Below are 40,408 nucleotides of genomic sequence, written 5' to 3' on the forward strand. Positions count from 1 at the left end.
GGGCGGTTTTCCGCCCACCCCCGGCACCCCTGTCGTGCCACCCGGGCGGTTTTCCGCCCACCCCCGGCACCCCTGTCGTGCCACCCGGGCGGTTTCTCGCCCACCCCCCCGCACTCCCGTCGTGCCACCCGGGTGGCTCTGCCCGGGGTGCGGGCGGGTGGACGGGCGCCGAGAGTCGGCGGGAAGGAGAGGAGCGGGATGGCGGGGAGCAGGCCGTGGGGTGTGGGGACGGTGGTCTGCTGGGGTGCGGCGGTGACGGCCTGTGGGGTGGTGACGTGGAGCGTCGGGCGGCGGCCCGTGCTGGTGGTGGTCGCGCTGGGCGCCGTGGTGCTGATCGGCGCGGTGCTGGCCCGGTGGCCGCCGCCCGGGGTGCCGGCGCCGGCGGTGGCCGGGCCGGTCGGTGCGGCGGCGCTGCTGATCGGCACCGAACTGCGGGGGAGCCCGGTGGACGCCGTCCTCGGGGTGGCCGTCGTCGCGCTGGTGCTGCTGGAGGTGCTGCCCCGGCGCGCGGGCGGACTGGCGCTCGGCGCGGCCGCCGCGCTGGACCCCGTCGCGCTGCTGTTCGCCCCGCTGCTGCGGGCCCGGTCCGCGCTGACCGCCGCCGCCACCGCCGTGGCCCTGTACCTCCTCGTCCGTCTCCGGTACGGGTTCACCGGCCCCGGTCCGCTCGGTCCGCTCGGCCCGCACGGACTGCTGCTCGCCCTCCGGCTCGCCGTGGCCGCCGTCGTCGCGGTGCTCGCGCTGCGCCGCGCCCGCGCCCTCGACGCCGACGGTCAGCCGCTGCTCGCGGTCGGCGTGGTCGGCTGCGCCACCGTGGCCGTCGCCCCCGTCACCGGCCCCGCCGACCTCGGCTGGCTGCTGCTCGCCGCCACCGGCCGGCTCGGCCGCCGCCCCGAGGACCGCGCCCTGTGGCCGATGTTCGCCGTCACCGCCGCCCTGCTGCCCGCCACCCTCCTCGACCCCGGCGTCGAGCCGGTCAGCAGCCGGCTGCTCCGCGAGACCCCCGTATTGCTGGCGCTCGCCGCCGCGACCGCGCTGCCGTTCCGCCGCCGCAGCGACCCGCTCTGGCGGTTGCACCGCGCCCCCGGCCCGCCCCCGCCCCGGCGCACCGGCCCGCTCCGGCACCTGGGCCCGCCGCGCTTCCCGCTGCTGCCCGCCCGGCTGCGCCCGCTCTCCCGGCCCAACCCCCTCCTGGAACTCCTGCTCATCCAGGTCGGCTACGCCGTCTACACCTCCATCCGCAACGCCGCCCCGAACCGGGTCGCCGACGCCACCGACCACGCCCGGCGCCTCTACCGGCTGGAGCGGAGCCTCCACCTGGACGTCGAACCCGCCCTCAACGGCTGGACGCTGCGAGCCGGCGACTGGGTGCGCGACCTCGCCCAGGAGTACTACCGGGTGCTGCACGTCACCGTCCCGCTGGCCGTGCTGGTCTGGCTCTACGTCCGCCACCCGGCCCGCTACCGCACCGCCCGCACCGTGCTGTTCGCCGCCACCGGCCTGGCGCTGCTCGGCTTCTGGGGCTACCCGCTCGCGCCGCCCCGGCTGGTGCCCGGGACCGGCCTGCACGAGGAGCCGGGCGGTACCCCCGGCGAGTCCCCGCTCGGCGCGCTGACGGCGCTCACCAACCAGTACGCGGCGATGCCCTCGCTGCACATCGGCTGGGCGGCCTGGTGCGCGCTGGTGGTCCTCACCACCGTCCGGTCGCCGTGGCTGCGGGTGGCGGCGGTGCTGTACCCGGTGGCCACCTTCCTGGTGGTGGTCGCCACCGCCAACCACTGGGTGCTGGACGCGGTCGGCGGTGCGGCGGTGCTGCTGGCCGGCTGCCTGGTGGCGTTCCTGCTCACCGGCCGCCTGCTCACCGACCGCGAACCGGCGCCGCCCGGACCGCCCGCCCCGGCCGCGCGGGTGGCGGGCCCCGCCGCCTCGACCCTCCGCCGGAACAGCCCACCGGAGTAGCCCTCCGCAATGCCGCGGAGCAGGAAGTCGGCCGGTCCGACTTCCTGCTCCGGCCCCCTCGCCTTCACCGGTTCGTCACCCCCGCCCCGGCAGGCCCACGGGCGCTGGCAGAATTGGCCTGTGATCGACGCGAGACGGCTGCGGACCCTGCGAGCGGTGGCGGACCACCGGACGGTGACCGCCGCGGCGGCCGCGCTCTACCTCACCCCCTCCGCCGTCTCGCAGCAGCTCGCCGCGCTGGAGCAGGAGACCGGTCACCACCTGCTGGCCCGCGAGGGCCGGGGCGTGCGGCTCACCGCCGCCGGGGAGATCCTGCTCGGCCACGCCGACGCCGTGCTCGCCCAGCTCGAACGCGCCGAGGCCGACCTCGCCGCCTACAGCGAGGGCGTCTCCGGCGAGGTCACCGTCGCCTCCTTCGCCACCGGCATCTCGCTGGTCCTCGCCCCGGCCATCGGCACCCTGGCCGCGCGCGCCCCCGGCGTCCGGCTGAAGGTGCTCGACGCCGAGGGCGACGCCAGCCTGCCGATGGTCCTCGACGGTCGCGCCGACCTCGCGGTGGCGGTCGAGTACCGGGGCGCCCCGCGCGCCGACGACGCCCGCCTCACCCGGGTCGCGCTCTACGCGGAACCGTTCGAGGCGGTACTGCCGCTCACCCACCCGCTGGCCGCCGGCGAGGGCCCGATCGCGGTGGCCGACCTGGCCGGTGAACCGTGGATCGGCCCCTACCCGGGCAACCCGTGCCACGACGTGGTGCTGCTGGCCTGCGAGCACGCCGGGTTCCAGCCGCGCCTGGTGCACTCCTCGGACGATTTCCGCGCCGTCGTCGCCCTCGCCTCCGCCGGTGCGGGCGTGGCGCTGGTGCCGCGCTCGGCGCTGCTCGGCGTCGACCTGGCCCGGGTCGCCGTCCGCCCCGTCGACAGCGCGCTCGCCACCCGCCGGGTCTTCGCCGCCGTCCGGGCCGGCGCCGACGGCCACCCGCTGATCCGCCCGGTGCTGGACGCCCTGGCCGACGCCGCCCCGGACGCCGGCCCCGAGGGCGACCGGCACTGACGGGAACGCCGCCGGCCGTCAGCCGGCGAAGAGCGGCTCGTACGGCGAGCCCTCCGGCGTGAGGATCAGCACGAACTCCTCGCCGGCGCCCGTGACGACCTCCCGCAGCCGCGCCAGGACCTCGGCCTCGGTCGGCAGTACCAGGCCGAGCGCGGCGGCCGCCCGGTCGCGCCGGAGCGGCAGGTCGGGCAGGTCCTCCCGGTAGTCGGCGCCCGCCCGCGCGCTCTCCGCCGCGGAGAACCCGGGGCAGTCCCGCCACCAGGGCGCGACCAGCAGCAGCCGCAGCAGTTCCGGCAGCCCGGTCGCGACCAGGGCCGCCTGGCCCTCGGAGTCGGCGTACAGGACCGGCCGCTCCTCGCCCCCGTCGCCGCAGAAGAAGAAGGTGCCGCCGGCCCCGTCCCCGGCGAAGCCCTCCAGTGCCGCCCCGGAGGCGAGGTGCACCTCCTCGCCGTGGTCGGCGCGGTCGAGGTCGAAGTCGCCCGGCCAGGCCAGGAAGCGGGCGGCCTCGGCGTGCTCGGTGATGGCGGCGATCAGTGCGGACATGCGGGCACGCTACCCGCCGGGACCGACAGCGCAACCGGTCCGGGGATGGCATGTTCAGGGCGTGTCCACCCTCTTGCCGGTGTCCGGTGCCGGCGTCAGCATGAGGGCACCGCAGTGAGGTGTCGCCCGAGGGGGGATTCTGTCGATGGGTGGTGGGGATCCGGTGTGTCCGGCCTGCGGTACGCCCCGCGTGCCGGGGCTGTCGCCGCGGCCGACGGCGGCCGCGCTGCCGCTGACCGGGGCGCTGACCCCGCGCGAGCGGGCCGTGCTGCACCTGCTGGGCCTCGGATACGACAACCGCTCGATAGCCTACGAACTCCATATCAGCGAACGCACCGTCAAACGGTTCGTCACCGCCATTCTGGCGAAACTGGGACTCCGGTCAAGACTGCAGGCGGGACTGCTCGCGCTGATTCTCACGGCGTCCGCCCCCGCGCCGGCGGCCGGCGGCGATTCCTGGCCCAAAGGTCTCATGGACGGGCCCCCGGGCGGCGGTGATGATGATCTGGCACCCGAGAAGGAGGGGACCATGACCTTCGACGCCCTCGCCGCCCTCCGGCAGGCGGGCAACCCGGTCGACCTGCTGACCCTGGAGCAGCGGGACGTGCTGTCCCGGCTCACCGAGGACGAGGTGGCCGTCCTCAATTCCGTGAAACAGCGGCTGGACGCCGTTTCGGACGCCGAGGTGGAAGGGCATTCCTTCGTCATCAAGTTGGCGTGAGATGGCGGTGGGATTCGGGATTCTCGGCCCGCTCCGCGTGCTGGAGAACGGCCGGGAACGCGACGCCGGATCACGGAAACAACAGATCCTCCTGGCGGCACTGCTGTCCCACGCGAATACCCGGCTGTCGGCCGACGTCCTCGTCGAGGCGCTCTGGGACGACGCGCCGCCGCGCACCGCCCGCAAGAACCTCCAGGTGTACGTCTGCGGCCTGCGCCGGCTGGTGGGGGCCGAGCCGGCGGGCACCGCGGAGCCCGCCGCGCCGGCCGTGCGGATCAGCCACCAGGCCGGCGGCTACGTCCTGCACACCGCCGAGGACGGCCTCGACGCGCTCCGCTTCGAGCGGCGGGCCCGCGCCGGGGAGCTCGCCGGGGCGCTGGGGCTGTGGCGCGGCCCGGCGCTGGACGGCTTCCGGGACGTCCCGCTGATCGACGCGGCCGCGCAGCGCCTGGACCGCCGCTTCCTCGGCGTGTTCGAGGACTGGCTGGACGCCGAACTCGCCGCCGGGCGCGGGGCGGAGGCGATCGAGCGGGCCACCGAGACCGCCCAGCGCCACCCCCTGCGCGAGCGGCTGCGGATGCTGCAGATGACCGCGCTGTGCCAGGCCGGGCGGCGCTCCGAGGCGCTCGCCGTCTACGACGAGCTGCGCCAGCTGCTCGCCCAGGAACTCGGCCTGCCGCCCAGCCCGGCGCTGGCCCGCTTCTACCGCGCGCTGCTCTGCGACGCGGGCCCCGTCCTGCCCCGGCCCGCCGCCCCGGCCGGACCCGCGGCGCCTGCCGGACCCGCCGAGGGCGGGGCGCCCCCGCACCGGCTGCCCCCCGACCCGCCCGCGTTCACCGGCCGCGCGGCCGTCGTGCGCCGCCTGGCCGACGTGCTCACCGGCGACGCCGGCCGGCTCGCCGTGCTGACCGGCCCGCTCGGCGCCGGGAAGACCGCGCTCGCCGTGCACACCGCGCACCGGCTCGGCGAGCGGTTCCCGGACGGCCGGCTGTTCGTACGGCTGCGCGGCGACGACGGCCGGCTGCGCCCGCTGGAGGACGTGCTGCGCCACCTGCTGGCCGCCGCCGGGCACGGCGGCGCACCGCCCGGCCCGGCGGGCCGCTCCGACCCGCGCTGGGCCTGGCAGCTGTGGCTGACCGGCCGCCGCGCCCTGGTGGTCGTCGACGACGCCCGCCGTGAGTCGGAGGTCCGGCCGCTGCTGCCGGAGGCCGGGGAGAGCGCCGTGGTGGTCACCGCCCGGCCCCGGCTGATCGGCCTGGAGGGCGCCCACCGGTTCTCGCTGCCGCCCTTCGCGGTGGACGAGGCGGTGGAGTTCCTCGGGCGGACGATCGGCGCGGACCGGGTCGAGGCGGACCGCGACTCCGCCGCCCGGATCGTCCGGGCCGCCGGGCTGCTGCCGCTCGGGGTGCGGCTGGTCGCCGACCGCCTGGCCTTCCTGCGGCACGTACCGCTGAGCGAGTACGGCGCGCGGCTGACCGGCGGACGCGCCCTGCTGGACGAACTGTGCGGCGGCGACCCGCTGGTGCGGGTGCGGCTGGCCGGGTCGGTGGGGGAGCTGCCGGAGGCCGGGCACCGGGCAGTGCTGCGGCTCGGGCTGCTCGCCCACCCGGTGTTCACCCCGGAGCAGGCCGCGACGGTGCTGGACTGCGACCCGGGGGCGGCGGCCCGGACCCTGGAGGACCTCCTGGAGGCCAGCCTGCTCACCGTCGCCGGCGCGGAAGGCCCCGCCGGCGCGGACGGCGCCGCCGGCACCGTGCGCTTCGCGATGCCGGCGCTGCTCTACGCGTACGCCCGGGAGCGGGCCGCCCGGGCCGCCGAGCGGGTGCCGGTACGCCACCGCTGAACGGTGGTCGACCGACCGTCATACCGAAATCGAACCGCCGGTGAAGCACCGCCATACCGGGGCTCCCTACGGTGGCCCCGGGCCGGCGTAGCGGACGCCGCACTGCAGAGGGAGGACACCATGCCCGAGTCCATCAACCCGGAGCCGACCGAGGCCGAGGACGAGGATGTCGACGTGGTCGCGCACGGCATCGAGGAGGACGGCCTCGTCGAGGACATCTGCATCATCAACAACAGCGCGGCGCTCTGACGCGGTCCGTAGGGACGTGGCGTCCTGACGCCTGAGCGGGCCACCCGGCCCCCGGCCCCACCGCCGGCGGCCGGGTGGCCCGCTCGCCTCCCGTCCGGCACCCCGACCGAGCAGCCCCGTCCGCCGGAACCCCGCCCCGCCCGGAGGCCCCGTGAACATCCTGCTCTGCCCGCTCAGCGACGGCGGCTACCTGTACCCGGCGCTCGCCGCCGGGCGCGAACTGCGGCGCCGCGGCCACCGGGTCTCGGTGCTCGGCCGCGCCGCCGCCGCACCGTTCGCGGCCGAGGCCGGCCTGCCGTTCGCGGCGGCGGAGGAGTTCGGCGGCGAGCGGGCCTTCGACGCGGCCCGCTGGGGCGTCACCGGGCTCGCGCAGTACCGGGCCACCGTGCGCGCCGCCCGGCAGGCCGGCGCCGACCTGCTGCTGACCTCGGTGCTCTGCAACGGCGCGCTGCTCGCCGCCGAGGTGCTGGACGTCCCGGTGGTGGTGCTCGGGCTCTCGATCCACCTGTGGACCTACCGCTCCGGCGGCGCCGACGAGCCGCAGTACGGGCGCACCCGGGAGAACCGGACCCGCGAGACCCTGGCGCTGTACGCCGCCACCCGCGAGCAGGCCGGCCTCGGCCGCCGCGGCGCCCACGGTGCGGCGTCCGACGACTCCGTGCTGCTCGGCGACGCGCTGCTGCTCCGAGGCACCCCCGAACTCGAGTACCCGGGAGCCGAGTTGCCGGCCCGGGTGCACCATGTCGGCCCGCTCGCCTGGGAACCCGCCGCCGACCCGGCCGAACTCGCCGCCGTGGACACCGCGTTGGCCCGCACCGGCAAGCCCGTCGTCTACGTCCACCTCGGCCGCTTCTTCGGCGGCGGAACCCCCTGGCCCCGCCTCAACGCGACCTTCACCGGCGGCCGTTACCAGGCCGTGGTGGAACAGGGCCGCACCGGGGAGGCACGGCCCGATCCGGACGCCGACATCCTGCTCGTCCGCAAGCCCTGGCTGGGACCACTGGTCGAACGCGCCGGCCTGGTCATGACCGCCGGCACCTCCGCCCCCGTCCTCGGCGCCCTTCTGCGCGGCCGCCCCCTGGGCGTCACCCCCAACGGCTCCGAGCAGCCGGTGCTCTCCGGCGCGCTGCTGCGTGCCGGGGCCGCCGTCCACCTGCCGCGCACGCCGTCACCGGACCCGGCCGCGCCGCTCGACGCGGCCTGGCGGGACGAGCGGCTGCGCGCCCGCGCCCGCCGCCTCGGCCACCGCCTCGCCGAGGCCGAGGCCGGGAGCGCCCGGCGCGCCGCCGACCTCGTCGAGCAGACCGCCCAGCAGCCCGCAACCTCAAGGGAGAACCATGGGTACGCGACCAGCCGAACCGGACCTCGCGGCCGTCACGAGCCTCTCGGCGGGAGCGCGGCGGTGGATCGGCCTGCACTGCGGCTATCTTGACGAGCCGTCAGGTCGTGCCGAACTGCCGGTGACCCCCCGGGTGAAGGCGCTGCTGCAACTCGCCCTGCTGCACCGCGCCTGGGCCGGGGCCGACCCGGCGGACCCCGACCTGGCCGGGGTCGCCGCCACCGTCGACCAGGTCTGGCGCAGCCCCGACCACCCGCGTCTGCTCACCGTCGAGCCGCGCTACGCCCGGCAGTTCCAGCTGATGCACGGCGCGCTCGCCCCCGCCGGTCTCCCCGCCGGCGGCCCGCACCGCGCGGTCCTCGCCGAGGCGGTGGCGGGCGACTTCCTGACCCCGCGCCGCAAGTCGCCCTACCTCCACCTGGAGACCCGCTACTACGCCGAACTGGCCCGCGTGCCCCACCGGTTGGCCGACTATCCGGAGCTCTACCGGATCAGCCGCCTGGCCGGCCACACCGACGGGCGGCCGATCGACGAGCTGGACGTCTGCAACGTGACCCACACCGTCTTCCACCTCGCCGACTTCGGCTTCCGTGACCCCGGCCTGGACGCCGCCGACCTCGCGCACGCCCGCGACCGGGTCTGCCGCCTCACCGAGCGGTGCGTGCGGCGCGGCGAGTGGGACCTCACCGGCAAGCTCCTGCTCGCCCAGCACTGCCTGGGACTCGACCCGCTCAGCACCCCGTCCGGCGCGGCCGGCCTGCGGCTGCTCGCCGAGGTCCAGACGCCCGAGGGCGCCGTGCCCGGCCGCTCCGCCGCCGACCGGACCGGCCCGGACGCGAGCCCCGTCGCGTTCTTCCGCGCCTCCTACCAGTCCACCCTGGTGGTGGCCCTGGCGACGGTGGTCCTGCTGCACCGCGGGGCGGCCGTCCCGGCGCCGGGCGGTGCCCGGTGAGCCCGGCGCCGACCGCCGCGGAGGGCGGCGTCCGCCTCCTCCAGGGCGAGCGCAACTGGTGGTTCCTCGGCCCCGGCGGCGGCCTCGCCCGGCTGCGCCCGGGCCAGTTGACCGCCGACGGCGCGCTGCGGCCCGGCACCGAGCGCCGGCTGCGCGAACACGGCCTGCTGACCGCCCCGGCTCCGCGCAGCTACGCGCTGACCGTCCTCACCAGCACCCACTGCAACCTCGGCTGCGGCTACTGCTTCCAGAACACCGGCCAGGACGAGGACGGCGGCAGCCGCCCGCCCCGGATCGCCCGCAAGCGCCTCACCTCGCGCACCATCACCGACATCCTCGACTTCACCCGGCGGCGGATGGCCGACGCCGGCCTGGAGCAGCTGCGCATCCTGCTGTTCGGCGGCGAGCCGCTGCTCAACCCGCGCGGCTGCCTGGAACTGCTCGAACGGGCCGCCGACCACGGCCTCGCCTCCGCCTGGATGATCTCCAACGCCACCCTGCTCACCCCCGCGCTGGCCGAACGGCTCGCCGAGCGCGGACTGCGCTCCGTCCAGGTCACCTTCGACGGCGACCGCCCCGACCACGACCGGATCCGGATCCGGCGCACCGAGGGCGGCGGGACCTTCGACGCCATCGTCGGCAACCTCGCCCGCGCCTCCGAGGCCTCCCCGCTGCGCTGGCAGCTGCGGGTCAACGTCTCCCAGGAGACCCACCTGGGCGTGGAGGCGCTGATCGACCGGCTCGCCGGCGCCCTCGACCCGGCCCGCTGCACCCTGTACTTCGCCCAGGTCGGCGATGTCGGCGTCGGCTACGGCAACGACCTGCGGCACACCCGCGAGCTGTCCGACCGGTTCACCCGCTGGCAGCGCCGGGCGCTCGACGCCGGCTTCACCGTCGCCCGCCCGCAGGCCCACCGGCCGTGCGCCACCTGCGGCCACGGCGACGGCCGCTACGGCGCGGTAGTGAGCGCCGACGGCACACTGGCCAGCTGCTGGGAGACGGCGGGCAAGCCGGACTGGGAGGTCGGCACCGTCACCGCCGGCTACCTGCCCGCCGCCCACACCCGGGACCGCTGGGTCGGCTGCGAGGACCTCTACCGGCGCGAGGACGACCGGCGCACCCTGGCCGCCTTCCACGACACGGTGGACGCCGCGCTGCTCGACTACCTGGACGAGACGGGGCGCCTGTGACCACGGCATCCGACCCGCACAGCAGCCACGGGCTGCGCCGGCTCTCCGCCGGCACCCTCGGCTGGCTCGGCCGCCGGCTCGACCGCTTCGACCCGTTCGCGGCCCCCGGCCCGGCGTCCGGGCGGCCGCCCGCCGAGCCCGGCGGCGCGCACCGCCCGGCCAAGGCCGCGCTGGAACTCGCCCTGCTCTCCCACTGCTGGACCCGTCTCGACGAGGGCGCCGACCCGCGCCGCACCGAGGCCACCGCCCGGCTCCGCGCGATCTGGCGCCACCCCGGCTTCCCGCGCCTGCTCGCGGCCGACCCGCGCGCCGCGGCCCAGTACCGGCTCGCCTGCGCCGCGCTGGCCCCCGCCGGGACGGAGGACGCGCCCTGCCGGGCCGACCTCGCCCGGCTCACCCCGGCCGACCTCTCCCCGGCCGGGCGCTCGCCCTACCAGCGCCTGGAACTGCGCTACTACGCCGACAAGGCGGGCGTGGCGCACACCGTCGAGCCCTACGCGGACCTCGCCGAGCGCAACGTCCTCGTCGAACTGCCCGCCACCGCCCTCGCCCGGGCGGCCCGCCGCGACCGCCGGGTCGGGGTCGCCGTCCGCGCCGACGAACCGCCCGTCACCGTCCCCGAGGCGTACGCGCTCACCCACTCCAGCTTCTACCTCAGCGACTTCGCCCGCACCGGCCCCGGCCTGCCCGAGGGCGCCGTGGCCGCCGCCGCCGACCTGGTCGCCCGGTTGCTGGAGCACTGCGTCCGGCACGACTGGTGGGACCTCGCCGCCGAACTGGTCATGACCCAGGTCTGCCTCGGCCTGGACGCCCTGGGCACGCCCGAGGGCGCCGCCGCCGTCGACTGCCTGGCCCGCGCCCAGCGCCCGGACGGTTCCCTGCCCGGTCGCTCCGCCGCCACCCGCGCGAGCGCCGCCGACCCGCCCGCCGCGTACTTCGCCACGGCCTACCACACCACCCTGGTGACGGCCCTGATGACACTGCTGCTGGGAGCGGCGGGCACACCCGGTCCGGCGGGCACACCCGGTCCGGCGGGCACACCCGGTCCGGCGGACACCCGCGGAACGGCGGACACCCGCGGAACGGCGGAGACCCGCGGAGCGGCGGCCGCCGGATGAGCGCCCTCGCCAGGCTCCGGCCGACCCTCATCAGCCCCACCTACACCCGGCTCTGGTTCGGCCAGGCGGTCTCCTCCGTCGGCGACGCGGTGTTCAGCACCACGCTCGTCCTGTGGGTGGCCACCGTGCTGGCCGAGGGCAAGTCCTGGGGGCCGCAGGCCGTCAGCGGCGTCGTCCTCGCGACCAGCGCCGCCGTGATGTTCGTCGGCCCGCTCGCGGGCGTCTTCGTCGACCGCTGGGACAAGCGCGCCACCATGCTCGGCACCGAGGTGCTGCGCGGCCTGCTGGTGGCGGCCCTGACCGCGGTCTCCTTCGTCCCGGCCGAGGACCTGCCGGCGGGCGTCTGGCTCGGCCTCGTCTACGCCACGGTGCTGGTGCTCAACGCGGCCAGCCAGTTCTTCACCCCCGCCCGGTTCTCGGTCATCGCGGAGCTGGTCACCGACGAGGCCGACCGCGCCCGGGCGGCCGGCCTCGCCCAGGCGACCGGGCAGACCGCCTGGATCATCGGCCCGCCGCTCGCCGCGCCGCTGCTGTTCACCGTCGGCCTGCAGTGGGCGCTGCTGTTCAACGCGCTCTCCTACCTGGTCTCCTACCTCGCCATCCGGGGCGCGGACCTGACGCCGGTCGTTCCGGCCGCCCCGAAGCCGCCCGCCAAGGCCGCCGAACGGCCCGGCCTGTTCCAGGACTTCACCGCCGGACTGCGCTTCTTCGGCCGCAACCGCTTCCTGGTCGCCCTGCTGCTGCTCACCGTGATCGGCCAGCTCGGCACCGGCGCGCTCAGCACCCTCAACGTCTTCTTCGTCACCCGGAACCTGCACGCCTCCGCCGAGGTGTACGGCTACCTGGGCATGGCGATGGGCATCGGCGGCATCGCCGGCGCGCTCGCCGCCGGCCGGGTGGTGCAGTGGATCGGCGCCCGGCGGACCACCTGGATCGGGCTGATGGCCAGCGGCGCCCTGCTGGTGCTGTACTCGCGGCAGACCGGCTTCCCGGCCGCGCTGACCCTGCTGTTCGTCTTCATCGTGCCGATCACCATGCTGAACACGGCCATGGCGCCGCTGCTGCTGGCCGCCACCCCGCAGGAGTTCCGGGGCCGGGTGGTCGCGGTGTTCTACCCGGTCACCCGGCTCGCGGCGATGCTCACGGCGGTGCTCTCCGGCTGGCTGGCGGGCAGCGGGCTGCGGGACTTCTCGGGCTCGGCGGCCGGGCTGCGGTTCGGGCCGATCGACACCATCTTCGCGGTGTCCGGCCTGCTGATCGTGCTCGCCGGCGTCTACGCCCGGATCGCGCTGCCCGCCGCCGACACCGCCCCGGCCCCGAAGACCGCCGGGCCGGCCGGGGACACCGCCGAACCCGCCGAACCCGCCGAACCGACCCTGGAGGGCCGGCCGTGAGCTGCGCCGCGTGCGGACGCCGCACCGCCGAGGCGGACCGGTTCTGCGCCAGCTGCGGCGCGCCGCTCGCGGCCGCCGCCCTGCCGCCCGAGCCCCACGAGTCGCGCCGCAAGGTGTCCATGCTCTTCCTCGACATCGTCGGCTCGACCACCCTCGCCGAACGCCTCGACCCCGAACCGCTGCGCCGCGTGATGGACCGCTACTTCGCGAGCTGCGGCGCCCGCATCGCCGAACACGGCGGCGTGGTCGAGAAGTTCATCGGGGACGCGATCCTCGCCGCGTTCGGTGCCACCGTCGCGCACGAGGACGACGCGCTGCGCGCCGTCCGCGCCGCCACCGGAGCGCTCGACGCGCTGGCCGGCCTCACCGCCGAACTCGCCGCCGCGTACCAGGTGCGGCTGGAGGCCCGGGCCGGCATCTGCACCGGCAACGTCGTGGTGATCACCCGGCCCGGGGACGACTTCCGGGTCGTCGGGGACTCCGTCAACACCGCCGCCCGGCTGCAGACGGCCGCCCGGCCGGGCGAGGTGCTGGTCTGCGCGGACACCGCCGCCATGGTGCGCGCCCACGTCGGCATCGAGTCCGTCGAACCGCTGGCGCTCAAGGGCAAGTCCCGCCCCGTGCCCGCCTGGCGGATCACCGCCCCCGGGGCGGCGGCCGACCGGCCCGCCCCGCTCACCCCGTTCATCGGCCGTGCCGAGGAGCTGGCGCAACTCGCCCACGGCTACCGGCAGGCCCGCGAACGGCGGCAGGTCCGGCTCGCCACCGTCGTCGGCGCGCCCGGCATCGGCAAGTCACGGCTGGTCCGCGAATTCCTCGCCGGGCTGCCGGACGGCGAGGCCGTCGTGCTGTCCGGCCGCTGCTCCGCGTACGGCCGGGGCATCACCTACCGACCGCTCGCCGAGATGCTCGACTCGCTGCCCGGCGGCCGGCCCGCCCTCGCCCGGCTGCTCGCGGGGGAGGGCGGCGCGGCGGAGGACGACGGCGAGCCGGCCCGCACCCGGCGCCTCGCCGCCCGCACCCTCGCCGCCGTCGCCGAGTCCGTTCCCGTCCCCACCACCGTCCCGGCCCCGGCCGGACCGGGCGGGCACGCCCCGGCGCCGGTCGGCGTCGCGGACATCGCCTGGGCCGTGCGCCACCTGCTGGCGGTGCTCGGCCGCTCCCGCCCGGTGATCCTGGTCTGGGAGGACCTGCACTGGGCCGAGTCGACGCTGCTCGACCTCGTCGAGGAGATCGCCACCTGGCTGCGCGACGTCCCCGTGCTGCTGCTCTGCGTCGCCCGCCCCGAGCTGTTCGAGACGCGCGCGGGCTGGGGCGCCGGCACGCCGGACGCCGTCACCGTCGACCTCGGGCCGATGACCGGGGAACAGACCGCCGCCCTGGTCGGCAGCCTGGCCCTGCGCGGCGACGTCCACCCGCAGGAGGACCGGGGCCACGAGGACCGGGAGCTGACCGGCCGGGTCATCACCCTGTGCGACGGCAACCCGCTCTTCGCCGAACAGCTGATGGACGTCTTCGCCGAGACCGCCCCCGGTACCCAGGTGCCGCCCACCGTGCAGGCCCTGCTCGGCGCCCGGCTCGACCGGCTCCCCGGCACCGAACGGGGCCTGCTGGAACTCGCCGCCGTCGTCGGGCGCGAGTTCACCCGCGCCCAGCTGCGGGCGATGGCCGAGGCCGACGGCACCGCCCCGCCCGCCGCCGACGAGGCGACCGCCCGGCTCGCCCGCCGCCGGGTCTTCGAACCCGGCCCGGCCGGCACCTACCGCTTCGCCCAGGCCCTGCTGCGCGACACCGCCTACGAGTTCACCCCGAAGACCCGCCGCGAACGCTGGCACGACTTCCTCGCCGAGCGGCTCTCCCACGAGCGGCCGCCGGACCCGATGGCCGTCGCCTACCACGTCGAGGCCACCACCCTGCTCCGTCGCCAACTGCGGCCCGGCGACCCGAGGTTGCCCGCCCTGGCCGGACCGGCGGCGGGCACCCTGATCGCCGAGGGGATGCGCGCGCTGGCCCGCAAGGACCTCCCCGCCGCCGTCCAACTCCTGGAACGGGGAAGGGCGTTGCTTCCGGCCGGCGACCCGGCGCACACCGCGCTCGCGCTGCACGTCTGCGACGCCGGGATCTGGCTGCAGGACGAGGCCCGCTGCCGTGCCGCGCTCGCCGCCGCCGAGGCCGCGCTGCCCGACGACCCCCGCGCCGCGGCCGTCCGCGCGATCCAGCACGGCATCGTCACCCTGCGGCTCGGCCTCGCCGCGCCCGCCGAGGTCGCCGCCGACGCGCGGCGCCTCACCGAGCGGCTGGAGAACGACCCGGGCGACGACCTCAGCTGGTGCCGGCTGCACCAGCTGCGCGCCCACCTCGAACTCGCCGCCGAGCGCACCGCCTCCGCCGAGCGCTCCTTCCGCCTCGCCCTGGCCCGTGCCCGGGCCCTGGGCGACGGCTACGAGGAGGACCGGCTGCTCTGCGCGGTCTGCGAGTTGGCCCAGTGGACGCCCACCCCGGTGGCCGCCTCACTGGAGCTGTGCGCCCTGCTCGGCCGCCGCTTCGCCGCCAACCGCTCGCTGCTGATCCCGGTGCTCGTCGCCCGCGCCCACCTGGAGGCGCTGGCGGGCGACGTGGCCGGTGCCCGGCGCACCCTCGCCGAGGCGCTCGCCTGCTCGCACGACGTGCACGCCGACCTCGCGGACGCGGTGGTGCTGGACGCCGCGGGCTTCGTCGAGTCGCTGGCCGGCGCCCACGAGACCGCCGAGGCGCGCTACCGGCAGAGCCTCGGCGTGCTGCGCGCCGCCGAGCACGCGCCGGAGACCCGGACCACCGAGGTCGCGATCGCCCGCGAGCTGTTCGCCCAGGGCCGCACCGGCGCCGCCGCCACGGCCCTGGACCTGCTGGACGCCGGCGACGACGCGGCCGGCGGTGGCAACCCGCGCGCCCGGCTGGGCGCCGCCGCCCTGCGCGGCCGGATCGCCTCCGCCCGGGGCCGCCACACCGAGGCGCTGGCCGCGGCCGAGGAGGCGCGGGCGCTGAGCGCGGGCTGCGACGACCCCTGCCTGGTCGGGGAGACGCTCCTCGACCGGGCGATCGTGCTCCGGGCGGCCGGCCGGGCCGGGCGGGCGACGGCTGAAGGGACCGAGGCGTTGCGGATGTTCGAGGCCAAGGGCGCCATCCTGCCCGCCGGACGGGTCCGCGCCTGGCTCGCCGCGGAGACGGCGGCCGCCCCGGCCGCCCCGGGTCCAGCGGGCAGGGCCGAGCCGACGGACGGGGGCGACGGCCGATGACCGACCTCCACCTCCCGCCCTGGCGCCGCCCCGCCCGCGACCACTTCCCGGGCGTGCCCGCCTGGAGCCTGCCGGTCTCGACCGTCCCGCAGGAGCCCTTCGACATCAGCCCGCTCGGCGGCCACCTCACCCAGGAGTGGGCCTGGGGCGGCTCGGACGGCTCCGGCGTACGGGTCTGCGTCCTCGACAGCGGCATCGATGCCGACCACCCGCTGGTCGGCGGCCTCGACCGGGCGATGGACGTGGTCCGCGCCGAGGACGGCACCCTCGCCGTGGTCCCCACCGAGCCCGGCGACACCGCCGGCCACGGCACCGCCTGCGCCAGCGTCATCCGCTCCATCGCCCCCGCCGCCGCGCTCACCTCGGTCCGGGTGCTGTCCGGCGGCCGGCACGGCAGCGGCGCCGCCCTGCTCGCCGGGCTCACCTGGGCGATCGAGGAGGGCTACGACGTCATCAACCTCAGCCTGTCGACCACCAAGGCCGAGTTCTGCGACGCCCTGCGCGACCTCGCCGACTCCGCCTACTTCCGGCGCTGCGTGATCGTCGCCTCCGCGCACAACATGCCGGTGCGCAGCTACCCGTGGCCGTTCGCCTCGGTCATCTCGGTGGCCAGCCACGACAGCCCCGACCCGATGACCTACTACTACAACCCGTCACCGCCGGTGGAGTTCTACGCCCGCGGTGTGCGGGTCCCGGTGGCGGGCCCCGGCGGCCGGCAGCTGCTCTCCACCGGGAACAGCTTCGCCACCCCGCACATCGCGGGCATCTGCGCGCTCATCCTCGGCAAGCACCGCTCGCTCACCCCCTTCCAGCTCAAGTCCGTCCTCTACCTGGCCGCCGAGAACGTGGCCGTACCCGATGGAGGCGCGCGTGCCGACTGACCCGTTGGAGAGTGCCGAGATCCGCCGGCGCCGACTGCTCCAGTCGATCGTGGAGGTCGCGCGCAGCGTGTTCGGCGCCGCCGCGGCCTCCGTGCTGCTGGTGGACGAGGCCGACGGCGACCTCGTGTTCGAGGCGGTCGCGGGGGAGGGCGAGCACCACCTGCTGGGCACCCGCTTCCCGGCCGGCACCGGCATCGCCGGCTGGGCGCTGATGACGGGCCAGCCGGTGGTGGTGGACGACGTGGCGCAGAGCCCGCAGTTCGCCCGCTCGGCCGCCGAGTCCACCGGCTACGTGCCGCGCGGCATCATGGCCGCGCCGCTGATCTGCGACGGCGACTGCATCGGCGTGCTGTCGGTGCTGGACCGCGACAGCCGGCCGCGCTGCGACCTCGGCGACCTGGCCTCGCTCGGGCTGCTGGCCACCGAGATGGCGACGGTGCTGGAACTCCTGCTGGTGCTCCGCTCGGTCGTGCCGGCGCCGGTCCCCGCCGAGCCGCCGGCCTTCGACCTGGCGGTGCTGCAGCGCGTCGCCGACCGGCTGCCCGCCGCCCCCGCGCAGGTGGCGGCCACCGTCGGCAAGCTGCTGGCGATGGCCGACGACCTGCTCGCCACCGTCGACACCGATGTCTGAGAGCTCGCCCTTCCTCGCCCAACTCGATGACCCGGAGCGGGTGTTCGACGCCAGGCCGGGTACGGACCCGTGCGTGCTGCTGCTCAGCCGGGCCTGTGACACCGACCTCGAACCGGTCGTGCGGCTGCTCGCCGGCGCGGGCGTCCGCACCGCCCGTCTGAACGCCGAGGAGCTCGCCGCCACCTCGCTCACCGTGACCGCCGATGGCCGCGCCGTCCGTCTGAACGGGCGTCCGCTGGCACCCACCGTGACCTGGATCCGCCACTTCGCGCCCTCCGCCGTCACCGACGGTTGCCCCGGCACCGCCCGCACCGCCTTCCTGCGCGACTCCTGGCAGGCGGCGGCCGGGCAGCTGGCGGAACTCTCCGGCACGGCGATCCGCCCCGACCGCCCCGGCGTGCTCGCCCAGCTCCGGCTCGCCCGGCGGCACGGCGTCGCCGTCCCGCGCACCGTGCTGACCACCGACCCGCACCTGGTCCGCGACGCGTTCGACGGGCCGCGGGTGGTCGTCAAGGCGGCGCACCACCACTTCGTCGAGCCGGCGCCGGGCCGGCTGTACGGGATCTTCCCCACCGTCCTGGACCGCGCCGCGCTGGCCGGAGGCCCGCGTCCCGGCCCGCCGGTGCTCGTCCAGGAGTACGTCGAGCACCGGGCCGAGCTGCGGGTCTACTTCGTCGCCGGGCGGCTGCACGCCTACGAGGTCGGCAAGGCGGACCCCGCCGTCCCCTGGACCGCCCCCGAGCGGCTCGACGTGCGCGCGCTGCCCGCGCCGCCGCCCGAGGCCGCCGCCGCGACCCGCACCCTGGCGGCGGCGCTGGACCTGCGCTACGGCGCGTTCGACTTCCTGCTCGGTGCCGGGGCCCCGGTCTTCCTGGAGGTCAACCCGGACGGCGACTGGCGCTGGGCCGAGCGCCGCACCGGCGGCACCCCGGTGACGGCCGCCGTCGCCGCGATGCTCGCCGCGCTCCACCACCAGGCCGTCCGGGAGCTCCGCGAGCACGCGCCGTAGCGTCCGCCGCCGCTGGGTGTCGGCGGTGGCAGGCGGGGTAGCCGCGTCCGCGACGGACACGCGAGAGGAGCGACCCGCCGTGGGAACACCGCCGAACGACCCCGTACCGCCCAGTCCCACCCCGGCGCCCGGGCCGGGACCGGGGCCGGGACCCGGTCCGCTGCCCGGGCCGGTGCCCGGACCGGGCGGGCCCGACCCGGTGCCGCCCGCCCCGCCGCAGCCGGAGCCCGATCCGCTGCCCCCGCCCGCTCCCCGTCCGGACCCGCGCCCGCACCCGGGACCGCTGCCCGGCCCGGGGCCGGCCCCGGAACCGGTCACCTGAGCCCGACACCCGGTGCGTGCCCCGCTCAGTCCGCCGTCTCGCCGAGGTAGGCGGCGCGCACCCGCGGATCGTCCAGCAGCTCGGCCGCCGGGGCGCTCATCACGATCGACCCGGTCTCCAGGACGTAGCCGCGGTCGGCGAGCCTGAGCGCCTGGGCGGCGTTCTGCTCGACCAGCAGCACGGTCGTCCCCTGGCCGTTGATCTCCCGGACGATGTCGAAGATCTGGGTGACGATGAGCGGCGCCAGGCCCATCGACGGCTCGTCCAGCAGCAGCAGCCCGGGCCGCCCCATCAGCGCGCGCCCGATGGCGAGCATCTGCTGCTCGCCGCCGGACAGCGTGCCGGCCTCCTGGCCGCGCCGCTCGGCCAGCACCGGGAACAGGTCGAAGACCCGGTCGAGGTCCTCTTTCGGAGTGCGGCGGAAGCGGTAGGCGCCCATGTCGAGGTTCTCCCGGACGGTCATCGCCGGGAACACCCGCCGTCCCTCGGGCGCGTGCCCGATCCCCAGGCCCACCACCTCGTGCGGCGGGACGCCGTCCACCCGCGCGCCGCGGAAGCGGATCTCGCCCTGCCGGGGCCGCAGCAGGCCCGAGACCGCCTGCAAGGTGGTGGTCTTGCCGGCCCCGTTGGCGCCCAGCAGGGTGACCACCTCGCCCTCCTCGACCACCAGGTCGATGCCCTTCAGCGCCTCGATCGCGCCGTACGCGACATGCAGGCCGCGCAGCTCCAGCACCGGGACCGGCTCCTGCTCCGCGGTGGTCACGGCTCCTCCTCCGGCCCCTCGTCCGGCCCCGGGGTGCCCAGGTACGCCTCGACGACCGCCGGGTCCCGCTGCACCTCGGCCGGCCGTCCCTCGGCGATCACCCGGCCGAAGTTGAGCACCGTCACCCGGTCCGCGACCGACATCACCAGCCGCATGTCGTGCTCGATCAGCAGCACCGTCACCCCGAGGTCGCCGTTGATCCGCCGGATCAGCTGCTCCAGCTCGCGCTTCTCGGTCGGGTTGGTGCCCGCCGCCGGCTCGTCCAGCAGGAGCAGTGCCGGCTCGGTGGCGAGCGCCCGGGCGATCTCCAGCCGCCGCTGCACGCCGTACGGGAGCGATGAGGCCGTCTCGTCGGCGACCGCGAGCAGTCCGGTGAAGTCCAGCAGGGCGCTGGTGGCGGCGTCGCTGGACCGCTCGTTGGCACGGGCGTGCGGCAGGCGCAGCATGGCGCCGACGGGCCCGGTGCGCTGCCTGGTCTCGGCGGCGACCTTGACGTTCTCGTACGCGGACAGCGCGGCGAACAGCCGGATGTTCTGGAAGGTGCGGGCGATGCCGGCCCGGTTCACCACGTGCGGCTTGCGTCCGCGCCGCCGCCGCGCGGGGCCGCCGACCAGGTGGACGGGGCGCTCGGCGGTGGGCGGGGCGAAGGCGATGGTGCCCTCCTGCGGGGTGTAGACGCCCGTCAGACAGTTGAACAGCGAGGTCTTCCCGGCGCCGTTGGGGCCGATGACGGCGAGGATCTCGCCCCGGTCCGCGGTGAGGTCGACCCGGTTGAGGCTGGTGAGGCCGCCGAACCGCAGGGTGACCCCGCGCACGGCCAGCAGCGGGCCGGCGGGCGGTTCGCCGCGGTGCGGGGCGTCCGCCGCGGTGGCCATCAGGTCCTCCCCTCGGGGCTCTCGGACATCGCGTCGGCGTCGGCGATGCCCTGGGCGGCCAGGCCGAGTTCGCGCCGGCGGCGGCGCGAGGGGATCAGGCCCTGCGACCGGAAGATCATCATCACCACCAGGATCCCGCCGATCCAGATCGGGATGTCCTCCTGGCGGACGAGCTCCTGCTCCTGGAAGACGGCGGGCAGGAAGGTCAGCAGCGCCGCGCCGACCACCACCCCGATCAGGGAGCCCATCCCGCCGAAGATCACGTAGGAGAGCACGCTGATCGACAGCACCACCGGGAAGCTGGCCGGGTTGATGTAGCCGATCCGGGAGGCGTAGAGGACGCCGGACAGGCCGGAGACCGAGGCGCCGATCGCGAAGGCCATCAGCTTGTACCGCACGGTGGGCACGCCGGTGGCGGCCGCGGCGACCTCGTCCTCGCGCACGGCGGTCCAGGCGCGCCCGACCTTGGAGTGCTCCAGACGGCTGAACAGGAACAGCACCACGGCCAGCATGCCGATGAACAGGTACCAGTACGGCAGCGAGTCCAGCCCCCACGCGTAGTGCACGCCGTCGAGGTGGATCGAGAAGTGCGGGATGCCGCCGGCGCCCTGGTTGCCGCCGGTCCAGGTGTCCTTGTTGACCAGGAACAGCTGGACGATCTCGTGGAAGCCGAGGGTGACGATGGCCAGGTAGTCGCCGCGCAGCCGCAGCGTCGGCGCCCCGAGCAGCAGCCCGGCGACCAGGCAGACGGCGACCGCGATCGGCAGGATGACGAAGGGGTTGAGGGCGAACGGCGGCTTCACCGGCAGCGCCCGGGTGAAGAAGGCGCAGGTGTAGGCGCCGATCGCGAAGAAGGCCACATAGCCCAGGTCGAGCAGGCCGGCCCAGCCGACCACGACGTTGAGGCCGACGGCGAGCAGCACGAACACCGCGACCTGGTCCACCAGGACGCGCTGGTAGAACTCGCCGGCGAACCGTGGCAGGACGATCGCCGCGACCGCCGCGGCGAGCAGGAACAGCCGCCGGTTGAGCGGCCGTTCGGCGATCCGCTGCCAGCCGGCGCGCACCCCGGCGGTCTGCCGGGCGAGGGCCGGTCCGGCGTCGCGGGCGCGCCAGACCTCCAGCACCGCCCACAGGACGCCGGCGGCGGCGAGCCACCAGAGCAGGGCGGTGGAGCCGAACGCCTCGCGCAGCACCAGCAGGTGGTCGGTGGGCGTGCCCTCGGCGGTCGAGGTGAGCACGGTCAGCAGCGCCCCGGCGGCGAGCCAGCCGGCCAGCCGGACCAGCGGCGGGGGGACCCGGCGCCGGCGCCGGACGGGGACCGGGGGCGGGCCGGCGTTCATGCCGCCCGCCCCAGGCCCCGGCCGAGGATGCCGGTCGGGCGGAACATCAGCACCAGGATCAGCACCACGAAGGCGACCACGTCGATCCACTGGCTGGACATGCAGGACTGGCTGACGCTCTCCACCACGCCGAGCAGCAGTCCGCCGATCATGGCGCCGCGGATGTTGCCGATCCCGCCGAGCACCGCGGCCGCGAACGCCTTGATGCCGGGCAGGAACCCCATCTGGTAGTGCACGTTGAGGTAGGTGCCGAAGAGGAAGCCGGCGGCGCCGCCGAGCAGCCCGCCGATCACGAAGGTCTGCGAGATGACCCGGTCGATGTTGACACCCATCAGGCTGGCGGTCTGGGCGTCCTGGGCCACGGCGCGGATGCCGGAGCCGAGCCGGGTGCGGTTCACCACCCGGTCCAGCAGCACCATCATGACGACCGCGGTGCCGATGATCACCAGCTGCTGCACCCGCACCTGGGCGCCGAACAGGGTGAACACCACCCGGTTGGCGTACAGCGCGGGGACGTCGGTGCGGTCGCGGCCGAACAGCTTCCCGGCCAGGTTGAACAGGAACAGCGAGGCGCCGATCGCGGTGATCAGGTAGACCAGCCGGGGCGCGCCGCGCCGCCGCAGCGGGCGGTATGCGACGCGCTCCAGGAGGAAGGCGACGGCGGCCCCGAACGCCGCGCCGCCGAGCAGTCCGGCCAGCGTGAACAGGACGGACTGGGCGCCGTGCGGCGTGGTTCCCGGGGTGGTGAGCGCCTGCGCGATGAACAGGCCGGCGAACCCGCCGGTCATGAACACCTCGCTGTGCGCGAAGTTGATCAGCTGCAGTACCCCGTACACCAGGGTGTAGCCGATCGCGATCAGCGCGTAGAGGGCGCCCAGGGTGACCCCGGGAACCAGGAACTGCCAGAAGTGGTCGGTGAGGCACATGGGCGGCGCGGGTCAGCCGGCGATCAGCTTGTCGACGGTGCCGAGCTCGGTGATCTGGCCGTTCTTGACCTCGTAGACGTAGATGGTCTTCTCGGTGACCTCACCGTTGGGCTGGAACCTGATCTCCTTGGTCAGGCCCTGGTGGTCCACGGTCCGCAGGCCCTCGACGACCTTCTGGCGGTTGACGTCCGAGCCGAGCGACCTCAGCACCTGGATGTAGGTGTTGGCGACGTCGAAGCCCTCCGGCGAGTAGGTGCCCGGGGGCTGGTGGGCGAGCGCGGTGTAGTCGTTGACGAACTGCTTGGCCGCCGGGTCGGCGGAGGCCGCCGCCGACAGGCACGGACAGGTCATCTGCCAGCCCTCGCTGGCGGGCCCGGCGAGCTGGATGAACTTGGGGTCGTTGGTGCCGTCGCCGGACATCGCCTTGCCGGTGAACGAGGTGTTCTGCAGCGACTTGGCGAGCGGGGCCGCGTCGGCGTAGTAGCCGGCGTAGTAGACCGCCTGCGCACCGGAGTTGGCGATCTTGGTCGCGACCGCCGAGTAGTCGTTGGTCCCGGCGGCGACACTGTCGCTGATCACCTGCGTGCCGTCGGCCGCCAGCTGGTTCTTGATGTTCCCGGCGAGGCCGACGCCGTAGTCGGACTTGTCGTCGAGCACGTAGACGGACTTCGCCATGACCACCTTGGCGAGGTAGTCGGCGGCCGCGACGCCCTGCACCGCGTCCGGCGGGACGACCCGGAAGAAGGTCTTGAAGCCGTTGGCCGGGTCGGTGAGCGTCGAGGCGGTCGCCGAGGCGCTCACCGAGGCGAGGTTCGCCTGGGTGAACAGCGGCTGGGCGGCCTTGGTGGCCCCGGAGAAGGTGGGCCCGACCACGCCGATGACGCTGCTGTCGCCGATGAGCTGCTGGGCCGCGGTCGGCCCCTTGGCGGGATCGCCCTGGTCGTCGGCTTCCTTGACCTTGAGCGTGAACGGCAGGTCGCCCTTGGCGTTGGCCTGCTGCACGGCGAGTTTGACGCCCCAGTCGATGTTGATCCCGAGCTGGGCGTTGGGGCCGGTCAGCGGGCCCTGGAACCCGATGGTGTAGGTGGGTTTGTCCGCTGCGACGGCGCTCGCGTGGGCGAGCGGTGACAGCGCCAGCACCCCGGCCAGCACCGGGGCGCCTGTCATGATGATCAGTTTTCTGCGCATGATGCACCTCTCGGGCGGCGCCTGCCCGGATCACGCTCGGTTACGCGTGCCGTATCGGCGGTCTGCCGCCACCAGGGCGAAGGGCTCACCCCGCGTGCCCGCTCGGACGCGGTGCGGAGGGACGAGCGCGTCGTGGAACCCCACTGTACGTGCCACCGCCGCCACCGGCCGCTCGGGAATCCGGGCGTACCGACCGCGTGCCCGTGCCCGGCCGTGCCGCATCCCGGCGGGCGGCCACGGCCATTCGGCGCAGCCCGCCGCCGACGACCCGCCCCCGGCCCGGCCGCGCGCCTACCGTGGGCTGATGACCGATCGTCCGACCGGGCGGCCGCCCACCGTGCCCCGCCCGGCCTACCTCGGGGCGGCCGCCGCCTTCGCCGTCTGCATGGCGGGCACCACCCTGCCCACCCCGCTGTACGGCCTCTACCAGGAGGAGATCGGCTTCTCCGAACTGATGGTCACCGTCGTCTTCGCCATCTACGCCTTCGGTGTCATCGCCGTCCTGCTGCTCGTCGGCAACGTCTCCGACACCGTCGGCCGCCGCCCCGTGCTGCTCTGCGGCCTGGCCTGCGCGGCCGGCAGCGCCGTCGCCTTCCTCGCCGAGGGCGGTCTGCCGCTGCTCTCCCTGGGCCGGCTGCTCTCCGGCTTCTCGGCCGGCCTGTTCACCGGCACCGCCACCGCCTATGTGCTGGAACTCGCCCCGCCCGGCGGCCGGGCCCGGGCCGCGTTCGCCGCGACCGCCGCCAACATGGGCGGCCTGGGCTGCGGTCCGCTGCTGTCGGGAGTGCTCGCCGAGTACGCGCCGCACCCGCTCGTCCTGCCGTTCGTCGTGCACCTGGTGCTGCTCGCCGGCTCGTTCGCCGTCCTGTGGCTGCTGCCGGAGACCGTCGAGGGCGCGCTTCCGCTGCGCACCGCCCGGCCCCGGCGGCCGACCCTGCCGCCGCAGGTGCGCGGCGTCTTCGTGCCGGCGGGCCTCGCCGCCTTCGCCGGCTTCTCGCTGCTGGGCGTCTTCACCTCGGTCAGTCCCGCCTTCCTGACGGAGGACCTGGGCGTGCACAACCGCGCGGTCATCGGGCTGATCGTCTTCCTGGCCTTCTTCGGCTCCACCCTCGGCCAGCTCCTGGTGCCCCGGCTGGGCACCGCCCGGGCCATCCCGCTGGGCTGTCTGGTGCTCATCGCCGGTCTCGCCCTGCTGGCCTCCTCGCTCGCCTGGACCGTCCTCGCGCCACTGGTCCTGGCCGCCCTGGTGGGCGGGGCCGGCCAGGGCATGGGACTGCGCGGCGCGGTCGGCGAGATCGCCGCCGTCGCCCCCTCCGAACACCGCGGCGGCGCGCTCTCCGCGCTCTTCGTCGTGGCCTACTTCGGCATCTCGATCCCGGTCATCGGCATCGGCCTGCTCGCCCAGCCGCTCGGGCTGTCGGAGGCGGGTCTGGTCTTCGCCGCCTGCATGGCCGTGCTCGCCGCCGCCTCCGGTCTCTACCTGCTGCGCCGGGCGCCGAGTGCGGCCGGCTGACGGCGTGCCCGTTTTCGGGGTGGGTCGAAGGGCTTTGTCGGGGCGCGCCGGGCGCGGCGAGACTTTCCGAGGCAACAGGCCATCCGGAGAAACGACTTGAGGAGAGTGTCCGTCATGAGGATCGCGCGTTCCCTCGTCCCGCGCGCCGGCGTCGCGCTGGGTGCCGTACTGATGGCGACCGGGCTGCTGGGCGGTCCCGCCCAGGCCGCCGACGGCGCCCCCGCCGCTGCCCCCGCCGCCGTGACTGCCGCGGCCGCCGTGTCCGACGCCAACCAGACCGTCATCCAGGCCACCGCCGGCCTGAGCCGCGGCCAGAGCTGGTCCTCGCCCGACGGCAGCACCGTCCTGTACCAGCAGTACGACGGGCACGTCGTCCTCTACAAGAACAACGTCGCGATCTGGACCGCCGTCGGCACCTACGGGGTCGGCACCTACTTCTACGTCCAGGACGACGGCAACCTCACCGCCTACGACGCCGCCTGGCGCCCCCTCTGGGAGAGCCGCACCGGCCGCCACCCCGGCGCCTACCTCGCCATCCAGAACGGCGGGAACCTGGTCGTCTACTACGGCAGCACCCCGCTGTGGTGGTCCAACTACCACCCCGGCGGCACCGGCCCGATCGACCCCGACCCCGAGTGCACCCCCACCACCCACCAGCTCTGCCCCTGACCGTCCCCGTGGGCCGGGTGCATAGGGTGGGGGGTGGTACCGCCTCACCCTATGCACCCGTGGAGACCCGATGAGCCCGACCGCTGTTCCCGACGCCCCGCTCCCGGTCGGGGTGATCGGGCTCGGTGACATCGCCCAGAAGGCCTACCTGCCGGTCCTGGCCGGCCTGCCCGGCCTGGACCTGCGGCTGATGACCCGCGACGGCGCCAAGCTGGACCGGATCGGCGAGGCGTACCGGATCGCCCCGAAGGACCGCTTCACCGACCTCGGCCGGCTGATCGACAGCGGCATCCGGGCCGCCTTCGTGCACGCCGCGACCGACCAGCACGTGCCGATCGTCGAGCAGCTGCTCACGGCCGGCGTCGACGTCTACGTGGACAAGCCCCTCGACTACACCCTCGACGGCGCCCGCCACCTGGTCGACCTCGCCGACCGCACCGGCCGCTCCCTGGCGGTCGGCTTCAACCGCCGCCACGCCCCCGGCTACGCCCAGGCCCTCGAACGCCCCCGGGACCTCATCCTCCTCCGGAAGAACCGCGAGGGCCTGCCCGAGACCGCGCGCACCCTGGTCTACGACGACTTCATCCACGTCGTCGACACCCTGCGCTTCCTGGCCCCCGGCGAGATCGACCACATCGACGTCCGCGCCCGGGTCCGCGACGGCCTGGTCGAGCACGTCGTCCTCACCCTCGCCGGCGACGCCTTCACGGCCCTCGGCATCATGAACCGCCGCTCCGGATCGACGGAGGAGGTCCTGGAGGTCTCCGGTGCCGACTCCAAGCGCGAGGTCCACAACCTCGCCGAGGTCATCGACCACCGCGGCCAGCCCACCACCCGCCGCCGCGGTGACTGGGTCCCCGTCGCCCGCCAGCGCGGCATCGAGCAGATCGTCCTCAGCTTCCTCACCGCCGCCCGCACCGCCACCCCCCTCGACGCCCACGACGCCCTGCGCACCCACGAACTGTGCGAACTCATCGTCGAACGCATCGAGTCGATCTGACGGGTCATCGCGCACCGTTGCGCTCGGGCGGGGCCGCCCGAGCGCAACAGGCCGGCGCTGCTGGTTCATCGGCACACCGTAGAGGGCGCGGCCGGCCCCGGGTGGTGGGGCCGGGCCGCGCGGATGGTGCCGCGGACGGTGTCAGCAGGGGACGGTGATCGTGTGCGTCGCCGGCGAGGGCGGCCAACCGCCGTTGTCCACGCTGAAGTTGGAGGTCACCGAGGTTCCGCAGGGCACGGTGATGGTGATCCCGCCGACGTAGATGCCACCGGAGGGCACCAGGGCGGTCGTGTAGACCGGAGGAATCGGCGGCAGGGCGGGCGTGCTGCCGGAGATCTTGAAACCGACGTTCTGGGCGACCCAGGCCGGGTTGGTCGGGTAGGCGTGCCCGTAGAGGCGCACCTGGGTGCCGTTGACCTCGATACAGGCGCGGGTCTGCAGCAGGCCGGGCGCGCCCGGGGTGCCGCAGGAGGTGATCGGTCCGGGCGGGCCGGCGGGGCCGGTGGTGGCGGCGACGGCGGACGGGGCGGCGGTGGCGGTCAGCGCGGCGAGGACCGCGGCGCCGGCCAGGGTGGCGGCGGTGCGACGACGGTGCATGGGCGGGTTCCCTCCCTGTTGGGCAGCGCGCACGGCGAGATGCCGGGCGCGCTGTGACATGTCACATCGTTCTAGGAGGATGGTGGCACCGGGAGGGGCGTTGCGGCCCGGCCTTCGCGGTGAATGACCGGAGGGTGGCCATCCGTTGGCCTGAACGGTGTGTCATGTGCCCTGCGCCACACGGGATGAGCGGCCCGCCGGGCGGGCCGCTCGGTTCGGTGGGGGACGGGCGTCAGTTGGCGATGCCGCAGTACTGCTGCTGCTTGCCGATCGCGCGGTAGACGCAGTCGGCGGTCTCCACCAGCCGCAGCACGGCCTCCCGGTTGCGGCTGGTCTCGCGCCCGATCACCTCGTCGGGCGGGTAGAAGCCGCTGGCGCCGTTCGGCCCGGGGTACATCTCGAAGGTGTAGGCGAAGATCCGCTGCGCACCCCACAGCCAGTCGTCGATCGAGCCGTCCGTGATGTAGAGGTCGCTGGACTGCTCCGGCGTGTAGTTGTTGGTCGAGGCCATCGAGCGGCCGAGGGTGGCGAAGGTGTTGTACTCGTCGGCGGACATGCCGGTGGTGGTGTTGGCGGTGGTCCAGCCGAACGGCCAGAGCACCAGCTCGCTGTAGGTGTGGAAGTCGATGGCCGCGGTGATCTGCTGCTTGCCGCCGACCACCCGGCTGCGCACGAAGTCGGCGACCACCTTGGTCTCCTTGGCGGACTCCGGCGCGCTGCCCCGGTAGGTCTCGCTGGACGTGGAGCCGGAGGAGCCGCCGCAGCAGCCGAACTTGTAGTCCCAGTTGCGGTTGAGGTCGGTGCCGACGTAGCTGCTGCCCGGGTTCGGCTGGCGGTCCTTGCGCCAGCTGCGGTAGCGGCCGGTGGCGATGTCGTACTCCCCGCCGTCCGGGTTGAGGTCCGGGACCACCCAGATCTCCCGGCTGTTGACCGCGTTGGCGATCCGGCCGTCGGTGGCGTACTTGTCGCCGAACTCGTGCAGCAGGTAGAGCGACATCTCGACGGTGAGGTGCTCCCGGGCGTGCTGGTGCGCGGTGAACAGCACCTCGGGCTCGTTCTCGTCGGTGCCGACGTTGTCGCTGATCTTGACGGCGACGATCGGCCGGCCCTCGTAGGAGGTGCCGATCACCCGCTTGCTCATGATGTCGGGGTGCGCGGCGACGACGGCGTCGATGTCGGCCGCGGCCTCCGCGTAGTTGTGGTAGCCGGAGTCGGCGGACGGGAAGTCGTACAGCGCCGCGCCGACATTCGCCTGGCCGGGCTCGACGCCGTAGCGCGGGCCGGGCAGCAGGACGGGCGACCAGCCGAGCGCGCGCAGCCGGGCGGCCTCGGCGGGGGTGGCGGTGACGGTCAGGGAGTCGGGCCGGACGGCGTCGACGGAGGCGCCGGTGGCGGCGATCTGCGTGCGCTCGGCGACGGTCCGGGGGCCGTCGACGCGGTACTGCCGGGCGCTGTCGGCATCGGTGGCGGAGGTGGAGGCGGGGGCGGGCTGCGCCGTGGCCTGGCTGGTGAGCGGGACGGCGAGGGCGAGGGCCAGCAGGACGGCGGTGGCCGCGGCCGGCTTCCCTCGGCGGGGCAGTCGCATGACTGTCCTCCTGTGGGGGGTCCGTAGGGACGGAACGGTGGAGGAGGTGCGGCGCCGCGAGCTTGATGGTCCGTCAATGACATGCAAACGTCAAGGAGTTGGGCGAAGCGGTGGCCGCACGGGCCCGGCCGCGCGCCGGGTCAGGGCGCCGGCACGCCCCGGGGCGCCGCCGCCCCGCAGGTCGCCAGACTGCACCAGCGCCGCCGCCCGGCCGCGTCCAGGAACAGCCAGCCGCAGTCCGCGCTCGGGCACCGCCGGATGGTCAACCGGCGCGGCTCGGCGAGGAGTTCGGCGGCCGCCCGGGCGGCGGCGTACAGCGGCAGCCGCAGCCCGGCCGACGGCGGCAGCCGCCACTGCGCCAGCCCGTCCTCGCCCCGGGTGAACACCGCCGCCCGGGTGGCGTGCTGGACCACGGCGGCCACCTCGCCGAAGGCCGCCCCGTCCTGCGGATCGGTGAGGCACGCGTACAGCGCGGAGCGGAACGCGCGGGCCTCGGCCAGGACGGCCTCCGCCTCCTCCGGACGCCGGGCGGCCTGCCGCAGCAGCGACTCCACCAGCGGCGGCGCCGCGAGGTCCTGGTGCCCGGCCCAGACCGCCAGCGTCGAGTAGCGGCGCAGCCAGTCCGACCCGGGCGGCGGGGCCGGGTCGCCCCAGCCGGCGAAGGTGTTGCAGAACTCCAGCGCCGGGTGCCCGCCCGCGCTCCACGGCAGCCACTCCTCGCCCACCCGCACCGCGTACAGCGGCGCCGGCGGCCGGTCCAGCCGGGGGTCGGCGCGCAGGATCCGCTCGTGCAGCGCGGCCAGTTCGGTCCCCGGCTCCACGCCCAGCGTCTCCACCAGCGTGCGGCGGGTGTGCCGGTAGAGGGCCAGTGCCTCGCCCTGCCGGCCCGCCCGGTACAGGGCCGTCATCGCGGCGCGCACCAGCCGCTCCCGGGGTGGCAGGCCGTCCGACTCGCCCTCGCGCAGCGGGAGATCGGCGAGCAGACGGTCGTGCCGGCCCATCGCCAGCAGGAGTTCCGCGCGCTGCTCCAGCGCGGACAGCCGCAGCTGGAGCAGCCGCCCGCCGAGCCGTCCGCGCAGCGCGTCGTCGGCGACGTCCGCGAGCAGCGGCCCGCGCCAGAGCGCGAGCGCCCGGTCGTGGCAGCGCAGCCGCTCGGCCGGGTCGCCGGTCGCCGCCGCGCGGGCCGTGAGGTCGAGGAACTCCCGGACGTCCAGGCCGTGCCGGCCCGGCGCGAGGGCGTACCCGTCGTGCCGGGTGTCGATCACCACGCCGTGCGGGCGCAGCCGGGCGCGCAGCCGGCCGATGTACGTGTGCACGGTGCCGCGCGCCGAGGCGGGCGGGCTGCCGTGCCACAGCAGGTCGATCAGCCGCTCGGTGGCGACCACCCGGCCGTCCTCCAGCAGCAGGAGGGCCAGCAGGCACCGCTCCTGGCGGCGGGCGCCGGCCAGCACGGGCTCGCCGCGGTGGTCGGCCTCGAACGGGCCGAGCAGTCGGAACTCCATGGCGGGACACCCTACGGCCCGCCGGGGCCGGGCGATGGTGAGAATCCGGTCAGCGGCCACTGCCAGGCTGGCCGCCGAACCGTTCCACGCACCGTCAGGAGAACCGCCATGCGCCGTTTCCCCCTCCGCCTCGTGACCGCCGCCGCCGTCACCGCCCTGGCCGCGACCCTGGCCGCCGCCCCGGCGGCGGGCGCCGCCGACCGGGGCGGCTGGGAGCCGTGGCCCTCGCCGTCCTTCGACCTGCCGGCCGGCGCCCGCTGCGACTTCCCGGTGCACCTCGAACCCGTCGTCGACCGCGTCGAGCGGCACGTGCTGGCCGCCGACCCCGACGGCACCGTCCGCCGCGTCGCCTACCGGGGCGCCCTCGTCATGCGGCTCACCAACACCCTCACCGGCGCCCACTACGACGCCGACGCCGGCGGCCGCTCCCACGTCGACTACCGCCCCGACGGCTCCCAGACCTGGCGCGCCCACGGCCCGATCCTGCTCGGCTTCGGCGCCGGCGCGGGCACCCTGCCCCGCGACCTCTACACCGTCGACGGCGACTACACCGTCGACATCAGCGCCACCGGCTACCGCACCCTCACCCTCAAGCACGGCTCCGCCGAACCCCTCTGCGCCAAGGTCGCCTGACCCCGGGGCCCGGTCACCCCCGCCCGCCGGCCGGCCCGATCATCGGGCGCGAGCGTTGCCGCCCGGGGACCTCCGGCGCCACACCTTTCGTCGGCGTCCTTGCCGTGACGGACGTGAGCGGTGCGCGGGGGCGCACCGCTCACGGGCCGGGGCGTGGCGGTCAGTTCACGGAGACCGCGGGGGCGCCGGGCAGGGTGGAGTCGGTCATCGGGCCGTAGGTCGCGGAGAAGTAGCCCTCGCCGGGGCAGAGCGCGGAGCCGGCGCTCTTGACGAAGTGCGCGTTGCGGAAGACCAGGGCGTGCGCGGTGTTGTCGGCGGTCCCGGTGAAGGCGCCGGAGAGCTGGTAGGTGCAGGTGAGGGTGCCGAACCAGCTGTTGAGCACGGCCGAGGCCTGGATCGGTCCGGCCGGCCCGGCGCTGAGGGTGACGGGCAGTCCGGCGGAGTCGGCGACCGTGACGTTGTAGGCGAGGTTGCCGACCGTGAGGCTCTTGACCGAGGTGACGCCGGTGACGTTGGCCGTGCAGGAGCCGAAGGTGAGGCCGGTCAGGGAGGCGGTGGCGGTGCCCGGCGCGGCGGGGTTGCCGAGGGCCTTGGCGGTCAGCGGCGAGACGCCGCAGAAGACGCCGGTCGAGCCGGTGGTGTCCGAGGAGAAGGTGGCGCGGGTGCCCGCGGCGAGCGGGGCCTGCAGGACGTCGCCCACGGCGACGGCCGTCCCGCCGGCGGTCAGCACGGGTCCGGCGGCGGTTCCGGCGGCGGGGGCGGTCGTGGGGGCGGCGGCCGCCGGGAGGGCGCCGACGGCGACGGTCGCGGCGGCCGCGACCAGGGCAAGGCAGGGGTGCAGGCGCATGAGGGGGCCTCGTTCTCGGTGGGGGGGCGAGCGGGCGGACGGTCCGGAGTTCCGGGTAAGTGGGGCCCGGAGCCCGGGAGTTGACTTGTTTGTAGAGCGGTGTCCGCGCACCGTCAAGGAGGTCGGCGGCAGTTGTTGACAATCCGTCAGCAACAATCGTCCGAGGTATTGCCAGGGATGCCGGGCGCTCCCTACCGTCGAGTAGCGCCCATGCCGGCCCTCCGTCGTCCCAAGGAGCCGCGATGTTCCCCCTCCGCCACCGGGCCCTCCTCGCCGCCGCGGCCGTGCTCGGCCTCGCCCTGCCGGCCGCCGCCGGTGCCACGCCCGCCGGTGAATCCGGCCCCGCCGCCCTGCGGGAGGTGATGTTCGTGGGCAACAACTGGGACGGCACCGCCGATGTCATCACCGCCCGCGGCGACCTCGCCCGGATCGGCCGGATCAACGTCATCCCCGACAAGGACCAGCGCCTCACCGAGATCGCCCTCAATCCCGTCAAGCTCGCCTACTTCCTCGGCGTCCGCCTCGGCCCCGGCGAGGGCCACGACCAGTTCGTCGACGACATGTACACCACCCCGGACGGCACCGCCGTCGTCGTCTCCCGCCCGAGCTTCGCCGACGTGGTCTCCCTCGACCTCGCCACCGGCCGGATCAACTGGCGCTTCCCGGTGGCGGGTTACCGCTCCGACCACATGGCGGTCTCGCCCGACGGCACCCGGCTCGCGGTCTCCGCCTCCACCGCCGACACGGTGCACGTGCTGGACATCGCCACCGGCCGCGAGCTCGGCTCCTTCGCCACCGGCGACAAGCCCCACGAGAACCTCTTCACCGACGGCGGCCGGCTGATCTGGAACATGTCGATCGGCGAGGTCACCACCGCCCTCGACGCCCCCTGGCTGGACTGGACGAAGGGCGACCGCCGGATCACGGTCGCCGACGCCGACACCTTCCGGACCGTCCGGATCATCGACATGCGCGAGCGCCTCGACGCCTTCGGCCGCTCCGACCTCTCCGACGCCGTCCGCCCGGCGGCCTTCACCCCGGACGGCTCCACGCTGTACTTCCAGGTCTCCTTCTTCAACGGCCTCGTGGAGTACGACGTCGCCGCCGACCGGATCACCCGGGTCAGGACCCTGCCGACGAACCCCGCGACCAACGAGGACCGCACCACCTGGGTCAACGACTCCCGCCACCACGGCCTGGCCGTCAGCCCCGCCGGCGACCGCCTCTGCGTGGCGGGCACCATGGACGACTACGCCACCGTGGTCGACCGCGCCACCCTCCAGGAGGGCCCGTTGGTCCCCGCCGTCAAGCCCTACTGGGCGACGGTCAGCGGCGACGGCCGCTCCTGCGTCGTCTCCGAGAGCGGCGCTGACCGGGTCACCGCCATCGACTTCGCCACCGGCCGGCGCACCTCCACCGTCGACGTCGGCGACCACCCCCAGCGCGTCCGCCTCGGCCACGTCCCCGCCGACTGGACCGGCCCCACCACCACCCGCTGAACCCGCGCCAGCCCCGCGCCGCGCGGCGGTAGTGGTCGAGGACGTCCTGGCGCAGGAGGTCGGCGAAGCCGGCGCCCTCCAGACGGAGGGCGAGCCGGAGCTCGGTCAGGCCCGTCGACCGTGGCACCGGGCGGCCGAGGGAGCACAGCCGGTTCTCCCGGCTACGCGGGCGCCCCGCGCAGCTCCAGGGTGCAGCACTTCACGCTGCCGCCGGCCTTGAGCAGCTCGGTGACATCGATCCCGATCGGCTCGAAGCCGCGCGCCCGCAGCCGCGCCGCCAGCCCGACCGCCGCCTCCGGCAGGACCACCCGGCGGCCGTCCGAGACGGCGTTGAGGCCGAAGACGGCGGCGTCCTCGTCGGAGGCGAGCACGGCGTCCGGGTACAGCGCGGCGAGGGTGGCCCGGCTCTGCGGCGAGAACGCGGGCGGGTAGTACATGATCTCGTCCTCGCCGAGCACCGCGAGCGCGGTGTCCAGGTGGTAGTAGCGCGGGTCGACCAGCTCCAGGGTCACCACCGGTCGGCCCAGCACGCGCTCCGCCTCGGCGTGCGCCCGGCGGTCGGTGCGGAAGCCCGTCCCGGCCAGGATCCGCTCGCCGACGAGCAGGTAGTCGCCCTCGCCCTCGTTGCTGAACCCGGCCTGCGTCACCGTCCGGTAGCCGCGCGAGCGGAACCACTCCAGGTACGCGGGGGCCTCGTCGGCGCGCTCGGGGTGCCGGAACCGGGCCACCAGGGCGGTGCCGTCGACGACGGTGGCGCCGTTGGCGGCGAACACCATGTCGGGCAGCCCGGGGAGCGGCTCGATCAGCTCGACGGTGTGGCCGAGCTCCAGGAAGAGCGCGTACAGCCGCTCCCACTGGACGACGGCGAGGGCGGCGTCGGTGGGCTTCGCCGGCTCCATCCACGGGTTGATCGAGTAGTCGACCGTGAAGTGGGTCGGACGGCACATCAGGTAGTGGCGGGGACGGGCGGTACGGGACACGGGTGGTCGTCTTCCTTCCGGCGGGGTGCTGCGGAGGGGCGGAGCGGGGCGCGGTGGCGCCGGCTGCCCAGAGCGTGCCGGGCCCGGCGATCGTGGACGTGGCCGCGATGTGCACGGCCGTCGGACGCCGGTGGTCCAGCGAGGGTCGGCGGCACCCGTCGGGACGTGGGCGACCGGTGGGCGACCGGTGGGCGACGGGTGGGCGACGGGTGGCGACACGCGGGCAGGAACGTGCCTGCGTCGGCGCCGTGCCGTCCCGGGGTGCACTGGCCCCGGGCAGTCACACGTCGAGGAGGAGGTCGTCGCCATGGGGACGGAGACGGGAACGAGGGCGGCGGGAGCCGGGCCGGTCCGGGTGCTGGACGTCTCCGGCGCGGACTACCGCCGGGCGTTCGAACTGTTCCTCGCGGGCACCGACGAGAAGCCGCTCACCCATGCCCGGCTGGGCGAGGTCGTCGCCGGCCTGGACCACCGCCGGCTGCTGCTGGACGTGGGCGCGGGCGAGGGGCGGACCACCGCCTACCTGGCGCAGTACTTCGAGCGCACGGTGGCCGTCGAGCCCAGCGCGGCGATGCGCGAGAAGCTGCGGCTGGCCTGCCCCGGCGCGCTCGTGCTGGCCGACCCGGTGGACCGGGCGGAGCCGCCCGGGCCGGCGGACCTGGTCCACCTCTCGCACGTGCTGTACTACGTGCGGCCGGCGGACTGGCTGCCCACCGTGCGCCGGGTGCTGGACTGGGTGGCACCCGGCGGGACGCTGCTGGTGGTGCTGCAGAACCCGGAGAGCCCCTGCATGCGGATGGCCGCGCACTTCACGGGCGTGCGCTACGACCTGCGGCCGCTGGCCGAGCGACTGGCCGCCCCGGACCCGGACCGGGTGGCCCCGGGGTGCACCTACGCGCTCGAAGCCCTCGACCTGCACTACCGGACCGACCGGCTGGACGAGGCGGTGGACGTCGCCGAGTTCATGATCAATGTGGCCGACCTGGCCACCATGGACCCGCTGCCCGAGCGTGCCGAGCTGGCCGCCTACGTCGAGCGCCACTTCGCCCGCCCGGACGGCGGCTACGCCATCGGCCACACCCAGGACATGCTGACGGTCCGCCGCTCCCCGCGCTGACGGGGCGGGCGACGTTCCCGCGCCGGCCCGTCAGGCCCAGGGCAGCGCCGAGCGGGTGCGCCAGTACGCCTCGGCCGGCTCGGCCAGCGCCGCGAGGCCGTCCAGGTCGTCGGCGCCCAGGGCGAGTCCGACGGCCTCCAGGTTGGAGGTCAGCTGACCGGTGGTGGCCGCGCCGGAGAGCACCAGGTCCGCCCAGGGCTGGGCGGCGACGGCGGCCAGCGCGAGGGCGTCGCAGGACGCGCCGGTGCGGTCCGCGAGCGCGCGCAGCGCGGCGGTGTCCGGCCCGGTGGCGTTGCGGTCGGCGAGCCGGCCGTTGGCCATGCCCTCCTTGACCACCACCAGCCACCCGGCCTCGAAGGCCTCGGCCAGCGCCGGGCCGGCGGAGGGCTCCAGCACGTTCCAGGTGGCCTGCACGGCGGCGAACAGCGGCCGCCCGTCGACGGTCACCTCCAGCGCCGCCCGCACCGCCGCGGCCTGCCCGGGGCCGCTGGTGGACAGGCCCACCCGCACGCCCTCGGCGGCCAGCGCGGCGAGCCGCGCGTGCAGCGCGGGGTCGGTGAGCGCGGGGCTGTCCGGCGTGACCGAGTGCACCAGGTAGAGGTCCGGCAGCCCGCCCAGCAGCGCCCGGGTCTCCGCCACCTGACGGTCGAACACCGCCGTCGAGTGCTCCTTGACCTCGTGCACCGGAACCCCCGACGCCCGCCAGCCGGCGGTGTAGGTGTAGCCCCACTTGCTGCCGACCGTGACCTCCTCGGCCGCCTGCGGCCGGGAGGCCAGCCAGGCGCCGAGGAACTCCTCCGCGCGCCCGTACGAGCGGGCGGTGTCGAAGTAGCGCACGCCGGCCGCGTAGGCGGCGTCGAGCAGCTCGTGGGTGCGCTCGCGCAGGGCCTCGACGGTGCGCTCGGCGGGCAGGTCGAGGTCGCGGCCGAGCGTGATGTACCCGGGCCGGCCGACGGCTGCGGTGCCCAGCCCGAACCGCGCGATCGACGGTTCGGCGGCGTCGGCGGCGGGGGCGGTCGGCATGGCGGGCTCCTTCGAAACGGCTGCGGGGGGCGGGACGGTGTCCGCGCCCTCCCGCACCCTATGCTGCTGAGCTGCGGGAACGATGATCACCACGGGGAGGCGCGGCCATGGGCTACCGGATCGAACGGATCGGCCTGGAGGACTGGGAGCGGCTGCGGGAGGTGCGGCTCGCGCAGCTGCTCGACACGCCCATGGCCTTCCTGGAGACCCATGGGACGGCGCTCGCCCACGGCGAGGAGGAGTGGCGCGCCCGGGCCCGCAAGGTGAACGAGCCCGGCGCCGTCGGCCTGGTCGCCGTCGACGGGGCGTCGGGGGAGTGGGTCGGCACGATGATCGGCTTCACGCCCGGGTCCGACACGGCGCTGCTGGTCGGCGTCTGGGTCGCCCCGGAGCACAGCGGCCGCGAGCGCGGCGTGACGGACGCGATGCTGGACGCCGTCGTCGCCTGGGCGCGCGACGAGGCCGGGGCACGGCGCCTGCTGCTCTCCGTGCACGAGGACAACGCCCGGGCCGCGGCCTTCTACCAGCGCCGGGGCTTCGCCTTCACCGGTGCCACCAAGCCGTACCCGCTCGACCCGGCCGCCCGCGAACGGGAGATGTCCCTCCCGCTGGGACCCTAGGCCGTGCTCCAGCGGTTGAGCGTCCCCTCCGCCCCGTCGTAGGTCAGCCAGGTGCCGTCCCCGAGCGGGCGCGCATAGCTGTCGACGGGGCCTGCGGGGTAGCCGACCGCCCCGCGTATCTCCAGGGTGCGGGCGTCCAGCAGCCAGTGCCGGGCGTGCTCCGGATCGTCGGCGGAGTCGAGGGTGGAGGCGATGACGGTGTCGGCGTCGACGAAGCCGCAGTCGTGGTCCCAGCAGGGCGGGTCCTCGTCCTCGCCCTGCTCGGGCTCCCGGTGGACGAGCACGGTGCCGTCCGGCCCGTGCAGCCGCAGGTCGCAGCCGTCGTGCCCGACGGTCAGGAACCCCGGGTGGCCGGGGTGGACGTCGGCGAGGATGCGGTCCAGGTCGCGGCTGACGATCCGGCCCTCCAGCTCCACGCCGTTCCAGCGGGCCCAGTGGAGCAGGACGCCGTCCTGGCCCATGCCGATGGTGAGGCCGACATGGGCGCCGTCCGGGTGGGCGAGGTGGCGCGAGCCGAAGGACATGCTGTCCCGCAGCGGACGACGGGCCAGCTCCCCGCCGTCGCCGGCGTCCAGGAGGACCCAGTGCTCGCGGGAGTTCTGCGCCGCGGACACCGAGGCGACGTGCGCCCAGACGAGCCGGCCGTCGTCGGAGACCAGGCAGGAGCCGTGCTCGGGGCCGGGGCAGACGGCCGGTCCGTCGTCGGTGTGCGGGTGGTCGCTCCCGTACCCCCAGCAGGCGTGCGGGTACTCCCACAGCGTCGACCCGTCCGACGCGACGGCCCGCACGGCGCGCTGCTCGGCGAAGACCGCGAACGAGCCGTCGGGGCTCACCGACTGGCCGCCGTGCTCCCAGCCGGACCGGGGCACCGGGAAGACCGCGGCCGGCGCGCGCTCCCCGGCGAACAGCTCCTCCAGGTCGTGGACCTCCAGTTCGTTCCCGTGCCGGAGCAGCACCCGGCGTGACCCGTCGCCCCGGCGCTCCAGGGCGAAGCCGTTGACCAGTGCGGCGCCGCCCGGCAGCTTCACCGAGGCGCGCAGGTGTGCGGTGATCGACATGGCCCGACGCTAGCGCACGGCACCGACAATCCCGTCGGGCGCCGGGTACGCCGAGGCGAAGGTGAACGCGCGCGGGGAGGGCCCGTTGGCCCGCAGGTCCGCCAGCCGCTCCAGCGCCTCGTCCAGGCTCGGCCGGTGCCCGGCCGGCACCCACCAGAGCACCAGGTGCGCCTCGACGTGCCGCTCGAACCACTCGCGGCGCCGCCGCACCACGTCCAGGTGCCCGCTGCGGTAGGTGAAGTCCCAGAGGGCTTCCGGGCTCTCCCACACCGACATGTTGACGATGACGTCCTCGCCCGCCGGCCGCAGCCCGGTGGCGTCGGCGGCGCCGTCCCCGACCAGCCGCCAGACGAAGCCGGGCGCGCCGTCGGCGGCGGCGTTCACCGGGTCGAGCAGCTCGACGAAGGGGGCGATCCGCGGGTCGTCGAGCGGGTGGCTGAGGGTGGCGACGTTGAGCTGGGCGAGCTGGGCGAGCTGGGCGGCGGGCGCGGGTGAGGTCATGTCCGGCATTCCAGCACGGCCGGATTTTCTATGTCAATCGACATTGTTTTTAGAATCCTCGACCACCACGCAGCACTCCCCGGGCCGGGCGTCCATCCGCGCGCGCAGCGGACCGTCGGCGCCGAGCAGCCCCTCCAGCAGCGCCAGGTTCATGCCGCAGACCAGCGGCGGGAAGTTCTCGGCGACGGCGTGGAACGGGCAGTTGCGCATCCGCAGGACCTCCCGGTCCGCGGTCCGCGCCCGCTCCGGGTACGGCTCGTAGCCGCGGGCGGCCAGCACCTCCAGCGCCTCGGCGAGGTCGCGGCAGGGGCCCGCCGCCGCGCGCAGCGCCTCGCCCCGGCGGTGCGCGGCCGCGCCGAGCCCGGCGTCGAGACCGGCCTCCTCGGCGGCCTCGGCGAGCAGTTCGGCGGCGGTGCGGTAGTCGCGGGCGGGCAGCGACACCGACCGCTCGGTCCGCGCCCGGGCGTACACCTTGGCGGGCCGCCCCGCCCCCGGGCCCGAACGGCCGGTCAGCCGGCGGCTGCCGGTCTCCAGCAGCCCGGCCTCGGCCAGCCGGTCCAGATGGTGCGCGGCGAGCGTGCGTGCCACCCCCGTCGCCTCGGCGGCCTCGTTGCGCCCGACCTCGCGGCCCTGCGCCGCCACGTACTCGTACAGCCGGCGGCGCACCGGATCCTGCAGCGCCGCGATCGCGTCGATGTCCTCCATCCGGCCAGTCTAAGAACAACGCGGATCCGCCTTAGAAGGGACGGCTCAGAAGGGGCGGCTCAGAAGGGAGGCTCAGACGTAGTGGCCCCCGGTGACCTCCGGCAGCGGGTCCTCGACGGGATCCAGCAGCTGCGGGCCGTCGTTGCGCACGCTGTTGACCGTCGTGGCCACCGGCCGTACCAGCAGTTCCCCGGCCGGCGCGTGCAGCAGGTCGCGCACCTCGCCGGGGTCGGTGACGGCGGGGTTCAGCCAGTCGTCCAGGGCGTCGGCGGCGAGGGTGACCGGCATCCGGTCGTGGATCCGCCCGGCCGCGTCCGTCGCCTCGGTGGTCAGCACGGTGCAGGTGACCAGCCACGCGGCCGGGTCGTCGTCCTCCGCCACCGCGCGGTCGCGCCAGAACTCGTACAGCCCGGCCATCAGCAGCAGGCCGCCGTCGGGCCGGTGCAGGTAGTACGGCTGCTTGTAGCCCTTGCGCCCCTCGGCCGCCGGGACCGGCCGCCACTCGAAGTAGCCGTCCGCGGGCACCACGCACCGCCGGTCCTTGAACGCCTTGCGGAAGGCGGGCTTCTCGTGCGCGGTCTCCACCCGGGCGTTGATCATCCGGGCCCCGGAGCCAGGGTCCTTGGACCAGGACGGCACCAGCCCCCAGCGCAGCGGGCGCACCTGCCGGGTGATCTCCCCGGTCTCCCGGTCGACCCGCTCCAGCACACTGGCCACCTGGTCGGTCGGCGCCACGTTCCAGGACGGCGCCAGTGTCTCCGTCGCGGGCCACACCGAGGCGCGCAGCAGGTCCGCGAGATCGGACGGGGTGGTGGTGGAGACGAATCGACCGCACATGCGCCCCATCCTGCCGTCCGGCCCCGCCACTCGTCACGCGCACCGCTGAAGACGGCCGGCCGCGGGCCCCCGGGTGCGGGGCCCGTCTTCACCGCGCTGTTCGCCGGCGTCCTGCTGGGCGAGCGGCCCGGCGGGCAGCGGCTGCTCGGCC

At 75.5% G+C, this 40,408-nt stretch carries 37 protein-coding genes; 21 read left to right on the forward strand and 16 right to left on the reverse strand.

Going from position 1 to position 40,408, the window contains the following annotated elements:
• Positions 1 to 198 precede the first annotated feature (198 nt).
• Positions 199 to 1,959 (forward strand): phosphatase PAP2 family protein, encoded by a 1,761-nt coding sequence (locus tag ABTX81_RS29265; protein WP_350551614.1) that lies wholly within the window; start codon positions 199 to 201, stop codon positions 1,957 to 1,959.
• Between the two features lie 120 nt (positions 1,960 to 2,079).
• Entirely contained in the window at positions 2,080 to 3,009 is a 930-nt protein-coding gene (locus ABTX81_RS29270) for a LysR family transcriptional regulator (RefSeq protein WP_350551616.1), read from the forward strand.
• Between the two features lie 18 nt (positions 3,010 to 3,027).
• Here ABTX81_RS29270 and ABTX81_RS29275 read toward each other — a convergent pair whose 3' ends face one another.
• On the reverse strand, positions 3,028 to 3,552 hold the full coding sequence (locus ABTX81_RS29275) for a hypothetical protein (RefSeq protein ID WP_350551619.1): 525 nt from the start codon (positions 3,550 to 3,552) through the stop codon (positions 3,028 to 3,030).
• A gap of 190 nt (positions 3,553 to 3,742) precedes the next feature.
• Between ABTX81_RS29275 and ABTX81_RS29280 the strand changes: the two genes are divergently transcribed.
• The 12 genes from ABTX81_RS29280 to ABTX81_RS29335 all read left to right on the forward strand — a co-directional run bounded on the left by ABTX81_RS29280 (position 3,743) and on the right by ABTX81_RS29335 (position 18,154).
• Positions 3,743 to 4,273, forward strand: a complete 531-nt coding sequence (locus ABTX81_RS29280; RefSeq protein ID WP_350551622.1) for a helix-turn-helix domain-containing protein — start codon at positions 3,743 to 3,745, stop codon at positions 4,271 to 4,273.
• A gap of 1 nt (position 4,274) precedes the next feature.
• A complete protein-coding gene (locus ABTX81_RS29285) occupies positions 4,275 to 6,116 on the forward strand; it encodes an AfsR/SARP family transcriptional regulator (protein ID WP_350551625.1) in 1,842 nt (613 codons plus the stop codon).
• 120 nt (positions 6,117 to 6,236) lie between these two features.
• A complete protein-coding gene (locus ABTX81_RS29290) occupies positions 6,237 to 6,365 on the forward strand; it encodes a hypothetical protein (protein WP_350551628.1) in 129 nt (42 codons plus the stop codon).
• Between the two features lie 151 nt (positions 6,366 to 6,516).
• Positions 6,517 to 7,797 carry a glycosyltransferase gene (locus ABTX81_RS29295; protein ID WP_350551631.1) on the forward strand — a complete coding sequence of 427 codons (1,281 nt, stop codon included), beginning with the start codon at positions 6,517 to 6,519 and terminating at the stop codon, positions 7,795 to 7,797.
• The gene (locus tag ABTX81_RS29300; RefSeq protein ID WP_502892887.1) at positions 7,703 to 8,656 is read left to right on the forward strand and encodes a DUF6895 family protein; all 954 of its coding nucleotides are present in this window, start codon (positions 7,703 to 7,705) and stop codon (positions 8,654 to 8,656) included. Before ABTX81_RS29295 ends, ABTX81_RS29300 begins: the two co-directional genes overlap by 95 nt.
• Entirely contained in the window at positions 8,653 to 9,846 is a 1,194-nt protein-coding gene (locus ABTX81_RS29305) for a radical SAM protein (RefSeq protein WP_350551637.1), read from the forward strand. Before ABTX81_RS29300 ends, ABTX81_RS29305 begins: the two co-directional genes overlap by 4 nt.
• Positions 9,843 to 10,964, forward strand: a complete 1,122-nt coding sequence (locus tag ABTX81_RS29310) for a DUF6895 family protein (protein WP_350551639.1) — start codon at positions 9,843 to 9,845, stop codon at positions 10,962 to 10,964. The genes ABTX81_RS29305 and ABTX81_RS29310 overlap by 4 nt, the downstream gene beginning before the upstream one ends.
• Complete coding sequence (locus ABTX81_RS29315) at positions 10,961 to 12,358, forward strand: MFS transporter (RefSeq protein WP_350551642.1); 1,398 nt, start codon at positions 10,961 to 10,963, stop codon at positions 12,356 to 12,358. Before ABTX81_RS29310 ends, ABTX81_RS29315 begins: the two co-directional genes overlap by 4 nt.
• Positions 12,355 to 15,633 (forward strand): AAA family ATPase, encoded by a 3,279-nt coding sequence (locus tag ABTX81_RS29320; RefSeq protein ID WP_350551645.1) that lies wholly within the window; start codon positions 12,355 to 12,357, stop codon positions 15,631 to 15,633. The genes ABTX81_RS29315 and ABTX81_RS29320 overlap by 4 nt, the downstream gene beginning before the upstream one ends.
• Positions 15,630 to 16,514, forward strand: coding sequence for a S8 family serine peptidase (locus tag ABTX81_RS29325; RefSeq protein WP_350551647.1), 885 nt, complete (start codon positions 15,630 to 15,632; stop codon positions 16,512 to 16,514). The genes ABTX81_RS29320 and ABTX81_RS29325 overlap by 4 nt, the downstream gene beginning before the upstream one ends.
• Positions 16,504 to 17,145, forward strand: coding sequence for a GAF domain-containing protein (locus tag ABTX81_RS29330; RefSeq protein ID WP_350551649.1), 642 nt, complete (start codon positions 16,504 to 16,506; stop codon positions 17,143 to 17,145). Before ABTX81_RS29325 ends, ABTX81_RS29330 begins: the two co-directional genes overlap by 11 nt.
• On the forward strand, positions 17,138 to 18,154 hold the full coding sequence (locus ABTX81_RS29335) for an ATP-grasp domain-containing protein (RefSeq protein ID WP_350551651.1): 1,017 nt from the start codon (positions 17,138 to 17,140) through the stop codon (positions 18,152 to 18,154). The genes ABTX81_RS29330 and ABTX81_RS29335 overlap by 8 nt, the downstream gene beginning before the upstream one ends.
• 347 nt (positions 18,155 to 18,501) lie before the next feature.
• Here the strand turns inward: ABTX81_RS29335 and ABTX81_RS29340 are convergent, their stop codons facing one another.
• The 5 genes from ABTX81_RS29340 to ABTX81_RS29360 are packed head-to-tail and all read right to left on the reverse strand — an operon-like array spanning position 18,502 to position 23,550.
• Positions 18,502 to 19,239, reverse strand: coding sequence for an ABC transporter ATP-binding protein (locus tag ABTX81_RS29340; RefSeq protein WP_350551653.1), 738 nt, complete (start codon positions 19,237 to 19,239; stop codon positions 18,502 to 18,504).
• Entirely contained in the window at positions 19,236 to 20,114 is an 879-nt protein-coding gene (locus ABTX81_RS29345; protein ID WP_350551656.1) for an ABC transporter ATP-binding protein, read from the reverse strand. The genes ABTX81_RS29340 and ABTX81_RS29345 overlap by 4 nt, the downstream gene beginning before the upstream one ends.
• Positions 20,114 to 21,457: a branched-chain amino acid ABC transporter permease gene (locus ABTX81_RS29350; protein ID WP_350551659.1), complete on the reverse strand. Its 1,344-nt coding sequence runs from the start codon at positions 21,455 to 21,457 to the stop codon at positions 20,114 to 20,116. The genes ABTX81_RS29345 and ABTX81_RS29350 overlap by 1 nt, the downstream gene beginning before the upstream one ends.
• Positions 21,454 to 22,383, reverse strand: a complete 930-nt coding sequence (locus ABTX81_RS29355) for a branched-chain amino acid ABC transporter permease (protein ID WP_350551662.1) — start codon at positions 22,381 to 22,383, stop codon at positions 21,454 to 21,456. Before ABTX81_RS29355 ends, ABTX81_RS29350 begins: the two co-directional genes overlap by 4 nt.
• Before the next feature lie 12 nt (positions 22,384 to 22,395).
• Complete coding sequence (locus tag ABTX81_RS29360; RefSeq protein ID WP_350551665.1) at positions 22,396 to 23,550, reverse strand: branched-chain amino acid ABC transporter substrate-binding protein; 1,155 nt, start codon at positions 23,548 to 23,550, stop codon at positions 22,396 to 22,398.
• 325 nt (positions 23,551 to 23,875) lie between these two features.
• Between ABTX81_RS29360 and ABTX81_RS29365 the strand changes: the two genes are divergently transcribed.
• The 3 genes from ABTX81_RS29365 (at position 23,876) to ABTX81_RS29375 (ending at position 26,753) form a co-directional block, all read left to right on the forward strand.
• The gene (locus ABTX81_RS29365) at positions 23,876 to 25,084 is read left to right on the forward strand and encodes an MFS transporter (protein ID WP_350551668.1); all 1,209 of its coding nucleotides are present in this window, start codon (positions 23,876 to 23,878) and stop codon (positions 25,082 to 25,084) included.
• A 114-nt stretch (positions 25,085 to 25,198) separates the two neighbouring features.
• Complete coding sequence (locus tag ABTX81_RS29370; protein ID WP_350551671.1) at positions 25,199 to 25,753, forward strand: hypothetical protein; 555 nt, start codon at positions 25,199 to 25,201, stop codon at positions 25,751 to 25,753.
• 70 nt (positions 25,754 to 25,823) lie between these two features.
• Entirely contained in the window at positions 25,824 to 26,753 is a 930-nt protein-coding gene (locus tag ABTX81_RS29375) for a Gfo/Idh/MocA family protein (RefSeq protein ID WP_350551673.1), read from the forward strand.
• A 141-nt stretch (positions 26,754 to 26,894) separates the two neighbouring features.
• Here the strand turns inward: ABTX81_RS29375 and ABTX81_RS29380 are convergent, their stop codons facing one another.
• From ABTX81_RS29380 to ABTX81_RS29390, 3 genes are all read right to left on the reverse strand, one after another.
• Positions 26,895 to 27,350: a hypothetical protein gene (locus ABTX81_RS29380; protein WP_350551675.1), complete on the reverse strand. Its 456-nt coding sequence runs from the start codon at positions 27,348 to 27,350 to the stop codon at positions 26,895 to 26,897.
• Between the two features lie 232 nt (positions 27,351 to 27,582).
• A complete protein-coding gene (locus tag ABTX81_RS29385; RefSeq protein ID WP_350551678.1) occupies positions 27,583 to 28,935 on the reverse strand; it encodes a M14 family metallopeptidase in 1,353 nt (450 codons plus the stop codon).
• A gap of 140 nt (positions 28,936 to 29,075) precedes the next feature.
• Entirely contained in the window at positions 29,076 to 30,437 is a 1,362-nt protein-coding gene (locus tag ABTX81_RS29390; RefSeq protein ID WP_350551681.1) for a BTAD domain-containing putative transcriptional regulator, read from the reverse strand.
• 108 nt (positions 30,438 to 30,545) lie between these two features.
• Between ABTX81_RS29390 and ABTX81_RS29395 the strand changes: the two genes are divergently transcribed.
• Positions 30,546 to 31,070, forward strand: a complete 525-nt coding sequence (locus tag ABTX81_RS29395) for a hypothetical protein (RefSeq protein WP_350551684.1) — start codon at positions 30,546 to 30,548, stop codon at positions 31,068 to 31,070.
• 160 nt (positions 31,071 to 31,230) lie between these two features.
• Here ABTX81_RS29395 and ABTX81_RS29400 read toward each other — a convergent pair whose 3' ends face one another.
• Positions 31,231 to 31,917, reverse strand: coding sequence for a Tat pathway signal sequence domain protein (locus ABTX81_RS29400; protein ID WP_350551687.1), 687 nt, complete (start codon positions 31,915 to 31,917; stop codon positions 31,231 to 31,233).
• 242 nt (positions 31,918 to 32,159) lie between these two features.
• Between ABTX81_RS29400 and ABTX81_RS29405 the strand changes: the two genes are divergently transcribed.
• On the forward strand, positions 32,160 to 33,416 hold the full coding sequence (locus ABTX81_RS29405) for a YncE family protein (RefSeq protein ID WP_350551689.1): 1,257 nt from the start codon (positions 32,160 to 32,162) through the stop codon (positions 33,414 to 33,416).
• Positions 33,417 to 33,577: 161 nt separating this feature from the next.
• On the opposite strand, the gene ddaH is transcribed toward ABTX81_RS29405, so the two are convergent.
• On the reverse strand, positions 33,578 to 34,396 hold the full coding sequence (ddaH, locus tag ABTX81_RS29410; RefSeq protein ID WP_350551692.1) for a dimethylargininase: 819 nt from the start codon (positions 34,394 to 34,396) through the stop codon (positions 33,578 to 33,580).
• Between the two features lie 307 nt (positions 34,397 to 34,703).
• On the opposite strand from ddaH, the gene ABTX81_RS29415 reads away from it, so the two are divergent.
• The gene (locus ABTX81_RS29415; RefSeq protein ID WP_350551694.1) at positions 34,704 to 35,513 is read left to right on the forward strand and encodes a class I SAM-dependent methyltransferase; all 810 of its coding nucleotides are present in this window, start codon (positions 34,704 to 34,706) and stop codon (positions 35,511 to 35,513) included.
• A 30-nt stretch (positions 35,514 to 35,543) separates the two neighbouring features.
• Here ABTX81_RS29415 and ABTX81_RS29420 read toward each other — a convergent pair whose 3' ends face one another.
• Positions 35,544 to 36,536, reverse strand: a complete 993-nt coding sequence (locus ABTX81_RS29420; RefSeq protein WP_350551696.1) for an aldo/keto reductase — start codon at positions 36,534 to 36,536, stop codon at positions 35,544 to 35,546.
• A gap of 107 nt (positions 36,537 to 36,643) precedes the next feature.
• On the opposite strand from ABTX81_RS29420, the gene ABTX81_RS29425 reads away from it, so the two are divergent.
• Positions 36,644 to 37,156 (forward strand): GNAT family N-acetyltransferase, encoded by a 513-nt coding sequence (locus ABTX81_RS29425; protein WP_350551698.1) that lies wholly within the window; start codon positions 36,644 to 36,646, stop codon positions 37,154 to 37,156.
• Here ABTX81_RS29425 and ABTX81_RS29430 read toward each other — a convergent pair.
• From ABTX81_RS29430 to ABTX81_RS29445, 4 genes are all read right to left on the reverse strand, one after another.
• Positions 37,153 to 38,214 (reverse strand): hypothetical protein, encoded by a 1,062-nt coding sequence (locus tag ABTX81_RS29430; protein ID WP_350551701.1) that lies wholly within the window; start codon positions 38,212 to 38,214, stop codon positions 37,153 to 37,155. The two genes, ABTX81_RS29425 and ABTX81_RS29430, sit on opposite strands and share 4 nt — an antisense overlap.
• 9 nt (positions 38,215 to 38,223) lie before the next feature.
• Positions 38,224 to 38,715, reverse strand: a complete 492-nt coding sequence (locus ABTX81_RS29435; RefSeq protein WP_350551703.1) for a DUF3291 domain-containing protein — start codon at positions 38,713 to 38,715, stop codon at positions 38,224 to 38,226.
• A gap of 33 nt (positions 38,716 to 38,748) precedes the next feature.
• A complete protein-coding gene (locus tag ABTX81_RS29440; RefSeq protein WP_350551706.1) occupies positions 38,749 to 39,420 on the reverse strand; it encodes a helix-turn-helix transcriptional regulator in 672 nt (223 codons plus the stop codon).
• Between the two features lie 72 nt (positions 39,421 to 39,492).
• Positions 39,493 to 40,257, reverse strand: coding sequence for an SOS response-associated peptidase (locus ABTX81_RS29445; protein WP_350551708.1), 765 nt, complete (start codon positions 40,255 to 40,257; stop codon positions 39,493 to 39,495).
• Positions 40,258 to 40,408: the final 151 nt, after the last annotated feature.

It is taken from the genome of Kitasatospora sp. NPDC097605 (assembly GCF_040302725.1).
GTDB lineage: Bacteria > Actinomycetota > Actinomycetes > Streptomycetales > Streptomycetaceae > Kitasatospora.

Bases quoted from the DNA above. Each gene is read 5' to 3' on its own strand.
- ABTX81_RS29275 (WP_350551619.1), bottom strand. From the start codon at position 3,552: ATGTCCGCACTGATCGCCGCCATCACCGAGCACGCCGAGGCCGCCCGC.
- ABTX81_RS29415 (WP_350551694.1), top strand. From the start codon at position 34,704: ATGGGGACGGAGACGGGAACGAGGGCGGCGGGAGCCGGGCCGGTCCGG.
- ABTX81_RS29400 (WP_350551687.1), bottom strand. From the start codon at position 31,917: ATGCGCCTGCACCCCTGCCTTGCCCTGGTCGCGGCCGCCGCGACCGTC.
- ABTX81_RS29300 (WP_502892887.1), top strand. From the start codon at position 7,703: ATGGGTACGCGACCAGCCGAACCGGACCTCGCGGCCGTCACGAGCCTC.
- ABTX81_RS29395 (WP_350551684.1), top strand. From the start codon at position 30,546: ATGCGCCGTTTCCCCCTCCGCCTCGTGACCGCCGCCGCCGTCACCGCC.
- ABTX81_RS29315 (WP_350551642.1), top strand. From the start codon at position 10,961: ATGAGCGCCCTCGCCAGGCTCCGGCCGACCCTCATCAGCCCCACCTAC.
- ABTX81_RS29365 (WP_350551668.1), top strand. From the start codon at position 23,876: ATGACCGATCGTCCGACCGGGCGGCCGCCCACCGTGCCCCGCCCGGCC.
- ABTX81_RS29350 (WP_350551659.1), bottom strand. From the start codon at position 21,457: ATGAACGCCGGCCCGCCCCCGGTCCCCGTCCGGCGCCGGCGCCGGGTC.
- ABTX81_RS29425 (WP_350551698.1), top strand. From the start codon at position 36,644: ATGGGCTACCGGATCGAACGGATCGGCCTGGAGGACTGGGAGCGGCTG.
- ABTX81_RS29375 (WP_350551673.1), top strand. From the start codon at position 25,824: ATGAGCCCGACCGCTGTTCCCGACGCCCCGCTCCCGGTCGGGGTGATC.
- ABTX81_RS29325 (WP_350551647.1), top strand. From the start codon at position 15,630: ATGACCGACCTCCACCTCCCGCCCTGGCGCCGCCCCGCCCGCGACCAC.
- ABTX81_RS29380 (WP_350551675.1), bottom strand. From the start codon at position 27,350: ATGCACCGTCGTCGCACCGCCGCCACCCTGGCCGGCGCCGCGGTCCTC.
- ABTX81_RS29345 (WP_350551656.1), bottom strand. From the start codon at position 20,114: ATGGCCACCGCGGCGGACGCCCCGCACCGCGGCGAACCGCCCGCCGGC.
- ABTX81_RS29360 (WP_350551665.1), bottom strand. From the start codon at position 23,550: ATGACAGGCGCCCCGGTGCTGGCCGGGGTGCTGGCGCTGTCACCGCTC.
- ABTX81_RS29335 (WP_350551651.1), top strand. From the start codon at position 17,138: ATGTCTGAGAGCTCGCCCTTCCTCGCCCAACTCGATGACCCGGAGCGG.
- ABTX81_RS29430 (WP_350551701.1), bottom strand. From the start codon at position 38,214: ATGTCGATCACCGCACACCTGCGCGCCTCGGTGAAGCTGCCGGGCGGC.
- ABTX81_RS29385 (WP_350551678.1), bottom strand. From the start codon at position 28,935: ATGCGACTGCCCCGCCGAGGGAAGCCGGCCGCGGCCACCGCCGTCCTG.
- ABTX81_RS29390 (WP_350551681.1), bottom strand. From the start codon at position 30,437: ATGGAGTTCCGACTGCTCGGCCCGTTCGAGGCCGACCACCGCGGCGAG.
- ABTX81_RS29420 (WP_350551696.1), bottom strand. From the start codon at position 36,536: ATGCCGACCGCCCCCGCCGCCGACGCCGCCGAACCGTCGATCGCGCGG.
- ABTX81_RS29285 (WP_350551625.1), top strand. From the start codon at position 4,275: ATGGCGGTGGGATTCGGGATTCTCGGCCCGCTCCGCGTGCTGGAGAAC.
- ABTX81_RS29405 (WP_350551689.1), top strand. From the start codon at position 32,160: ATGTTCCCCCTCCGCCACCGGGCCCTCCTCGCCGCCGCGGCCGTGCTC.
- ABTX81_RS29445 (WP_350551708.1), bottom strand. From the start codon at position 40,257: ATGTGCGGTCGATTCGTCTCCACCACCACCCCGTCCGATCTCGCGGAC.
- ABTX81_RS29290 (WP_350551628.1), top strand. From the start codon at position 6,237: ATGCCCGAGTCCATCAACCCGGAGCCGACCGAGGCCGAGGACGAGGAT.
- ABTX81_RS29370 (WP_350551671.1), top strand. From the start codon at position 25,199: ATGAGGATCGCGCGTTCCCTCGTCCCGCGCGCCGGCGTCGCGCTGGGT.
- ABTX81_RS29265 (WP_350551614.1), top strand. From the start codon at position 199: ATGGCGGGGAGCAGGCCGTGGGGTGTGGGGACGGTGGTCTGCTGGGGT.
- ABTX81_RS29435 (WP_350551703.1), bottom strand. From the start codon at position 38,715: ATGACCTCACCCGCGCCCGCCGCCCAGCTCGCCCAGCTCGCCCAGCTC.
- ABTX81_RS29440 (WP_350551706.1), bottom strand. From the start codon at position 39,420: ATGGAGGACATCGACGCGATCGCGGCGCTGCAGGATCCGGTGCGCCGC.
- ABTX81_RS29355 (WP_350551662.1), bottom strand. From the start codon at position 22,383: ATGTGCCTCACCGACCACTTCTGGCAGTTCCTGGTTCCCGGGGTCACC.